Below are 57,671 nucleotides of genomic sequence, written 5' to 3'. Positions count from 1 at the left end.
TCTTTAGCGAAAGTTGCTGCGCGTTGTATGGCTGGTCAATCTTTAGAATCTCAAGGATTCACTACAGAGATTATTCCTGAACACTTCTCTGTAAAAGAAGCAGTGTTCCCATTCAACAAATTCCCTGGTGTTGACCCAATTCTTGGCCCTGAGATGAAATCTACAGGCGAAGTGATGGGTGTAGGCAAAACATTTGGTGAAGCGTTCTATAAAGCTGTGTTAGGCTCTAATGACCGTTTACCTGGCCTACCAACAGAAGGCGAAGTTAAACATGCATTCTTATCTGTTCGTCATTCTGACAAGCCTCGTGCTGTTGGTATTGCGAAACAGTTAACAGATCTTGGCTTCAAAGTCATCGCTACTGGCGGTACTTATGATGTGATTAAAGATGCTGGTATTGAATGTGAACGTGTGAACAAAGTGACTGAAGGCCGTCCTAATATCGTAGACCGCTTGAAAAATGGCGAAGTTCACCTCATTATCAATACAACTGAAGGCAAACAGGCTCAAGAAGATTCATTCTCGATCCGTCGCTCTGCATTACAAGGTAAAGTGTATTACACAACTACCCTTAACGGTGCTGATGCAGTATGCCAAGCTTTAGCAATCAAATTGCCAATGGATGTATACCGCTTACAAGACCTTACTAAAGGTTAATTAAGTTACCGAGAAGTCCCGCCACCTCTCGGTGGCGGGCTTTTTTTCATTTCTAGGTCAGTAAAAATTTTACTGATTTTTTCTTTTTACAAACATGAGGGACAACAATGCAACGTTATCCTATGACTCCCGAAGGCAAAATTGCCCTAGAGAAAGAATTACAGCAACTTAAAAGTGTTGATCGTCCACGTATTACTGCAGCAATTGCTGAAGCGCGTGAACATGGGGATTTGAAAGAAAACGCTGAATACCACGCTGCTCGCGAGCAACAAGGTTTCTGTGAAGGCCGTATCCAAGATATCGAAGGTAAATTGGGTGCTTGCCAAGTGATTGATGTTAAATCACTTGAGCAAAATGGCCGTGTGGTTTTCGGTGTGACAGTGACCATTGAAAACTTAGATACTGAAGAACAAAAGACTTATAAAATCGTTGGTGATGACGAAGCAGATTTTAAAATCAACAAAATCTCTGTGAATTCTCCAATTGCGCGTGGTCTTTTGGGTAAAAACGAAGGCGACGATGTAAAAATCAACACACCACAAGGTGAAGTTGAGTATGAAATTTCTAAAGTTGAATATCTTTAATTCATTAAGATAAGCAATTTTAAGCCCCTCTTTTGAGGGGTTTTTTATTGTTCTATGTTTTTGCTTAGCCCAATGTATGCTATCGAGTGACCAAAATGTACGTTCAGCAACAATAGTCGACTGAATACGTCATTGTTCAACTGGCTTATTTCATTAAAGTGTTATCTAAAACAAAAAGAGTCATAACACACGATGAAATTTGGACATGCAAGCCGAACGGCACAAGCTGCTGCTGCCATTCGCGCAAATCATTATTTATATGCTAACCAACCTGTTTTTTCCGACCCTTATGCCTTTCATTTAACCAGTCCAATTTGGCGTCGACTGCTTTCAAATCGTACATGTATAAAGGCGTTAAATAGCAAAATACCCAACCAAACATTTGGATTACTCACCGCACAGGTTGTGGCACGTTCACGCTATGCCGAAGATCAATTAGAAAAGGCAGTACAACAAGGAATTAAACAATATGTGCTGATTGGTGCAGGTTTAGATTCTTTTGTCCTCCGATTAGCGCAGAAATACTCAGATATTAAAATTTTTGAGGTTGATCACCCAGATACTCAAACATTAAAAATACGAAGTTTACAGAAACTCGGACATATTCCAGACCATGTTGATTTTGTTTCGATTGATTTTGAAAAAGAAAATTTAGTGTATGCCTTAAAACGGAGTTCTTATAATACCGAGCAACCCGCTTTCTTTTCTTGGCTTGGAACGACGCATTACTTAAAACCAGAAACAACTATGAGCACCTTGCAAACCATTGCCGAATTTGCAGCCTCAGGTAGCGAATTGGTTTTAGATTATTCCATTCCCTATCAAGATTTAACTGGTATAGAGCGTGTCGGATCATTTGCTGTTTCCAAATTTACTAATTTTTTAAGTGAACCCATTATTGGGTCATTTCACAGTGATGAGTTACACCGTGCCGTGACAAAACTGGGTTATATAGTCTTAGAAGATTTATCTGCACATGACATTACACAGCGTTATTTTGCAAATCGTAATGATGGAATACGACATACTCAAGCCACGCATTTGCTGCATTTAAAACGTGCTTAAGCATTTATCTGTAGTCGACATTTATAGTGAGTCAGCTAAAATAGTCACGCGAATCATTATTGCTATTAAACGTTATGTCTGAAAAATTGATTAATTCACCTGTAAATCATTGGTGTGAGTTTGAGTTCATCTCTAAAACAGTGAAGAACCCTAATATTCACATCAAAGGTAATTATTCATATTATTCTGCATATTGGGATCAAGGTTTTGAGCGCTGTGTGGTGCGTTATTTGCATGATAAACCTGCAACAGCTGAGAAGCCGATAGACCAGCTACATATCGGTAATTTTGTCTGCTTTGGCGCAGAATGCGTGATTATGATGGGCGGTAACCAACTCCACCGAACAGACTGGATTTCAGCCTTTCCGTTTGATACACGGAGTTTTGTCCCTGCGGGTGATACAATCATTGGTGATGGCTGCTGGATCGGCTCACGCGCCATGATTATGCAAGGCGTTACACTCGGTGAAGGTGCTGTGGTGGCTACAGGCGCTGTGGTAACTAAAGATGTACCACCTTATGCTGTTGTAGGCGGCGTGCCTGCTCAAATTATTAAATATCGCTTTTCTGAAGAAGATATCAAAAAACTGCTTTCCCTTAAGCTCTATGACTTAGATGAAAAGCAGTTTTTAAAGATGCGAGAGCAGTTGCAGACGGATAACATTGAATATATAGTAGAATTCTTAAACAATTAAACCCATGATTAAATTATTAAAATTCCTAAAGATTCTATATGCAAAGTATTTTGAGTTTTGTAAGTGAAAATCCTGTTTTCTTCACCATATTATTTACACTTTCAAATATCTTATGGATGATATTTTCTTTTTACCAAAAACAAAAAAATGATAAATCTTTAATTGATTATAAAGCTGAAAAAGACAAAGATTTGGAAAGCTTAAAACATAGTTTTGATTTAAAACTAGAAACAAAGAAAAAGAATTTTGGTATCAAGCAAGAAATTTATGGCGACTTCTTTAGTAAATTAGACAAATTTCATTCAAAAGCACAAATCGACTCACAAAAGTCAATCAACCTTTATATGCAAAAATTTTTGATTGATCTTTTTAATGCTTCTGAAAAAAATGATCCCAATATGATAGCTCAAGTTACTAGTGAGTATCATCAAAATATCCAAAGCTTATTTGCAAATTTATCTAAAGAGCTAAATACATTACAAAATGAATGCAATCGCTTGAAATTCTTTGCCCCTGATGCCATAAGAGACAAATTAGCTGAAATAACAATTGGCTATAAAAACGTTTTCGAAATGACAACTCAGTATATAAGTAACATCTCTAAACTATTTTTTGATGAATCCGCACAAAATGAGATAACCCAAAAATTTACAGTAGATATTCAACCCATTTCAGAAAAATTAAAAAATGACATGGAAGAAATTGAAAAAATACTAAGATCAGATTTATTTTCATAAAAATAGCCACTTAGGTTGAGTGGTTTTTTTAATCATACAATAGCTATTACATGTTTTAAAATAATAGCCCTGCACTATCATTATGAAATTTAGATTTTTTAGTCATAAGTTGTGCAAGGGATTTTGATAGATATAAATCAATTTATTTAAAAGAGTGAACACTTTCTTTTCCAATGAACACCTTCCCATGCAGTTTCAATATTCTCAAAATTATCTTTAGGCCAGTTTAATTGGATATCTATCATTTCTATTTATATTCATAAAGTTAACTATGTATTGAGTATAGCAGTAGCGCTATAAATTAACATTTAACACATGAGCATCTCGTAATTTGTCATAGCCTTTTCTCCAAATTCATTCTATAAAGAACTCACAAAATAAAAAGATCACTACTTTTCAGGATGAATGATGACGAGAACCACTCAATTCTCAGGCATATTTATACTTTCCCTGCTGGCAGCAGTCGTCGCAACTTTTTGCGATGCGATTCATGTCTATACCCAAACGCTTAATTATCCCAACCCATTATTTTTCCATCAGGCTTGGTGGGTATTTCCAGGCTTTTTTATTGCCTTTGCTTTCATGGCATTTAGCTATATTCAACTTACACAACGACTTAAACACTATGTGATGACTCAGCTCAGTTGCCATCATGACGGCACTGCGCCCCTCGTCGAAAGCCTAATACTATTTGCCATAGTCTATATACTCAGCGGATTTGGCAATTTTCATCCAGAAGCACTTTGTTGGATTTTCTATATTAGCTTTTTTATTCGCTGGTTATTTAGCTATGAGCGTACATGGCTACTGATATTAGCTATTATGCTTGCCATTGGTGGGATGTTCTTTGAAGGACTATTGGCTGAGTTTGCTTTAGTTAAATATCGCTATTCAGAAGTTTTTAATGTGCCGTATTGGCTCGGTGGCGTATATATGCATGGCGCATTTGCCTTACGTGCAGGTATGCGTCGTTTTGTTTATCGTTAATTTTTTAAATTTGGAAAATTGAGACATAAAAAAAGACCACTCAATCGGAGTGGTCTTTTTTTGAATATGGTGGCTATGACGAGACTTGAACTTGTGACCCCCGCATTATGAGTGCGGTGCTCTAACCAACTGAGCTACATAGCCTTAAACTGTGCGCGCATTATGGAGGGATATTTAAATATCGTCAAGCCCATAATGCGCGTATTTGATCAAAATTTGTTGAAGTGAACCGATAAGCCGGGTTCTGTCGAGGACGATCATTCCTCTAGGCGTACAATCACTCATACGCTCAAGCGACCTACCCGGATCCAGCATGGGCCATGCCTAAAGGATCCCTATTTGGTCTTGCTTCCGGTGGGGTTTACCATGCCGTGAACTGTTACCAGACACGCGGTGCGCTCTTACCGCACCCTTTCACCCTTACCTCCGATTTCGATTGCTCGAAACCATAATGAAGGCGGTCTACTCTCTGCTGCACTTTCCGTCGGCTCACACCGCCCAGGCGTTACCTGGCACCTTGCCCTATGAAGCCCGGACTTTCCTCCCCTGCTTTAGTCACGGAGACCTATACACAGCAGCGATCGTCTGGTTCACTTCGGGGCGCATTCTAACAAATCTGACAACTAATTGCTTGATGTTTTTTGAGCAGTTAGTTTTTCGTACTTTTGTTGAAGCTGTTCCTGAGTTTCAGGATGTGCCGGATCCAATGGAATACAATCCACCGGACAGAACAACTGACACTGCGGTTTATCGTGATGCCCAACGCATTCCGTACACAAATCAGGGTTAATCTCATAAATGAGTTCCCCCATGAAAATCGCCTCATTGGGGCATACAGGTTCACAGACATCGCAGTTGATGCATTCATCAGTGATATATAAAGACACTCTACCAACCTTGCTGTTGTTTACGCTTAAAGGCTTCCACAACAGCTTGTGGTACAAACTGAGTGACATCACCATTTAAACGTGCAATTTCACGCACGAGCGTAGATGAAATAAACGAATATTGCTCTGATGGGGTTAAGAACACGGCTTCAAATTTACTGTCCAAACGGCGATTCATATTTGCCAATTGAAATTCATATTCAAAATCTGAAACTGCACGTAAACCACGTAACACGGCTGTTGCTTTTTGCTCGTTAAAGAAGTTGACCAACAGCCCATCAAAACCTACAAACTCAACATTTGACAAATGACTTAAAGACTCTTGCGCTAGTGCAACACGTTCTTCCAGACTAAACACAGGGTTTTTGTGATGTCCAATTGCAATTGCCACGACAACTTCGTCAAACATGCGTGATGCACGTGTCACTAAGTCGATATGACCATTAGTAATTGGATCGAATGTGCCCGGATAAATTACACGAGTTTTAGACATCCAGTTGTACTCTGTTATTTTGTAGATGGGTATTTTAACAAAATCTTGATTTATAGGTGAAGTCAGCTTGTAAATTTAAAAACTTCATCTTATTCAAAGTTCGGGTACAATAGTGCTAAGTTTGGAAGTTTTTGATTATGACGAAAGCAGTAGTTAAAAAAAATAGTAGCAGTACGATTGCCCTAAATAAGCGTGCGCGTCACGATTATTTCATTGAAGAAAAATTTGAAGCGGGTCTTTCATTACAAGGCTGGGAAGTCAAATCAATGCGTGCGGGTCGTATGACTATCGTAGAGAGCTATATTACGTTTAAAAATGGTGAAGCATTTTTATTCGGCGCTCAAGTGCAACCTTTACTGAGTGCTTCGACACATGTGGTGCCTGAAGCAACACGTACTCGTAAATTATTGCTGAACCGCCGTGAAATTGAAAAACTACAAGGTGCGATTAACCAAAAAGGTTATTCATGTGTGCCTTTGGCATGTTACTGGAAAGGTCCTCATGCCAAACTTGAAATCGCCCTAGTAAAAGGTAAACAGCTTCACGACAAGCGTGCAACGGAAAAAGACCGTGATTGGCAACGCGATAAAGCCCGTATTTTTCATAAATAAGTTCATTAAAAAAAACCTCCTTTTTGGAGGTTTTTTTATTTTTAAATTGCAGATTTAGCAGAATTTCAATCCACCAAAACAGTTGGTCCGAACTTCCTGATTTCCCAATACCTGATTTTTTAACGTTAAATTGGCCGCACCGGCATTACTAAGGTTAATTGAACCGACATTTTTATAAATCGGTAAACCAAATGCTGCACCAACAGCAGAACCTAAGGGAATATAAATCGGTTCATTGGTTAAAATTTGCGATACTTTTTGAGCAACTTGTGGCAAGACGCCTGAGATATCCACTTCAGATGTTGGATTCAATTTGCCAATATTGATCGGGTCTTTAAATGACATCCACCAACCTGTACGTGCAATATCATCGGCATTGGCATCTGGCCAACTAATATCTTGAGATTGAAGCGATAAATAACCGGCTGTGCCATTTAGTGGAATATTATGAATCATATTTAAGGCTTGCTCAAAGGTAATGTTCATTTTCAAACCATCAATTGATGAGCCAGAATCCATAAAGAACTGTGCCCCTTCTACCCATAACAAATTACGGTCAAGTTTGACCTGCAAGCTACCACTATCACGATTCAGTTGAATCGACGGTACAGTCGCACTGATATTTTTGGCAACGGCTTGAGTTTGTCGTTTTCCGTTAATGGTAATTTCAGGGACGGTAAACGGCACATTCATTGAAGGAATTTTTAAACCCTTACTATTTTCAGGTTGGCTGACAAAGCTACGATCATTGTTCCAAATCGTGTTAATCACCAAGTTACCGGATAAAGTCTCACTGCTGCTATCCCCAAAGATCGCGGCTTGGGTCTTTGCTATCCCTGTAGTCGGTGCAATTTTCATATAACCGCTTAGCGACTTAATCCCATCTGTCGGCGCACCCGTGTTTTGAATACCTGTGGTCAATAAACCTGTAATTGATTCAGCACTGACACGGAAGCCTTTAACTTCACGTAAAGCCGCTTGTTTTGGGTTTTTAATTGCAAATTCAATAAACGGATTTTTCAGTTCGGCACTGGTTGACGCTCGATCACCATTAAAGACGGGATTACCGTTGGCATCGGTCGACGTTGCATTACCACTCAACGCTAGATGACGAATATCAATATCACAGCCATTTGACCCATTTACCCCACCACAGCCGAGTTGCAAACTTTTGACATTGACGTTCAGATCCATGACGGCATCTAAACTGAGTTTGTAGAAACCAATATTTTCATCGACCATTTGTTGGTTGACCAAAATAGGATCGGTATAGGACATATTCATCAATGCAGCACCATTGATGGCAGACAATTCTTCATCTGCTAATCCCACCAATCCTTCTGCTGCAAAAACAACGTCAGAAACACATAAGGTCAATGCCATTGCGACTATTGTTTTTTTCACGATTATTTAATCCTTTTTAATATTCGTCACTCATCCCGAGTGAAATTTATGAGAAGATTAAATCAATAGCGTTGGCGTAAATGAATGGCAATTTGTGACACGCATCACAACTCAATTATACAAAATGCCAATTTTCACGAATTTTAGGTCAATAAAAACCCCAGTAACATTTCCATCACTAGGGTTTTCAAAGATTTATAAATGATAGTTCAAACGATTTATTTACAAATTAATTAACTTTATTTAACAACAACCCCAGATATTCACCAAACCAAATAGCAGTTTCTAAATCACCCTCAGGTGGCGTGACTTCAACAGGCGCATTATCCGATTGTGTCATTAAACCTAAAAAGCTCGACATCCGATTTAAATCTGTTGTGCTGCGTCCAGTTGGCATCAATGGAAGACCGCTCCACAACATGCCGTGCTGCATGGCGAATAAATTGATTTGCTGCAATACTGCCAATTTATCTCCACTTAAGCCGCCACCATTGGTAAAACCAGCGGCTAACTTGCCTTGCCATGTCCGTGCTAACCAGCGTTTAGATGATTGCTCCATGAATAATTTCATTGCCGCACTCATACTGCCCATATAGGTTGGGCATCCAAAAACGATGGCATCTGCACTGTCCAATTCATCCCAATCCACATGCTCTACATTCATGAGATGGACTTTTACACCGGCTTTTTCTGCACCTTGTACAATGAAATTCGCCACTTTGGCAGTGTGCCCATAGGGACTGTGGTAAACAACAGCAAGAGATTTAGCAGTCAAAGACATAACATTTAAAAGTCGATAGATTCAGTCAAGTTTAGCATTTTCAAAGCATAAAGACGAATGTTGCCATACGTCCTGTTTTCGCTTCTCGGCGATAAGAAAAATATTCATCAGCTTGCAAAAAGGTACATTGGTCGCCACCGGTTACAGCTTTAACCCCATGTAATGCAAGAATATAACGCGCTATCGCATAAAGATCAGCATAATATTTACCTTCCTTTACACCAGCTTTAAATGCACTTTCAAGTTCTGGATATTTGGAACAAAAGGCAGCTTTGACTTCTGCGCCAATTTCAAAACTCTCTTGGCAAATGGCTGCCCCCAACCAAGCCCATGTTGGCTGAGTGTGCATGGCTGCAATGGTGTTTTCCACAATACCATTAGCCAAGCCCTTCCAACCTGCATGCAGATTGGCAACTTCTGTCCCATCAGCATTACCCAAAACCACGGGTAAGCAGTCTGCGGTCATCATCATCAGGGCATGATGTTTAGACTGCGTGACCATACCATCGCCTTCGGGTGCAACAAAGTTGATCTGTTCATCAATGCGATGGCATAGCGTACTGTGCGTTTGGTTCATCCAGCTGATTTTATTCACGCCATATTTAGCAAAGTCTTTGAGCAATTGCATCCGGTGCTTTTGCACACGCGCTGCATCATCTCCTACATGCAATGCCAGATTAAATCCTGCCAGTTCAGGTTGTTCAGCGGGTTGCGTCTGATCATGATGAACTCGAGTTTGTCCCACAAAAACACCCTGTGGAAGTCCCTGAACAAATTGCATGTTGCCGTCCTTTTATATCTATGGCGTGTAAATCAGTTTTAAAACTTAATACGCTTTGTTTTCGCTACGTAAAACTTCAACCAATTGGTTAAAGTCTTCAGGCCATGGTGCTTCAAACATCATGTCTTCACCTGTACGTGGATGAACGAGACCCAATTTAACCGCATGTAAAGCCTGACGTTTAAAGCCACGTAAAGTGTCATCTAATAACACCGACGCGCCTGCAGGCATACGTACACGTGGTACATACACTTGATCGCCCACAAGACCATGACCGATATAAGTAAAATGCACACGAATTTGATGGGTACGACCCGTTTCTAGACGTGCTTGAACGCGGGTAAAGTTTTGGAAACGTTCTTTCACATTATAGTGAGTCACTGCATCTTTACCGCCCGGCAAGACAGCCATTTTAATGCGGTCAACAGGATGACGTTTAATTGGCTCATCCACTGTACCGCCAGCAATAATGTTGCCATATACGATCAAATCGTAAATACGGTAAACCGATTTCTTCGCCAATTGTTTACTTAAAGAAAATTGGGATTCGAGGTTTTTCGCCACCACCAACAGACCTGAGGTATCTTTATCGATACGATGCACCAAACCTGCACGGGTCAACTCTGAAGATTTTGGGTAATGGTGCAAAATTGCATTCACCAATGTGCCTGTACTGTTTCCAGCGCCCGGATGTACAACCATACCGACAGGTTTATTAATCACCATAATATCGTCATCTTCATAGACAATATTAAGTGGAATATCTTCAGGTAAGCTACGGGTTTGTGCTTCTAACTCGACGTCTAAAGTCAATAACTCTGTGCCTTCGCATTTGTACTTTGGTTTCACAGTGTTACCATTGACCAACAAATGGCCCTCTTTGAGCCACTGTTTTAGCTTTTCACGAGAAAAATCAGTCCAAACCAGTGCTGAAACCTGATCAATACGTTGTCCTAAATAGCTTTCATCCAATTGAAATTGCAACGATAAACGTGTTGCAGTTGAGTCTGAAGTATGGTTATCTGCATCCTCAGAATCTTCAAGTAAATTGAAATCAGTTTCAGGGAAATTAGAATTGGAAGATTGTGCTTGACTCATTTGCTCATTCAGACAAAAGTGGTTTAATAGTTCAATTGTAGCTCATTGCCCGTATTAACAGAGGAATTTTTATGTCGCTACCAAAATATAAAATGACAATGCTTGCTCTAACAATAGGCATTGCATCGGCAATGGTAGGCTGTAGCAGTAATCCAAAGAAAGAAGTGGTCGACACAGGTCCACAATCAAGCGAACAGATTTATATCGAAAAAGCACAAAAAGCGCTTGAACGTAACCAATATACAGATGCAGCAAAACACCTTGAAGCTCTAGAGACCTACTACCCTACAGGTAACTATGCGCAGCAAGCACAACTTGAACTATTGTATGTAAAGTTTCAGCAAAAAGACTATGAAGGTGCGATTGCACTTGCAGACCGTTTTATTCGTATGAACCCACAACATCCGCAAGTTGATTATGCGTACTACGTGCGTGGTGTTTCAAACATGGAGCAAAACTACAATGGTTTGCTTCGCTATACTTCTTTAAAGCAATCGCATCGTGATGTGAGCTATCTCAAAGTGGCTTATCAAAACTTTGTCGACTTTATCCGTCGCTATCCATCGAGTGAATATGCAGTCGATGCCGCACAACGTATGAAGTTCATCAGTCAAGAATTGGCTGAAAGCGAAATGAATGCGGCACGTTTTAATGTGAAGCGTAAAGCATGGTTAGCTGCTGTTGAACGTTCACTTTGGGTGATCGAACATTATCCTCAAGCACCACAAGTTCCAGAAGCTCTAGCGACGGTTGCCTATGGTTATGACAAACTTGGTGATAAAACCACGTCTCAGCAATACATTGAAGTACTTAAACTGAACTATCCAAAACTTGTGAAGTCAGACGGTACAGTCAATATGCGTGCTGCACGTAGTGAAGGCAGCTTCCTTAACCGTGCAACCTTAGGTATTTTCGGTAAAGAAGCACAGACGATGTCTGAGCAAACCTCTACAGATGTAGTTGAAAATGATGAAGAAAAACGTAGTTTAACTAATCGTTTAAGCTTTGGCTTACTCGATCGTCCTCATAGCGAAAAAAACTGAGTCGTCAGAATCAGCTGAATAATATAGTCGCAACGAAGGTCGATTTTTCACAAAGGGCAAGTTAGAATACTTGCCCTTTTATCTTTTCAGGATCTACAGATTCGGTTAGATTAAAAGGTATACAATAGTTCGATGGACGATGCTGTACTGCATCTCCACCTGAACTTACAGCATTGCTGATTTCAACATATTTCACGAACTGCCCAAATTCAATAGATAGACAGATAAAACAGCATGGCCATTCCTCAACATACAATTGATCAAATTTTAGATCGCACCGATATTGTCGATGTGATTGGTCAATTTGTGAAATTGAAAAAGACTGGACGCACCTACTCAGGATGCTGCCCATTCCATCAGGAAAAATCGCCATCTTTCCATGTCTATCGTGATAAACAATATTTTCACTGCTTTGGTTGTCAGGCCAATGGTAATGCCATCCGTTTTTTAATGGATATTGGTAGCCGTAACTTCATCGAAGTAATGAAGGATTTATCTAGCCAAACGGGTATTGAACTACCGAAAGACAATAACGATTCCAATAAACTCAAATATAAACGCGAATCTAAACCCAAACCTGTACAAAAACCTCCAATCGAAGCAAAAGCTCTGCCACCCAAAACAGGCGAAACCGACACAAATCCTGCTGCAGTAAATTTCGAACACGACCCATTTGCTGAGTTTCAAAATAACGAAGATGCCTTTTATGGGAACGATCCGTTTGCTCACTTTGACCAAGTTACCAATGGATTTGAAGATGTGCCGCAAGACGGAAACTTATATGACTTGCTGGAAAATGTCGCACAGTTTTATGAGCAACAACTTCCGCTCAGTCCAATTGGGCAAGCTTATTTTAAACAACGGGGTCTCAGTGCAGACACCATCGCCTATTGGCGTTTAGGCTATGCCCCTGAAGATTGGCAACATTTAGAAAAAGCCTTTCCACAAGATATCGAAGGACTCAAACTTCTCGGTTTGATTCGAACCAGTGACAGTGGTCGTGACTTTGACCTACTGCGCGAGCGGGTGATTTTCCCGATTCGAGATGCGAAAGGTCGTGTGGTCGGTTTTGGTGGTCGTGCCCTAAATGATGAAATCAAACCGAAATACATCAACTCCCCAGACTCTGAAGTTTTCCATAAAAACCAGTTACTTTATGGTTTATACGAAGGCCGTAAACAAAAAGCCCAAGATTGGTTAATGGTCGAAGGTTATATGGATGTGATTGCCCTACAGCAATATGGCATTCATGGCGCTGTAGCGACTTTAGGGACTGCCAGTAATACTGAACATTTAAACATTTTATTTAAGCAAAATAGCCGCATTACCATTGCATTTGATGGTGATGCCGCAGGTCAAAAAGCAGCTCGTCGTACGCTCGAAATTGCCCTTCCATTACTGAATGATGGTCGTGAACTTAAATTCTTTGTTTTGCCGAATGACCACGACCCAGATTCATTGATCCGCCGTGAAGGTATTGAAAATTTTCGACGGTTACTGCACACCTCACCGCTTCTTTCTGAATTTGTTTTTGCACATTTAACGCAAAATCATGATGTCAGTTCACCTGAGGGTAAAAGTCAGGTGATGGGTGAACTCAGACAGCTCACTGAACTGTTGCCGAAAGGTGGTTCATATCGTTATTTGCTACAACAATATTTCCGTGAAAAATTAGGGTTTAGCCGAAAGTGGCAGCCTCAAGTCAATAATGATGCATCATTGAGCTTTAGTACAAAAATTGATGCCGAAGAATATGTGATTGCGATTTTAATCAATCATCCTTATCTCTACATTCATTTTGAGCCTTTACGCGCCTTAGTTTCACAAGATTTCTTGCTTTATCACGTTTTAAATATTTTCAATGTGATTTTTGATGAATTGCCTGATGACCCAGAGTTATCGACCTATTATGTACTCGGTGCATGTGCAGCGCATCATCATGAATTACAACATATTTTAGAACATGCCAATATCAGTGACTATACGTCATCACCTGAACAGGCAGATAAACTTGCAGCAGATTTATCGACAAAATTGCAATATCAATTCTTACAACTCAAGATCAAGTCGAATAAGTTTTCTAGCCTTGCTGAAATGCGTAATTTAAAACAACGTATTTATGATATTGATAAAAAAAGATCGCTCACCCTCCTTGAAGATTAAGTTTTAACTTCAAGTTCAAGCTGTGAACGACATGCTATTCAATGAATCAGCTTATTTATTTTTTTGGTTTACGGCGATTTTCAGCCACATTAACTAAATTTTGTTCTAACATTTCAAAATAAGCAGGGTCTTCCGCCATTGCTGCATTTCGCAGCACGATAGAAGTTGGATGCAGCAACTTTTGGGTTAAACGATGTGACATTTCTTGCATAATCTTCGCAGCATCTTCGCCCTTTTGTAGACGATTCAGCGCCAAAGCCAGTTCTTCTTGACGCAATGACTCACCATGTTCACGGTATGCATGAATCGTCGAGCCAGCCAAATTCACTTTTTGCTGCGTGATTAAATCTGTCGCAAGCTGATTGACCATGACTTCGGCTTCAACTGCCGCCTGACGACGCTGAGCCAAATTTTCTTCAATGACAGTTTGCAGGTCATCGACACCATATAAATAAACGCCATCTAGACTTTCAACTTTGGCTTCAATATCTCGTGGTACAGCCAAATCAACCAATAGCATTTGTTTATAACGACGTTTTTTCAGTGCTGCTTTGACATCCGCAAAATAAATCACTTGATGCAAGCTTCCGGTACAACTTGAAATTACATCTGCACGATGTAAATTGTCTGCCAAATCTGCAAAATCAATAATTTCAACTTCTACACGATGAGCAATCTCTTGCGATAAAGCTTCGGCACGGGCACGTGTACGGTTACAGATAATAATTCTGCCCACACCCATTTCGGCCAAATGCTTTGCAACCAAGCTATTCATTTCACCAGCAGCAACAATCATCACCGTCAATTTTTCAGGCTGACTAAAGACCTGTAAAGCGAGCTGAGCAACAGCATAGCCCATCGACACCGCATGACTTCCAACGGCTGTTTCAGAACGCACACGTTTTGCCGCATAAAAGGCATATTCAAAAATACGGTTTAAATTTGGGGAAACGGTTTCGGCATCTTTGGCTAAGGACAAAGCCGTTTTAACTTGACCTAAGATTTGAGGCTCACCAAGCATGAGCGAATCCAAACCGCTAGCCACACGCATGAGGTGTGTCACCGCCTGTGCATTTTCATAACGATACACATGATTTGACAATTGCTTTACATCAATACCATTTGATTGGGCAAGCCAATTCAATACCATGTCTGCATTTTCAGACATCGCATAGACTTCAGTACGATTACATGTAGATACCACCACCATGTCATTGAGTTCAGGTGCATGGCTTTGCTGTTCAAGCAGCGCTGTTAACTTTTCAGGGTTAAATGCAATCTGTTCGCGCAGTTCTACAGAGGCGGTTTGATGGTTGACACCCAATGCAAAGAAAGACATATCAGATCATCATTTCGCTAAATTTATGCTATTGTGCATTATCGGCGTCATAAAAAGCATTACTTGGATCAAGAAAAATTGCGTCTAACAAATAGCCGACTGAACGGCCAGACAATAAAGCAGTATTCTACCACATTCTTACTTGTTGGTAGCATGGCTTCTACTGCCCCAATTCGGGCCGTGGGAGAAGTTTACCATGCAAATTCAGGATATGATGCAATTAAACAAAGTATGATTGCAGAATTTGCCTTAGCTTATAACGACATCCCAACCGCGCTTCATAATTACACCGTGCTTGCAATCAAAAGTAAATCCACCATGGTCAAACAGCGTGCTTTAAACGTTGCTATTGAGCAAAATGATTTACAAGCAGCCTTAGATATTGCTACACATTGGGTTGTGCAAGAACCTGAAGATGTACCAGCATTATTTTATTTATCACATATTGCTTTGAAAGCCCATGAATATGAGCTTGCCGCCGAAACACTTGATAAAATTTTAACCATTGACCCAAATGCAGATTTAGAACAAATTTTGGCGGGTATTTCCCCTGAATCAGAGGAAGATCGCGCTTATCTGATTCAAGCACTGACCGCTAGCAAGGAGAAAACCAACCCTTCTATTTTGGTCTTAGTCGCAGGTTTACAAGCTCAAAATGGTGCCTTTGCTGATGCCTTAGACACCATTAATTTAGCACTGAAAAAACGCCCGAAAGTGACTGGCTATATCTTAATGAAAGCCAATTTACTTATGTCGTTAGGTGATGAAGAAGAAACCTTAAAATGGTTCGAAAAATCCAGCCGTAAACACCGCAACAATATGGAAGTTCGCTTAGCCGAAGCAAAATATTTAATTAAAATCAATCAGTCAGAATTAGGTCTAGAAAAACTCGAAGATATACTAAAGAAATGGCCATCTGCTGAAGAACCGCTATTTATGGCAGGTTTGACCAGTATTGACTTAGAGCTATATGAAAAAGCCGAAAAGTATTTGGTGGAGTTACGTTATTCGAGCAAATACCAAAATGAAGCGTATTACTATCTCGCAGTAAATGCTGAACGCAAACAGCATTATGAAACGGCAAAAGCCTATTATCGCCTTGTTGATGGCAGTCTTTATACAGTTTCACGGCGCAATATGATCAGCATTTTTAGCCAGCAAAATAAGCTGCATGATGCACTGCGCTTTTTAACCCAAGAGCGGGTTAATTATCCTCAACATGCCAGTTTCTTATATCTTGCTCAGGCAGATATTTTAAAACGCATGAACAATAAAAAAGCAGCAGTCCGTTTGCTTGATGAAGCGGTAAGAAACTTGCCCGAAGATCCTGAGCTCATTTATGCCGAAGTTCTACTGCTCGACGCCCATCAAGATAAAGATAGACTCGACCAATTACTAAAACAATTACTTGAAATTGAACCCAATAGCCCGACCTATTTAAATGCATATGCCTATACCTTGGCGGTACAAAATAGACGCTTAGATGAAGCCCGAAAATACGTCGAACATGCCTTAGAATATGCTCCTGAGCAAGCCTCAATTTTAGATACGTTCGGTTATATTTGTTATTTGCAAAATGATTTTAGTACATCTGCATCTGTTTTGGCCAAAGCGTATGAACTGAGTAATAGTTTAAAAATTGGCATTCGCTATGCACGATCAGTCTTCATGCAAGGTGATATGAATAAATTTGACGCGTTGTTACAACAACTCCAACAAAAACATCCGAATGATCCGCAATTAGAGCAACTACATTCGTTATTGTTACCCCAACCCATGAAAAAGAGTTAAAAAGACTTTATGCAAGTATCTTCAAAATTTGGGGTATCTGCCCTGACCTGCTGCGCTTTATTTTTTACCGGTTGTCAGCAATATGTTAAAACACCCGGTCAACCTAGCCCTGAAGAGGTCGCTGCAAATCAATTCAACTTACAAGGTAAGATTGGTGTGCGCACGCCACAACAGTCAGGAAGTGCTTTTTTTACTTGGGTTCAAGACCGCAATGAATATGATATCGAACTGAGTGGCATATTAGGTGTTGGAAAAACTCAAATCAGCGGTAAACCCGGTCAAGTTCAACTCAATAGTGCAAAAACCGGTTTGATTGAAGCAGCAACACCAGAAGAATTACTCGAACGTGCTACCGGTTGGCAAGCTCCCATTACCCACCTCATCGACTGGGTACAGGCGCGCCCTGCAACCACACAAGCAAAAATTCAACGCGATACTGCGCAGCGCCCACAACAGATTATTGAAGATGGTTGGACCGTTGACCTCAGTTATAACGAGACTGCGACGGTACCGAACAAGTTAATTTTAAAACAAGCACTTGAATCCGGTCAGGAAAACCGTATTACAATGGTGATTCAAAATCGTTAATTTGCCTAAAAGCTGAACTATGACTTCCATGATTCGTGTACCTTCTCCTGCAAAACTCAATTTGTTTTTGCACATTACTGGCCGACGTCCTAATGGATATCACGAATTACAAACGATTTTTCAGCTCATCGATTTATCGGATTGGATGGAATTTCATCCACGTGCAAATTCTGCTGATGAAAATTTTATTCAAATTGAGGGCTTAAACAGCGTTAATCTAGAGCAAAATTTAATTTATCGTGCTGCTCAAATACTCAAACCGTTTGCCAATGCACTGACTGCACAAAAAATCCACATTGAAAAAAATATTCCGATGGGTGCAGGGCTCGGCGGTGGTTCATCCAATGCAGCCACCACCCTAATCGTGCTTAATCAACTATGGAAATGCGGTCTAAATACCGAACAACTTGCAGAACTCGGCTTACAACTTGGGGCAGATGTTCCAGTGTTTGTACATGGTCTAAATGCATGGGCAGAAGGCATCGGTGAACACTTAACATTCATAGATTTAGCTCAAAAACAGTACATTGTGTTAAAACCTGACTGTTTTATCAGCACTCAACTGCTTTTTTCACAAAAAACGTTGACAAGAGACTCAAAGCCCACTAAATTTTGCGGCTATCAGGAAACGCCATCTGATTTTGGAAATAACTTTGAGCCTGTGGCACGAAGCTTATATCCCGAAGTCGATGAAGCAATGCGGTACTTAGATCAGTTCGGTACAGCAAAGCTTACAGGTACAGGTGCTTGTGTATTTACTGAAGTGACTGAAAATATGAATATTGATGACATATTGAAAAATGCACCATGTAAATCTTACTTGGTTCGCAGTTTGCAAGAATCACCATTACGTCATTTTGAAGTTTGATATAGGGGCGTCGCCAAGTGGTAAGGCACCGGGTTTTGATCTCGGCATCCGTTGGTTCGAATCCAGCCGCCCCTGCCATCATTTTTCACCTGTAGATGTAATTGCTGTAAAGTATTAGGGGCGTCGCCAAGTGGTAAGGCACCGGGTTTTGATCTCGGCATCCGTTGGTTCGAATCCAGCCGCCCCTGCCATTTACTTTATTCGCTATTTCATCAATTTAGGGGCGTCGCCAAGTGGTAAGGCACCGGGTTTTGATCTCGGCATCCGTTGGTTCGAATCCAGCCGCCCCTGCCATTTACTTCAAAAAAGACAGAGCATAATTTGCAGTATCTTTGTTGTTTCAACTTGACAAAATACTGTAAAAATATTAAAGTTCTGCCGCATTAGGGGCGTCGCCAAGTGGTAAGGCACCGGGTTTTGATCTCGGCATCCGTTGGTTCGAATCCAGCCGCCCCTGCCATCTAATTCTCCAATTTGCCAACCGCCAAGGGTGCTTCATGCCCAATCTTGTCGTTTTTAGTGGATCTGCACATCCACAATTCGCCCAAAAAGTCGTTAGCCACCTTCACATCCCTCTAGGTGCTGCATCTGTAGGTCAATTTTCTGACGGTGAAATCGCTGTCGAAATTACTGAAAATGTTCGTGGTAAAGACGTATTCATCGTACAACCAACTTGTGCTCCAACTAACGATAACCTTATGGAAATCTTAGTTATGGCTGATGCTTTGCGTCGAGCAAGTGCTGGTCGTATCACTGCTGTCATTCCTTATTTTGGTTATGCTCGTCAAGACCGTCGTCCACGTTCAAGCCGTGTGCCAATTACAGCAAAAGTTGTTGCAGATATGCTCACAACTGTTGGTATTGACCGCGTTGTCATGATCGACCTTCATGCTGACCAAATCCAAGGTTTCTTCGATATTCCTGTAGACAACATCTACGGTACTCCTGCACTTTTAGCAGATCTTCGTCAACAGTCACACGACAACTTAATGGTTGTTTCTCCTGACGTTGGTGGTGTAGTACGTGCGCGTGCTGTAGCTAAGCAAATGGGTGATATCGATCTTGCGATCATCGACAAACGCCGTCAAAAAGCGAATGAATCTCAAGTAATGCACTTGATCGGTGACGTTAAAGGCCGTGACTGTGTCATCGTTGATGATATGGTGGATACAGCAGGTACATTGTGTAAAGCTGCTGACGCACTAAAAACTTTTGGTGCTCGCAAAGTTGTTGCTTACGCAACTCACCCTGTACTTTCTGGTAAAGCTTTAGAAAACTTGAAAAACTCTGTGATTGACGAATTGGTTGTAACAGACACTATTCCGCTTTCAGAAGAAGCTCAAGCTCTTGGTAAGATTCGCCAAGTTTCAGTTGCAAGTATGGTTGCTGAAACAATTCGTCGTATTAACAACGAAGAATCTATTAGCGCAATGTTCGATTCTTATCTATAATATAGCGCTAAATTTAAAAGCCCTGCCTTTTGGTGGGGCTTTCTATCACTAGACTGGTCGAAGGTCTAGTCAATTAAACTTAAATAGGAATGTCTATCATGGCAAACTTCGTATTAAATGCAGTAGCACGTGAAGAAGCAGTACAAGGGAAAGGTTCGAGCCGCCGCCTTCGTCTTCAAAATAAAGTACCAGCAATCATCTACGGTGGTGCAGCTGAACCTGTAGCAGTTACTTTGGAACTTCGCGAACTTGTTAAAGCTTTAGAAAACAACGCATTCTTTGAAGAAGTTGTTGAAATCAACATCGACGGTAAAGCTGAAAGCGTTAAAATCCAAGCTTTACAACGTCACCCAGCTAAAAACACTCCTATGCACGCTGACTTCAAACGCGCATAAGTGTTAAATGGTGTAAATGAGTGAGTAAACTTTCACTGATTGTTGGTTTGGGTAACCCTGGTTCTGAGTATGCCCAAACCCGCCATAATGCAGGCTTCTGGTTTGTAGAACGCCTTGCAGAACAATATGGCATCCAACTCAAAGCTGATCCTAAATATAAAGGCATCAGTGGTCGTGGTAATATCGAAGGTCAAGACGTTCGTCTGCTGTTACCTACAACCTTTATGAACCTCTCTGGTCAAAGTGTTGTTCCCTTCGCTAAATTCTATCAAATTGCTCCCGAAGCAATGCTTATCGCACACGATGAACTTGATATGAACCCTGGTGTCATTCGCCTGAAAACTGGCGGTGGTCATGGTGGTCATAATGGTTTACGCGATATCGTCCCGCATATTGGTCCAAATTTCCATCGTTTACGTATTGGTATTGGTCATCCTGGTTCTAAAGAACGTGTCTCAGGCCATGTCTTAGGTAAAGCACCAAGTAGTGAACAAGGCTTAATGGATGATGCTATTGCACATGCCTTATCACGTACTAAATTGTTGGTAAGTGGTGAGATTCAGCAAGCCATGAACCAAATCAACGCTTACAAATAGAACTGACAATTCCACAAATTGTTGAACAATACTTATTGCCATCTGAATGATTTCAGAGCAAAATGCGCTTGCATTTGACTGCTCACCCAGCATTCAAGAGATTGTTCCACCATAAGATACGATCTTAGGTCTACCAAGGAGACGCTAGCCATGCTATCTCGTTTATTAAAAGCTAAAATCCACCGTTGCGTCGTTACACAAGCAGAATTACATTATGAAGGTTCTTGTGCAATTGACGGTATTCTTCTAGATTTAGCCGGTATCCGTGAATATGAAGAAATTCATATGTGGAACGTGACTAATGGTAAGCGTTTTACCACTTATGCCATTCGTGGTGAAGAAGGTTCTGGCATTATCTCTGTAAATGGCGGTGCTGCTCACCAAGCAGATATTGGCGACTTGATGATTATCGCAACTTTTGGCGATTTCACAGAAGCTGAAGCAAATGCACATAAGCCACGTTTAGTCTATGCGAACCCAAACAACACTGTGAACCACACAGCGAACTGTATTCCAGTTCAAGTTGCTTAATTCAAGCATTTAAAGATTCTAAAAAGCCCGCAAAATTTGCGGGCTTTTTTATGGCTGAACTATGCATTATTGACTGCAAAAATTCAGTATTAGACGCATATCACTACATACAACTCAACAGCTCAACTTATCTCCCCTGCTCTCGGGCCCTTCCACCATGCTTGGTTTTGTTTACAATCAAAGGGCTGTAAATGCTCTCCGACCAAACCCACCAACAAAGGCTGACCATTTTCTTGTACCTTTAGCTCTGCATATTGCGCATCGCGATAGCACGACTCCAAGCCTTCAGCAAATAAAAAGCTGCTCGCAGCGGGATATAAACCCTCAAATCTATTATCAGGATTTTTGAGCACCAGTTTTGTGGATGAGCTTGGATACTGCGCTAACAACTCTGGGTTGAAACTGGTTCGAATCACTCTACGCTGTGCATCAAGCTGCACATAACTCACAATACTTTTTTGATCAACAAAATAGTCACGGTGTACATTTTCTTCTGTATTTGCTTTGGCAGCCTGCCCATTGGCAGATTGCTCTTTTGATGGCTGACCACCAAAATAGAGCTGATAATTCAAGGCCATATAATCCCCTTGAATCAAAGAGCGCGGATCGACAGGTTGCAGCTTTACATAAATACTCTGACTGTTTGCCAGATGCCATTCATGACGTGCAATCATCAGCACAAATAAAAGAATACTGAGTACAGCCAAACCAATAGGAAGTATTTTTTTATTGAGTATGTTCATCATGCTCCTCCCCCTTGTTTAAGCTGTATCGCAGATAACATCTTGGTAATGCCAAGCAGCAAAAGACCAGAGATCAAAATCGTTAAACTTTTTAATAAAAAACTCAGACCTAAATTGTAATACAGCATCCATAAGCTAAAAATGATCAACACGATGCTCAGGGCTTTAACCAAAGATTGCTGATAGACCTGCGCCCATGCCAATAAAACCAATAGCAAGAAAATTTCAAAATAACCCATCGCAATCAGTACAAGGCCCAATAGCAGTAAAAGCCATTTTTCGCTCCCCGCCTGTTTTTTCTGATTTGCGATGTAAAGGCCAAGCCAAACTACAGGCAACAGATAACCGATAAACAGGTCAAGAACACCATGTTGGGTCTGTTCAAACTGTAGAATGTTATTTGACAACGTCTGCAACACCACACCCGCCAATACGATGCATAACATCCATAACACAATGCTTTTTCGATACATCGAGTGCAACCAAGCTGTTGCACTCCCGAGCAAGAAAATCAGTAGAATATAATTCAATCCAGTCACAGCTAAGATGACATGTTCATCGCTCATAAAAAGATCGGCATCAAATAGTGTGACCACTGCAAGGCCGTATCCTGCAATGAGTTGAATAAAAACAATAAACCAATGCATTCGACTAAACAAACAGAGCAATATAACGCCAATTTGCAACAATAAAATAAACCCAATGCTATCGGTCAAGCTCTCTGTATGAATGAAGACCGCAGATTGGCCACATACCCATAAGCAGTAAGCAAATTGGCGACTAAAGATACTTTTAACTCGTCGAATCAACCACCAAGCCACAGCTACAAAAACTAAGCCCATGACGATCGAAAACGCCTTCCAATAGGTCAGCAATAAGCTCGATAAAATAATGCCTGCCAACCATGCCCCAATCGCTAAAGGAATAACCGCAAATTTAGTCTGTGGCAAAAATTTCATCAGTGCCCAACTGATCACCGCAAACCAAGCAAATATCAGCAAGGCAAAAACCAATAATCCTGCACTCGAGTCAGATAAAATATGTTCTGCCCATTGGAAAATCAAAATACTGAAACTCGCGGCAAGACCCGCGGCTTGTAAACTGGTTTCTAACGCACGCTGTTGTCGATAAAAATAGATAATCAGATAAATTGGAAGCAACAAGGCAAAAATTAAATATTGCCATTGATACTGATCTGCCCCATTTCCGCAGTATAAAAACATGCAATACATCGACATTAGTGTAATGAATGCAATAAATACAAAGCGCAGCGCAGCATAATATTTCAAACAAAACGTCACACATATTACCGTCAATATATTCATGCAGAGTAAATACCACCATGAATGATCAACGATTAAATAGCTTTGTTTAAAATATAAAAATAATGCCAATTGACTGATCAAACACAGTAGCGTAAAGACTCCGATATTCGGTCGATATAACCAAGGTAAAAGCAGCAAAGCCCACACCAAAAACAACAGATGACTGTCTGCACCTGTTTGATAGACCTGCCCAATCACAGCCAAACTCAATCCAAGCAACAAAGCGCTTAAAGTATCTAAACTTTGCTGAATCCAAACACGACTTGCAACATATACACTCGTCACAGCACTCAGCAGCAACAGCAACATTGGAATTGCCACTTGGATGAATTTTGGCAACATCAACCAGTTTGCCGCGATCAAATACACGAAACTGGCTGCTATCAGTGCAACACCGATTACTTGCAGATACCGAATAACCTGTAAATCTTGGAACAGATCTGTTGAAAACTCTTGATCTAACTGTGAATGATGCAGCTTTATATTCTGCTGCTGAGAATACTGAGGAGCGGTCATTTTTTATCATTATGCAATCATGGTTGATTTATCGGCACGATAGCATGCTTTGACACACTTTATATAAATGCTTACAAATCCAATCTTATAACTTTACTTATCTAAAATTTTGCAAATGATTCTAAGCAATAATCCCCCATCATCACTCAAACAGGTCTATACTCAAGACACATCGCTTCAGGGCGGGGTGAAATTCCCCACCGGTGGTAAATTTGCTGGGTTGAAAGCCCTGCAAAAAGCCCACGAGCCAATCGTTTAAACGCGATTCGCAGATCAGGTGCAATACCTGAGCCGACGGTATAGTCCGGATGAAAGAAGACGACGTCACATCTCTATATCATTGATCATTTTCAATATATATCGTAACGCCACTATTTCACATGTCCTGAAATGTTCAACCGTATCTAAAATTTACGCGAGCGTTTCAATGTCTAGTTTAATTCAACCCGAAATTTTCTTTTCTGCCCTTCCACCTGCAGAACAGCGCATGCTGCAAGCCTTAGAAGACATTCGTCAAGGCAAGCCTGTTTTAGTCATGGACGATTTTGACCGTGAAAATGAAGCCGACCTGATTGTTGCTGCAGAAACACTCACTGTAGAAACCATGGCACGTATGATTCGTGACGGTTCAGGAATTGTCTGCCTGTGTTTAACCGATGCTCAAGCCAATCATTTAGAACTTCCACCCATGGTGTCTGATAACTCTAGCCATTTTAAAACTGCCTTTACTGTCACCATTGAAGCTGCGGAAGGTGTTACTACTGGCGTTTCAGCAAAAGACCGAACAACTACAGTCAAAGCCGCAATTAAAGATGGTGCTGTGGCTAGTGACTTAAACCGTCCGGGTCATGTTTTTCCTTTACGTGCGCGTGAAGGCGGCGTATTGACCCGTCGTGGACATACTGAAGGGACTATTGATTTGGCACGTCTGGCCGGTTTAAAACCTGCAGGTGTTTTGTGTGAATTAACCAACCCAGACGGCACAATGGCGAATGGCGTACAAGTTTTAGCGTATGCACAAACCCATCATTTGACTGTACTCACCATTGAAGAAATTGTGCAATATCGTTTACAGCACAATCTCTAGTGCGAATTAATTAAAGCTCTACACGTTCATAAAAAAGGCTGATTGAATCAGCCTTTTTTATTTTTTACTGCACATTTCAAGTTAAGAATTAAACCGTGAATATGCTATAGATCCCGTAGATGGCAACTACCACTAAAATCAACCCACACAGTGCCAACAATTTTTTATACCAGCGTGATTTCGACAATCGATGAAAAGACAAATACACAAAAGACAAGGTTGCGAAATCTAAAACAATCCAACTCAGGGTCAACACAATTAAACTCAGATTAAGATGAGGAGTAATTCCTACAAACTGCGGAAAAAATGACGCGAAGAAAATAATATCCTTAGGATTTGAAATCCCCACAATTAGTCCTTGCTTAAAACCCCCTTGTGCTGCTTTTAACTGCAGAGATTGTGCAGTGGGCTGTATAGTTACTTCTTTTAAAATATCAAATCCAATATAAGCAATATATAAACAACCCAGTATTTTGATGCCATCGAGCCAATGCGCATTAACATTTAAAATGCCTTTTAAAATACACACTGACAGCACAATCAAAATCAGTGACGCAAAATTTGTCCCGACAATGGTTTGAAATGCCTTTTTATATCCGCCTTGTAAACCTGAACTTGCGACCAACAGCATGACAGGTCCAGGTGTTGCAATCATTACGATGACTGCCACACAATATAAAAAGTACTCCGAATAATTCACGCTGAGATTCCTTCACTTATTTTTTTTACATCACGATAAATTTCATAAATAAAAAAAGAGGACTTAGTCCTCTTCATCCATGTTTTGCAATAAATGCAAGCGAATGGCATCTGCTCTTAAAAATGCCAAATCATAGCTGGCTGTGGCGAGTGCTAAAACACGACGCTCAAATTCATCCCACAACGGTCGCACCTGTTTGTAATGTATCCCGAGTCCACTTTCATCTGTGAAATGACGGTTTTTTTCGCAGAGCTTGAGTGCGTGATACAGTTTACGGCCTTTACTTGCATCTGGACGTAAGCGAACTCGCTTAGACAAGACAAAGCCTTCGACATGGATGATATCTGCTTGCGGCAACATCGGTATTAAAATTTGATCTAATTGTGCATCTAAACGACACCAAATGGCCGTGTGTTGCTCTGCTGTATAGGTATTCCATTTTATGACTTCATGGTTAAAGCGGCGGCAACCACGACAGACTGAATCACCAAATACCGTAGAACAACGCCCTGCACATGGGGTTAACGAGGCAATTCGACGATCAGTACTCAAAACCGGCTCCATTCAATCAATATTTATGGGATAAAAACAACTCGGCATGACTATACACGCTAAAACTACTGAAATGAAGTTATGATCAAATGTGTGGTTAAAAGCCATCGCTTTACTCGCTTATTCATCCAAATCACGGTAGAATGTGCGCCTTAATTTTTATCCTGTTTATTCATTTGGAGTACTCCATGAACGCTACTGTAGAACAGCTTGCACCTGTAGAACAGCAAGCGACCTCTGGTTGGGTTGTTGCCGCACTTTATCAATTCAAAGAAGTTCAAGATCCTGCCGATCTTCAACAACGTCTTTTAGACTTGGTAAAAACCATCAACCTTTGCGGTACTCTAATTGTGGCAGGTGAAGGTATTAACGGTACTGTTGCCGGTGACCGTAAATCTGTAGATATCATCCATCAATTCCTTCTCAATGAAGGCTTCAATGCGATGGAATACAAAGAATCGCATAGTACGGATAAACCATTCCGTAAAATGAAGATCAAACTGAAAAAAGAAATCGTGACTTTAGGTGTGGAAGTGAAACCACGTGATTTAGTCGGTCACTATCTTGATCCTAAAGAATGGAATGAACTAATTACACGTGATGACGTAATCCTAATTGATACACGTAACGACTATGAGTACAAAGCAGGTACATTTAAGGGTGCGATTGACCCGAAAACTGAGACTTTCCGTGAATTCCCTGAATACGTGAAAAAAGAGCTTGAGCAGCATAAAGATAAGAAAATTGCCATGTTCTGTACAGGCGGTATTCGCTGTGAAAAATCAACCTCACTTTTACTTCAAGAAGGCTTTAATGAGGTTTATCACCTTAAAGGCGGTATCTTAAAATATTTAGAAGAAACCCCTGTTGAAGAAAGCATGTGGGAAGGTGAATGTTTCGTATTTGACGGTCGTACTGCTGTCACTCACGGTATGGAAGAAGGCGAAAATATCAAATGTCACGCATGCGGTTGGCCACTGGCTCCTGCTGAAGTTGAACTTCCGAGCTACGAACACGGCGTATCATGCAATTACTGTATCGACAAAACTACTGAACAGCAAAAAGCAGGCTTCCGTATGCGTCAATCACAAATTGTGGCAGCAAAACGTAAGCGTCTCTAAGGAAAATTTGTTGTAACGATATATAAATAAAAGCCCTATTTTTAGGGCTTTTTTTACGCATTCTCAACAGCGACTTAATTTTTTTGACAAAATAACTATATCTGGTTATTTACGAGAATCAGTTCGCGCATTTATGCTTATTCTGATCAATTGATCCGAGAAAATCATTATAGATAATTGAAAAGGAAAGCATTATGCCAAAATTAATCAACTCTCCAATTGCAACCTCAAGGCGCCTTGCTTTACCCGCTCCCCGTGTAAAAGAAAGTGTAGGAGAATTAAAACACCTCCTTAACCAACAGTCGCATATTTTGATAGTCAGTGTTGCTACATGCATTGGTGCAATTTTTGCCTTATTTATTGCTTATACATTGCACTTACAACCCACTATGCTCAACATTCTTGGACTTTGTGTGATTCCATTTGCTTTATCTCTGAGCTTACGCCAAGTCTATATTCACACACTATTAAATATGGAACATGATGATTAATTTATGCACCTTGCAACGCTACTTATTGCAACTTTGTCCTACGCTGTTCAGTACATAAAACGATTTTTAAAGCTGCTAAAGCGCCAAAAATCAAAAATAAAATCCAAACTGAGCAGCGTACACTCAGTACTTTAAAAACTATGATCTAAGCCTTTCAATTATTCAGCCTTATATCATTCAGCATTGCTTAATGCCCTCACACATTAATACATTTTCCTTCTCATTAAGCCTACATGCTACTTAATACAAGATGAACTCAATATTTGTTGTTTTTGCTTAGGTGGTTTCAGGAATATTTAAAACGGAACTTTACCCACTGCGCTTTTCAACATAGGATAAATACACCTTTTCTCTGCCTTAGCTACCATGACTTTAACTGAATGGATCATTTCAATCATGGAACAATTGGGTTATCTCGGTATTGCCCTACTCATGTTTCTTGACAATGTCTTCCCCCCAATCCCCTCAGAAATCATTATGCCCTCGGCTGGCTATTCTGCCTCCCAAGGTCAACTACTGCTCATTGGTGTCATTATTTCAGGTTGTGTCGGCTCTTTACTGGCGGCTGCATTGCTATATTGGATTGGTTATAAATTTAAGCATGAATCCATCTTTCACTTCGTCGATCGCTATGGAAAGTATTTATTTATCAAATCGACAGATGTAAAAAAATCTCTAGCATGGTTTGAGCAATACGGTCACCGCATTGTATTTTTCGGCCGGATGATTCCAGCTGTGCGTTCTCTCATTAGTATTCCTGCTGGAATGAGCCGCATGCCATTTTGGAAGTTTATGTTTTATAGTGGTTTAGGTACGATTATTTGGACCACTTTTTTAGCTTGTATGGGTTTTTATTTAGGTGAAAATCAGCAGTTAATGCAGCAAATATTTAGTAAAGTTGGCCATCTGATTATTCTGATCACAGTCATCATTATTAGTTGGATTTTGTACCGTCGACATCAACGTCGACCTCGTTAATTTTTGTTTTTGGGGCTTAAATGAAACACTATCTCCTACACTTTGCTGCTGTTTATAGCATCGCCTTGGTGCTTTTGATTACCGTATTAATTTTTGGATTAAATCTTGGTGGTATTACATTAATTCCTACATTGGTGGCATGTGCATTAATCAGCGTTGGGCATTTTGTAAAGAAAGAACAACGTGTGCCTAGCAACCATGAAAAGATCCAACTGGTTTGGGGCTCCAGTGCCGTTGCAATCATCATTGGTAGCTTTTTTGTGCTGTTCTTGGTGCTAATGAATCCCAATGCCGAAAGCATTATGAAGTCTGTAGATCATGCAGGCATCGGGCTAACTGCTGTGGTTATGCTTTGTTTGGTCGCCATTCATGGCACAATATTTCATATTGCCTATGGTTGGTATGCAGACTATTGCGCTAAAAAATTATAAATTTTTTCAATGTATTGCGTTAAAATTTAAATCATCACCACTTCAATGAAAGTTAAAATTCAGTGAAGACACTTCAGGTAAGTTATACTCGCACTTTATATAATGAAAACATGAACATTAAATAATGAAAAAATACATCATCACATTTAGCATTGCTTATGCACTCGCCATGGTTGCTGTCGCAGCCATCGAATCTTTCTTTGATTTACCTGGTGGTTCATCTATTACCTGTCTCATCGTTGGCGGTCTTGCTGCAGCATCTAGCTTTGTTAAAGACCATCAGCGAGTGCCAAATAAGTTAGAAAAGCGAACTTTGATTTGGAGCTGTATTTTAGCTTCCGTACTGATTAGTGTCGTCGCGACTGTCATTTGTCTCTTGATCTTCCCTGAAACCCAAGCCTTTATTCAAATGGCGCTAACGCAATTACCCGCTTGGGTCTGGCTGCTTGCTATCAGCTTTAGCTTATTCATCCATTATCTCATGTTGGCTTTATCTTTTGGATGGATGGCAAAGAGCTTCTTAAAAGCCAAACGTAGTTAAGCCTTTAGACTAACTTTGAATTGAAAAGGTATAGCGCTAAAAAAAGCACCCCAAGGTGCTTTTTTTAAATTTCGTCGAAATTAATTTGGTGTGTGATACATCAAATATAATTCGTTCAAATTGGTTGGGATTTCTTCTGCAAGTTCATCCATCAACTGACCATTACGACGGAAAGATTCCATTTGTGGATCTTCTTCATCAATGCCGCTGAACACCATGATTGGCAAAGTTAAATCTACCAATTGTTCTTCAAACTCGTCGGTGAACCATGCATCTTCGTTTAGGAACATGGCATCAACGAAGCCAACACTCCAGTCACCAAGACTTGATTCAACATCGGCTTCTTCAATTTCAAATGGAAATTCAATACCATCTTCATTGGCAAGATTCTGACGAATCGATTCGAGCCATGCTTTTACTTGTGCTATAATTTCAGCAGGTACTTTTTTCTGATTGTTATCAAAAAGTTCGTCTAGCCATTTATCAAAAGCTGGGCCTACTGCAATTGCACATAAAAAACCATGAGTCGCTGCAAAATCTAGACCATGCTCGTTGTCATCGCCGTCTAGATAGTCACTCAAAAGGTCTAAATCTAAAGCACTCATTTCAAATCCAGAGTTAGAAACTTAATGCGTAAGCATAGCATTTTCAAACGCTATGCTAAATCGCTATTTAGTCTTCTTCGTCATCAAAATCATCGTCATCGTCGATGTCGTAATCAAAATCTTTAAGCTCACGTTCAAGACGGCGCTGAGCCAGAAGGTCATCAATAAGTCGGCGCTTTTCTAACGATTCTTTCGCGCTAGTTTTTGCACTGGCCTCATCGAAATTCACATCATCATCACCGTAGTTATCATCTAGTTCAAAATCTGTAGAAGACACCAAAACTACCTCATAATGAAAAAAATTGAAGGGGTCTAGCCGCTATTTATATGGGATATAAAATATTGTCAAGTTTTATTTGTTTTTTTAACAACTAAACTTTAAAAATAGGTCTTTTTTTCTTACCAAAACCTGTGGCATGATATAATCCACCCTGCGTCCTTCATTTTTATGACAGTCAAAGATGACTCGTAAAATAATCGATGCATGGGATGAACTTGAAAACAACAATTTCAGCCCCACCTAAATTACTGAATTTAAATTTTTAATATCTCATTGGACAGCTTGATGCTGTACCGTCCTAATGGGATAAGCCAGCTATTAACAAGATTTAATGAGACGATCGTGCTAAAATGCACCGTTTTTTACTGCCACAGATTCAACGAAGAGTAAGCAAAGATGAGCGATATGACTTCCCCTACTTCTCAAGTAGCGGCTCTGATTAGCCGAGGCAAAGAGCAAGGTTACCTAACTTTCGCCGAGGTTAACGATCATCTCCCGGACTCAATCACTGAAAGTGAACAGATTGAAGACATCATTCAGATGTTGAATGACGTGGGTATTCCGGTACATGATCGTGCACCAGAAACTGACGATACAATGTTTGAAGGTGGCAGCGAAGCGACTGACGAAGTTGCTGAAGAAGAAGCCGCTGCTGTACTTGCATCTGTTGAAAATGAACCCGGTCGTACCACTGACCCTGTGCGTATGTATATGCGCGAAATGGGTACAGTTGAGCTTTTGACACGTGAAGGCGAAATTAGCATTGCAAAACGCATCGAAGAAGGTATTCGTGACGTTTTACATTCTATTGCTTATTGGCCAAATGCAGTCGAAGTTGTACTGCAAGAATACAAAGATTATGAAGCGGGTGAACGCCGTCTAGCGGATATTCTTTCTGGTTATTTAGATCCAGAATCTGACGAAGCCATCCCAGAAGTGATCGATGAAGATGATTCTGAGATCGATGAAGATGAAGCGTCAACCAACAAGCCAACTAAAGATGTCAAACTTGATGATGACGATGAAGAAGAAGAGTCTGAAGGTGATGATGATTCTGAAGGCGAATCTGGTCCAGATCCTGAAATTGCTAAAGCACGTTTCACTGAGCTTGAACAAGCATGGTTAGTCACTAAAGCCGCGATTGAAAAACATGGTCGTAACAGTAAAGAAGCTGCTGCTGCACTTGAAGCACTTGCAACTGTGTTCATGATGTTCAAATTCACACCACGTTTATTCGACATCATCTCTGATTTGATTCGTAATACCCATGACCAAATCCGTACTTCTGAACGTGAAGTTATGCGCTATGCAGTACGTCGTGGTCGTATGGACCGTACTCAATTCCGTACGTCATTCCCAGGCCAAGAATCTAACTTTGCTTGGTTAGATGAACAAATTGCTAAAGCACCTGCAGAAATGAGAGGCTATCTTGAAAAAGTCCGCCCTGACGTTCTGGCATTCCAACAAAAAATCGCTGACATCGAGAAAGAACTTGGTTTAGATGTTAAAGGCATCAAAGACATTTCTAAACGTATGTCGATTGGTGAAGCGAAAGCTCGCCGTGCGAAAAAGGAAATGGTTGAAGCGAACTTACGTTTGGTAATTTCGATTGCGAAAAAATACACCAACCGTGGTTTGCAATTCCTCGACTTGATCCAAGAAGGTAACATCGGCTTGATGAAAGCGGTGGATAAATTCGAATATCGTCGTGGTTATAAGTTCTCTACTTATGCAACTTGGTGGATTCGTCAGGCGATTACGCGTTCTATTGCCGACCAAGCACGTACTATTCGTATTCCAGTACACATGATCGAAACCATTAACAAGATCAACCGTGTATCTCGCCAACTTCTTCAAGAAATGGGTCGTGAACCTACACCAGAAGAATTAGGTGAACGTCTAGAAATGGACGAAGTGAAAGTTCGTAAAGTGCTTAAAATCGCGAAAGAACCAATTTCAATGGAAACACCAATTGGTGATGATGAAGATTCGCATCTTGGTGACTTCATTGAAGACGGTAATATCACCTCTCCTATTGACGCTGCAACGTCAGAAGGCTTAAAAGAAGCAACACGTGAAGTTCTTGAAAACTTGACTGAACGTGAAGCGAAAGTCTTGAAAATGCGTTTTGGTATCGATATGCCAACAGACCACACTCTAGAAGAAGTTGGTAAGCAGTTTGACGTAACACGTGAACGTATTCGTCAGATTGAAGCAAAAGCTTTACGTAAATTACGTCATCCTTCTCGTTCTGAACACTTACGTTCTTTCCTTGAGAATGACTAATCTATCTATAGGATAATGCAGGCTTGAATATGGGGGGTTCTCCCCCATAATATGAGCATGTAGCAAAACAATACAAAATACCTGCTCATTGCAGGTATTTTTACTAATGAGGTGTCCCATGACTGATATGACTAATCGCGCTCCTTCACGTGAATTGCAAGAGCATCTTTGGGTGTTCCCGATGGATTATCCAATTAAACTGATTGGTCTTGCAGGCGCGGAACTCCGTCAGGCAGTAAATGATATTTTCGTTAAACATTTTCCTGAATTTGACGGCAGTGAAATGACTGTAACGCCTTCACGTACAGGTAAATACCATTCAGTAACAGCAAATCTTCGTTTTGAAGAGCTTGAACAAGTTCACGCAGTTTATGCAGACCTTGCAGCTTGTCCATTAATTAAGACAGCACTGTAAGTACTGAAAAACACGCTTTCGAGCGTGTTTTTTTATGTGAAAATAGAGCATTAAATTACAACTCACACCGTTCAACGCCCCCATTATTCTGCCAATTCATTATAATAAAACTCTATGTTTGACCATAAAGGACGCAACACGCGTGACTGAAACTGTTCAAAAACCCGAATTAATCATTCGTCAATATAACCACCTTACCCCTTATGCAGACCGCTTTTTAGAGATGAAAACTCTCACCGAACAGCGAGATGAATACTCACCCGATGAGCTGTGGATATTGCAACATCCCGATGTATTAACTCAGGGGCAAGCTGGCAAGCCTGAACATATTTTGGTGCAAAGTAACATCCCTGTGGTACAAACAGACCGTGGTGGACAAGTCACTTGGCATGGACCGGGTCAGTTGGTCGCTTATTTCATGTTTGACTTAAATCGCTTAGGTTGGAACGTGCGTACGCTGGTTTCCTATGCAGAAAACTTGATGATCGAACTGCTGAAAAAGTACGGCATCGACGCTTATGCCAAGCCTGATGCACCCGGTGTTTATGTTGCAGAACGCAAAATTGGTTCTCTCGGTTTTAAAATTCGTAAAGGCCGCAGTTATCACGGTTTGGCACTGAATATCGATTGTGATCTATTTGGTTTTCATACCATTAATCCATGTGGCTATGCTGGATTAGAAATGGTTCGTATACAAGATTTGGTGCAAGATTACCCTAAATTTGAAAACTTATGCGTCGATATCATTGATACTTTGAAAAACAGTGGTTACTTTAAAGACGTAACAGTCAAACAACTATAAAAGACTTTGCTTTCTCAAATAAAATAATTTAGAGTAAAAGCTCTAAATTAATAATTATAGATAAGGGATGTACACGTGATTGCAACTAAATCCGTTAAACCCGCGCTCCAGCAGGCCTATGTCAAACTCATGATGGATGTGATTGGCAGAGGTCTGGTCATGGCGAGCCAGGTCGATGAAGAAATTAAACAAGAAGTTGCTAAATTTCCAGTTAATTTTATTTTATCTATGAATGTTTTTCCTAATGGTGCTGCATTTGTCGCGCAAGTCACGGAAGACCATCAACTCAAACTCCTCACACCCGGCACTCAAAAGCCTGACTTAACCATTACGTTTAAGCATTTGAATCATGCCTTTTTGGTCTTCTCATTTCAAGAAAGTACCGCACAAGCCTTTGCCAATGACCGCATGATCGCCGATGGTGATTTGTCTTATGCCATCCGACTGGTGCGTTGTCTCAACAAAATGGAAGCGTTAATTTTACCTAAATTGGTGGCTGAATTGGCTGTCAAAGAATATCCAACACATTTAAGCCTAAAAGAAAAACTGAGCGGTGCTGCAAATATTTATTTAAAAGTAGCCCAGTCTTATTTAAAACGGAGCGCATAACACATGGCTAAACCATATTACGAATTTTTCTGTCCTGTAAAAGTGATTGCTGGCCATGCTGCTTTAGAACACATTCCATTCGAACTGTCTACTTTGGGTGCTAAACGCCCCATGATCATTACTGACAAAGGCGTTCGCAGTAATCAATTACTTGCACCGATTGAAGCGGCATTTGAAAGTACCGAGACGGTGATTGGCTATATTTTTGATGATGTTCCGCCAGACTCAAGTCTAGAAACCGTACGTAAAGCGGCTCAACTTTACCGCGACAACCAATGTGATGCCATTATTGCCGTCGGTGGCGGTTCAGTGATTGATACCTCTAAAGCAACCAACATCTTGGTATCTGAAGGTGGTGATGACTTACTGAAATACTCAGGTGCGCACAACTTACCAAAACCTTTAAAACCATTTTTTGTTATTCCAACAACCTCGGGTACAGGTTCAGAAGTGACCATGGTCGCTGTGGTTTCTGACCCTGAAAAGAATGTCAAAATGGCTTTTGCATCGAATTATTTGATGCCACATGCAGCAATTCTTGACCCACGCATGACGCAAACTTTGCCACCCCATCTTACAGCAATGACAGCGATGGATGCGATGACGCATGCCATTGAAGCCTATACGTGCATGGCGGCGAACCCGATTTCAGATGCCTATGCAACTGCCGCAATCAAGAAAATTAGCAATAGCTTATTTGGTGTATTAGATAATACCAGCGATGCACATGGGCGCTTAGAACTTGCACAAGCGTCTACAATGGCAGGAATTGCATTTTCGAATTCGATGGTTGGATTAGTCCACTCATTGGGTCATGCTTTAGGTGCTGTTGCTCACCTGCCCCATGGATTATGCATGAATTTATTCTTGCCGTATGTGTTGGAATACAACAAAGAAGTGAATGGCGATAAGATTGCTGAATTGCTATTACCACTGGCTGGTCCTGATATTTATGCACAAACACCGGCCAACCTCCGCGCTAAAAAAGCTATTTCAACGCTTTTAGCCATGCGTGACCGCTTGTTTAGTTTGACCAAATTACCACGTACTTTGAGTGAAACAGGTAAAGTGACTGAAGCTCAATTAGATGAAGTGGCAGAGAAAGCACTGAATGATGGATCGATTATTTATAATCCTAAAGAAGCCAGCTTAGAAGACCTCAAAACTATTCTAAAAAAAGCTTGGTAATTGCTGAAAAATAAGCGAATATAGCGAAAAATTAAGCCTGATGTTTTTTTAAACATCGGGCTTTTCACTTGCAGAACGCAATATCAGTTATTTTTTAATCAAACTGGCATAATTTCTGCTAAAAATAATTTCAAAGTTACTGACAAAATGTACCAATTTGGAGTAGATTGGCGCACTTTTGTTTTAAAACGTAGGGGGGATCGTTCGTCTCAAACGATCCTTAGAATATGACTGATCCTTGATCAACGATAAGAGGATAACGCCGTTGACAAATTACTCTGGGACTCAATCTGCAGCAAAACTGAAAAAAAATCTTGTGCTGTGGCATATCATCATTATTGGTCTGGCATATATTCAGCCTCTAACCTTATTTGATACTTTTGGCTTGGTATCAGACGGAAGTCAAGGACATGTCCCAACTTCTTATATTTTTGCACTTGTGGCCATTCTTTTAACATCAATCAGTTATGGACATATGATCCGCCGCTATCCATCATCGGGTTCTGCGTATACCTATGCTCAAAAATCCATTCACCCAAACGTTGGCTTCATGGTTGGCTGGTCATCTTGGCTAGATTATTTACTTTCACCTCTCGTCAACATTATCTTGGCAGATATTTATCTAAGAGCCTTATTCCCAGATGTAAATAACTGGATTTGGGTAATTGGATTGACTGTAATTATGACGGTCATCAATTTATTTGGTTCACGTTTTGTCGCTCGCTTTAACAGTACTATAGTGTTCGTACAGTTAGGGGTAATCTTCTACTTTGTTTATGAAGTTTACTTACTCCTTACCCAAGGTGTTTATGCAGATGGCACTTTAAATCCAGATAAAGCTGGACTTTGGTCACTTGCTCCTTTTTGGAATGAAATGACCACGATTGGTGCTTTAATTGGCGGTGCGACAATTTTGTGTTTTTCTTTCACAGGTTTTGACGCATTATCATCACTTGCGGAAGAAACCAAAGATGCTGAAAAAACCTTGCCTAAAGCAATTTTCTCAACCGCATTAATTGCCGGCATTATATTTATTGTCAGCACATATTTTATCCAGCTATTTTTCCCTAGCAATGCAAATTTGTATTTTAATCCATTGGATGAATCACAACCGGTAATGCTGGAAGCGCTTGGCAACACAACAATTTTAACCGCAATTACTGGTATTGCATTCAAAAATCTAGTGCTCTATTTTGCAGTTATCGCCGTTCTTGCTTCAGGTATTTCGGCACATGCGGGTGTATCACGCTTAATGTATGTCATGGGCCGTGATGGTGTGATTAACAAAAAGATTTTTGGTCATATTAGCCCTAAACTCCACACACCAACTTATAATATTTTAATTGTTGGTGTAGTTGCACTTACTGCGGGTTTCCTTGATCTTGAGCATATTGTTAACCTAATCAGCTTTGGTGCATTAACTGCATTCAGTTTTGTCAATTTTTCTGTAATTTCACGTTATGCATTACGTGATGGAAGAACTAAATCATTAAAGGAAATCATTAACTATGTGATTATTCCTACACTTGGTTTTGCCAGTGTATTCCTAATGTGGTTAGAAATTGATGAGATGGCACTTAAACTAGGACTAGCTTGGGCTGTTATTGGTGTTGGTTATTTAGCATACAAAACCAAAGGTTTTAAACACCCTGCACCGCAACATAACGAATTTGATGATAAATTCTAATCAAGTTTATCTCTAAACAAAAAAGGCGCTTAAAGCGCCTTTTTTGTTTTAAATATACCAATTAAGGTTGTATGGATTTTCTAGATTGCTGAAATTGAATTGAAATTTCTTCACACTTGTCTGGTGTATTGCCTTTTAATTCAACCGATGCTCCATCACCGTGTGACCATATACCATCTTCAACAGTCTCTAAATTTACAGCTGCTTCAAATATATGCTGTTGTTGTGGATAGAGTTTGATATCTATAGGTGTATCACATACTTGTTTTGGAAAATATGGTCTAACCTGCTCGAATAATTGCATGGTTAATGGCATATCACATTGCAAATGAATGGTGACTGGTACGCTATTGGTATTTTTTAAGATCAATTGAACATTTTGCGAATTAAGATCCGCTTGGGCAGCAGGTATTTCTACATACGTTTTTGTGTCAATCGACTGACGATCAAATGGATTGAGGAAGGCTAATTTACGTTCCACGCCATAACAAGAATCCTGCACGGAAGCTGAAAACTCTAAATATCGTGTCCCCAAGATAATTGTTCCGCGGCCATCCCCTGCATGACCGATATCAATGATTGGATCACCTGTACCTTCAATTGTAACCCCACCACTTCGAAAAAACTCTATGTCACAACCCGCTAAAACGCTGATCAAGCCACAAAGGGTTAAAGTCTTAAAGTTTAATTTTCGTATCATGTTGATAAACTCCAAAGCGAAATACACGATTTGCTTCAGGATTTCCCTCATCCATTTCGCAACGCTCCGCGGCAAGTTTTAAAAGTTGTAGTGAGTATTTTTGCCAAAGCTCTAAACTCATTTCATGTAATTTATTAATCGAGTCTTCTGTTAATTCGTCAGCACAAATGGCTTGTTCTAAGTATGGCATTTCATCAGGATTCAATAAATTATGCAAACCTGCTTCTAAATGCGCTTGAACGTTTCGCGTTAAAATTTTACGTGCTTCTAACTGCGAAGGATCAGGAATAAAACGACGTTGTTGTAAATACACCTGCCCATCTTTTTCAGTGGCAATTTCCAAACGAACAAGTTCATTGAGTACCGAACGCGGATGACGTTCTGTTGAAATTCTTTTCACCAGCATTTCAAAGCTATTTTCTGACTCACTGCTAAATGGTAAAGAATCCCCCCAACCTTCTGCTAACCATAAACCAATCACACGTGATGGCACACTAATTGGCTCAGAAACAGTCGCTTCAGTCAGATCCTTACCCTCAGAAATCACTTCTTTATAAGCAGTCACGTCTTTACGGTGTAGACCAGAAAGTAAACTGATCGCAGAAATCGTCGGTTTTTGATCGATACGCTCTAACTCATGTACAGCTTGTTGGAAAAAAACCGGTTTCAATGCAGCAGTAAACTCGGTATACCCCACACCTGAGCGAATCAGCCATTGGCTCAGCTCATTCATCAGCACCAATACTTGCTGTAAATTTTGATCTGCCTCATTAGTGAGAAGTTTGCTCATTGAATTGCCATGAAAATTAGACTGCATAAGTGAAATTTTCGCATTGTTTAATCTACTTCACAATTTTTATCTGATGAGATCTTGAGGATATTCAGTAAAAAAATGATTATTTACATTAAAATGCGTAAATGACACGCTGATCGATATATCCAAACTTTCAACGCTATGCCACCATCCAATTGGGATAAATAAGGTTTCTCCTGGATTCAATGTACACTCAATAGGTCTGACCTTTTTCAACGATGGATATTGAGAAAAATTAGCCTTTTTTAAATCTGTAACTTCACTAAATACCCACTGATCGTTATACATATACGGCATTTGCCATGCAGGAATCAAAGTCACTTTTTTACGTCCATAGATTTGTGCCAACATATTATTGGTTAAGTCATAATGCAGTGGTGTAAATGTGCCTGCAGGGCCAAACCATAAAAAATGTCGATTTTTGATCTCTTTTTGACAATAAGCTTTGGCGAAGTCACCTAAATCTTCACTAATCTTTTGCATGAATTGCTTATTTTGAGCGGCGTTATTCGCAGTTAAATAAATGTCATTGCTGTGCTTAGTGGCTTTAATTTGTGCGACAAAATCTTGCATCAAAATAATACGTTTCAGTTGTACCGATTTTTTTTCAAAATCTTGATGCTGCTCACGATGCATCTGGACTTCAACCAACTCATTTTCAAAATGCTCTGCAAAATAATCAGGACTCCATTTATGCAATGCAGGCCAATGTTGTATCCCACCTTTTAAAATGACCGGTCGCATCTGGCTATAATACCGCTCTATAAATGTTTCAAAATCAGGTGTTTCTATGCAATCGATTGTGGATGAAATATGGTCGTTCAATTGATTCAATTGACCCATCACCTGTAATAGCCAACGCTGTTTATTCTGCTGTTGCTGTACTTGCTTCAGTTTTTTAAAAATTACGTTATTGTTTACACGCTTTAAAAACTGAATGATCAAATGATTTGAAATATTTTTTTGCTTAATTTTTTCTAAAATTTCATCTGTCTCTAAGCCCTCAAGACTGTAGTCCAAAAGTTCATTTTGCAGCTGTTCTGAAAGTTGGTCTGCATCAGAAAATAAGTATTGATCCGCCCTTGGGCTTAATCCATGTGATTGTAAAATTAGACTTATTTTCTGTACATCGCAACCATTTTCAATATTTTCATTCAACCAATTTTGCCATTCCGTCGGTAAGGACTGATACCAATTTTTACTTTGCTTTAGATGTTCACTCTGGCTTTCTACATTCATTTTCACCACTCCACCCTCTTTACAAGTGAAGTATAAATGATCTATTTTAAAAATGCTAAATTTTCGCATTTTATAATTATTTAAACACTGCGAATGTTATGAATCCGTCAGATATCACGCGGAATGACATAACAAAGTAAAGGAGAAAGTTCATGAAAATTCGTCATTTAGTCATTGTTAGCAGTCTGTCTTTAGCTTCAATACCGGTATATGCAGGTTTTGCCGATACCATGCGTGATTTAAGAAATACACTGAATCAATTTAATGAAACATCCAAAGAAGTATCGAATACCGCAAAAGAATGGACAGGTAGTCGGGCCACGACTAACTCAAATTATGCTGCAAATGGTTTCAGCATGGGACAGCAACTCAGACCTAAAATTAATAATCTACCGCTTTATCAAACTGCCGATAAATCGAGCCAAGTCATTAATAAACTGTCAAAAAATGCAGATATTATTTTTGCGGGAAACATGACTAAAACAGGTTTGATCGAAGTCACTACAGAACATGGCAATGGCTGGATTGAATCACACCTTGTTCAATAAATCTTGATTTTAAATGTTTATACAACCGCATCAGCCGTACATAACAACTTTACTCTATTGAGCACTAGTCATGAATAATAATCACAAAATCAGCATTATCGCTGCTGTATTTACGACATTGGTGGGCTGTGGTGGATCAAGCTCCAATGATGGTGGCGCGACACCTACACCTACACCTACACCTACACCTACACCTACACCTACACCTACACCTACACCTACACCTACACCTACACCTACACCTACACCTACGCCAACACCAACACCAACACCAACACCAACACCAACACCAACACCAACACCAACACCAACAACTGTAGCGGATAAATTCACAGGAGAATGGATTCAAGGGAACTCTGCCCTCGGTAACAGTAATTGTGATTTGCCACAAATTTCAATTCATAAAACTAGTGAAAATTCAGTCAGTTCACTGAACGAAGAACTAAAATATGCGGTACACAATAGTTCAAGTAAAACTTGCAGCGGTGAATTTATTTCCAAACGCTATCAATTACTTCATGACATGGTCATGAGTGAAATACAGCCGGCTGCAACACTAAATAACTTTGAATATCATTCGATTAAGTTTCAACCAGTCAGAGGTGGCGCGACGAGCAACCGTGTCTTAACTTTTTTAAATAATAATTCTTTCTGTGTAATTAACGCGACGATTTCAAATCCAAGCTATATCATCATGCAACGAGGGCTAATTACCGACCCACTCAAGGACAGCCGCTGCTATACAAAAAATTCCAATGAATTCTTCACCAATTTAAAACCAAAAACCAAAATCACAACTGCAGATTTTAAGTCTGAGAATTTTATTAATACCACCGACACAGTAAACTTCTTGGCTCAGCTCAATACAATGGGACAAAGCGGTTATAAGTTAATTGGCTATGATACTCAAACCCTGGACAATGGTAATGTTAATAACTACATGAAACTTGCCAATGAAAATACGCGTTTCAATCATATTGTTGCAGACCGTACAGCACCCTCTATCGCTGACATATATTTTACATGGCGTAATCAGTTAAATGAAAAAGGCAAATCAGGCTATCAATACCTGCATAGCGTCAGACCAACCAATGCCCTGAATTTCAAAGATTATTTTATTAAGAAGGAAAATGATACCGCGACATATACTTACGACAGCGGCTATGTTTCCCCGCTCGTAGACCCAATGCAACTGGAAACTATGCTCAATACACTGGGTGCCCAAGGCTGCCGTATTATTCAATTCAAAAGCTATTACACAGGTTTTCGTCCTGAAATTCTGAACGGCAAACAAAATAGTCCTAAAGTTGCAACCTGTATAAATAGCAGCGCACACCATGGCACTTACAGCTATCGCTATAAAACTTACCCAACCGGCAGCAATAGTGTAGAGCGCAGCATAAAATTACAGGAGATGATCGATGAGCAAGCTAAAGACGGTTACCGCTTAGTCAGCCGTGCTTTAGATATGAGTTCAACCACCAAAAACGGCATGCTGTTTATGAAAGACAGTGAAAACACTAATGTCGGTGAGTTTAAAGTCTTTAGTGAAACTGTCTTTGCAACGTCGACATTTAACGACGTCTTACTGAAACGTCTTCAGCAGCAAGGTCAATTGGGTTGGTTATACACCAGTGGTCAACTTCTATTTGCAAATAATCCAAAACATCTACAAACAGAACTGAGTGACTTTAATTTAATTGATTAATTTACGAGGTAATTTGAGCTTTTAAAAGTCCTTGAACTTTTCCATATCCTTGATGTCTCGGCATCAAGGACATTAATTATTGAGATGAATCAAAAGGGTTTCAGCAAACCACTTATTTTAATCGGCAATTAAAACCCATCTTGGTGTCAACGATATTATTTTCATAACCTAAGCTTTGAATAAATTGATTTCGATCTGCTACTAACTGCTGATCGGCAGGGCTAAGACGCGCTTTATTTTTTTGTGCCAACGCATAGGTTTCATTCACTAAACCCTGATAGATCCCGCAAACTTCCTGACGCTTGGACTTTTTCAATTGACGACCACCATACCATGAACGTTCAAAATCGTCGGCTTTTAGTGTTTTTCCCCATTCCTCAATACGCTGATTTTGTCTTTGCTGCATTTCCAGCATGCCCTGCTGGATTTCAGCCTTAGTAAAAGGCTTGATCACATCAACCTTCGGTACAACTGGAACATTTTCTGTAGTTGCAGTGACGGTCACTGGTGTCTGTTCTGTTGTGTTCGATACGGTTGGATTAGCCCAACTCATTGATGAAATGAATCCGGTCGCAATCATGACACCAAAAGCTTTTAAATTTATAGATTTCAAGTTTTAAGTACCCGTTTTATTTCTTCACAGTGTTCTTATACACATTTTTATATTGATGCTGAAGTTTTTAAGCCCTTATTTTACAAAACTTCATTGCTGTAAACGGTTCACTGTGTTCACTCCCAATAAAAAACCGCTCGATAGAGCGGCTTTTTGAACAGATCACACTTAGACCAATTCTTTAAAGTCTTGCTGACGCCAAGCTTCATATAAAATCACAGCAGTAGCATTGGACAAGTTTAAACTGCGTGAATTTGGTGCCATCGGCAGGCGAATCCAATGTTCTTTCGGGAACATCATACGGACATCTTCCGGCAAACCACGTGTTTCTGGCCCCATCAACAGCGCCACAGGACGATTTAAATTAGAGGTATGCGGTGTTTCAAAACCTTTAGTAGTTAATGGATAAATGGCATCCATCTCAATACCTTGCGCTTTTAAGCCCGCAAGGCATTCTTCAAAGTTTTCCCATACTTTCATGTGTGCCCATTCATGATAATCCAAACCGGCACGGCGGAGTTTTTTATCATCTAGTTCAAAGCCTAATGGCTTGACCAAATGCAACTGCGCTCCAGTATTGGCACATAAACGAATGATATTCCCTGTATTTGCAGGAATTTCTGGCTCGTATAAAACAACATGTATCACGTATTTTCTCTATATTAAATTGTTTGATAAATACATATTTACCAAGATTTGACCAACTTCACTTTTGCAATCCCCCATGGGACTGCTTCAAGTCCTGACGATTCATCATTTAGAAAATCTTCAATCTCAGACTGTCTTGAAGAATCATCAAATAAATTATTGTAATTAAGTTCTAAATTGAATTTCTCACAAAGCCTATCTGCAAGATGCTGACAATGAAAACTGTGAAAATCTCCACAAGGTTCTATGCCAATATAGTCATAGCCTAAAAGTAATTCATTTGTATCTTCAGGTTCAACAATTACCTTCTTCAAACATGCATAAAGGCCGACCTCTCCTATATTAGGAAAAGTAGGTTTATAAATTTCTAGAATATCCTGTCTATATTCTTCATCAATATACATTGATAATAAGTGAACATTTTGACAATGCTCAAAGAATTTATGCTTATATTCTAAAGCAGTTTCAATATCGTAAAAGAGGCTGATCCAACCAACCTGATCTTGCAAACTATGTTGATCAGCCCACTTCCGCAAGTTACTCAATTGCAAATTAGACAAATTAAACTGGCTTTGTACATCTTCTATTTTAAAATGAGCATTTTTAACGCATGAATAAGACCAATCGCTAATCAAATGATCATTAATGCAAGAACTGCAAGTACGAATAAATTGATTAGCCCTGTTCAATAATGCATGCTGTTTAAGCTGCAACAAATAATAGCCAGCAAAATAATAGGCCATCCATCAATCCAACCATTGAAGTTGTTCACGCAGACTCACCACATCACCAATAATCGTCAATGTAGGCGCCTGAATTTGGTATTCACTGACTTTAGATGCAATATCTGCCAATGTCCCAACCACGACTTTTTGTTCAGGTGTCGTCCCTTTAGAAACCAATGCGACAGGCATGTCTGGACGCTGCCCGTGCGCGATGAGTTTCTCACAAATTTTTTCTAGACCGACCAAGCCCATATACAGCACGAGCGTTTGATTTTGATAAACCAACTCATTCCAAGGCAGCTCCGGTGAACCTTCTTTGAGATGTCCTGTCAAGAAGCGTACACTTTGCGCATAATCACGATGCGTTAAAGGAATCCCTGCATAAGCCGAACATCCAGAGGCAGCAGTAATTCCCGGAACGACTTGGAAGGCAATGCCTGCCGCAAACAGCTCCTGAATTTCTTCACCGCCGCGGCCAAAGATGAACGGATCTCCGCCTTTTAAGCGGCAAACGCGTTTTCCTTCACTTGCATATTTCACTAGTAAGGCATTAATGCCTTCTTGCGGAACAGCATGATTGGATCGTGCCTTACCTACGTAGATTTTCTCTGCATCACGGCGGCAGAGGTCCATAATCGGCTGAGAGACCAAACGGTCATAGATCACCACATCCGCTTGCTGCATTAAACGCAGTGCTTTTAAGGTCAGCAGTTCAGGATCACCCGGCCCCGCCCCAACCAAATACACCTCTCCTTTCGGCTGTTTCCATTCCAATAATGCCTGTTCAATCAAACGATTGGCTTCAGTCAAATTGTCATTAAATACCTGCTCTTTGAGCGGGCTTGCATACAAGTCTTCCCAAAAAATACGGCGTTCATCTGGATTGACGATTTTGGCTTTAACGGCTGCGCGCCATTGACCTGAGAACTCAGCCAGTTTGCCCATGCCATGCGGAATCGAGCTTTCTAACTGGGTGCGTATTTGGCGCGAGAGTACTGGCGATGTGCCATTAGATGCAACGGAGATGACCAGTGGAGAACGGTCAATGATCGCAGGAACCATAAAACGGCAATGCGGCGGATCATCGACACTATTAACCAAGACATTTTCAGCTTCGCAGGCTTCAAAAACCGCCTGATTGACCGCTTTGTCATTGGTTGCTGCAATCACTAAACGAAACTGACGCAGCGCAATGGCATTTTCTTGATAAACCGATTCGTGATAAATCGAGTTGAGATATTGACCTTGAGTTTGATTAACCAAGGTCAATAAATCATTTTCAATTTCGGGTGAGCAAACTGTCAGCTGAGCGCCCGCTTTTGCAAGCAGCACAGCCTTTCTATATGCAATTCGACCACCACCAACAATCAGACAAGGTTGCTGCTGCAACTTCAAAGAGATTGGAAAGATATCCACACACGACCTCAATAGTTTAAATCTGATTGTCTTAAGCAATTTTTGTGCACAAATGTATGCACTTTATCGACTATTAATCGATAAATTCAGCACCGCCCATATATGGACGAAGTACTGTTGGAATTTCAATTGAACCGTCTGCACGTTGATAATTTTCCATCACGGCAAGTAAAGTACGACCAACTGCCAAACCTGAACCATTCAGCGTGTGTACAAACTCAGTTTTCTTTTGGTCAGCACGGTAACGCGCTTTCATACGGCGTGCTTGGAAGTCACCCATGCATGAGCAAGATGAAATTTCACGGTAGGTATTTTGACTTGGCACCCAAACTTCTAAATCATAAGTTTTGATTGCACCAAAGCCCATGTCTCCGCCACACAGAACGACTTTACGGTATGGTAAGCCTAATGCTTGAAGAATACCTTCGGCATGACCCGTTAATTCTTCCAAAGCATCCATCGAAGTTTCAGGTTTTACAATCTGAACCATTTCTACTTTGTCAAATTGGTGTTGACGGATCAAACCACGTGTATCACGGCCATACGAACCCGCTTCACTACGGAAACATGGCGTATGCGCTGCATATTTTAATGGCAAACGTTCTGGATCAATGATTTCATCACGCACGAAGTTGGTTACAGGCACTTCTGCAGTCGGGATCAGGTAGTATTCTTTTTCGCCTTGAAGTTTGAATAAATCCTCTTCAAATTTAGGCAATTGGCCTGTACCACGTAAAGAATCTGCATTAACTAAATAAGGTACATACGCTTCTGTATAGCCATTTTCCAAGGTATGTGTATTTAACATAAATTGGGTAATTGCACGCTGTAAACGCGCCAATGGGCCTTTGAGTACGCTAAAACGAGTACCTGTCAATTTGGTTGCGGTTTCAAATTCTAAACCGCCCATCATTTCACCCAAGTCAGTATGGTCTTTGATCTCAAAATCAAACTGACGTGGTGTACCCCATTTTAAAACTTCAACATTGTCGTTTTCGTCTTTACCTTCTGGCACAGACTCATGAGGTAAATTTGGAATCGATAAAGATTTGGCTTCAAGTTCAGCCTGAAGCTCAGAAAGTGCAACTTCTGCGGCTTTAATTTCATCACCAATAGCAGACATACGTGCCATGATTTCAGATGCATCACCGCCAGCTTTTTTAATTTGACCAACTTGTTTTGCACCAGCATTACGTTCAGCTTGTAACGACTCAGTTTTAGACTGAATTTCCTTACGGCGAGCTTCAAGGTCTGCCCACTCTGCTACGTTAAGTTGAACACCACGTTTTGCTAAGGCTAAGTTTACAGCCTCAATATTATTTCTGAGTAATTTCGGGTCGATCATAGCCAATCTTAAGTAAAGAAAAAAACTGGCTATAGTGTAAGCTCTTAACACTCAAAAATACAGTGACCGAGCTTACAGCTGCCCCTTATTAGACCAATAATCTTGCTTCAAATTGTCTTATTTGGTGTCGTAATTTGGCAAACTTGGTAAATATTCAGGTTTAAATAGTCCTTTAGCCGTAAAATATGGAAGTTTTAGCTCAGGCATGCCCTCTGCATAACTCGCCAATTCATACAGTGGATAAGCAAATACAATCCCGTTCGCACCATAATAAAAATTATCGCTTAACTGAAGTTTTGAACGTTCAATATCATGACTATCTAACCACATATAGTTGGCATCAAAAAGTGCGCTAATCACTTTCGCATCTGCACCTTTGACCAAGACATCTTGTAAAGCCAAACGTTTTTTGGCTTTTAAATCAAAATTGACATATTCAACATGGGACATACCATGAGCCGCATGCGCTGCGTAGGTATAGCTTTCGATTGCAAAAGTTGCGATATGTCCCCACTGACTAATATATCGAACAGAAGTTGTACTTTGACTTAGGCCTGCATCCGTCTTGTCTGATAAATCGATTTTTTGATTCGGCTCAGTTGAAAATGCAATTGGATCTGCCTTTTTAATTCGGTCTGTAAAATATTGATTAATCCAATCAACATTGGTTTCAACCGTTTGAATCGTATATTGGGTACAGCCTTCCGCATCGCAAGCCTGTGCTTTTGGTAATTGCATCGCAACTGATTTAGATTGAATAAGTGGAATCGCATCCGCGACGACTGCTGGCTTCTGTTCCGATGTTTCACCTTCAACAGGTTCATTTCGAGGATGGCAGGCCGTTAATGACCCGACTAAAACCACAGCTGAAACAGCCCAAGCTATATTATTCATATGATTTTTTTTCATCCCAAAATTCCCTATAGCAACAATCAAAACCACAAGTCACTTCATTTAAGCAAACTGTGAATATCAGCATACTACTAAATTTCACTTAAATTCAGCTTGCGTCCTTTACATTTCTCCATAAAAAAAGCAGACCGATGTCTGCTTTTTTTCGCTCATGACAATTATTGATCAATAATGTCCGTACCTTTTGGAGGTACAAAATTAAAGGTTGACGCTGGAATAGACGCATTCACCTTCACATTATTGAAACGTACATGGGTTGTTTGACCTAGTGAGTCTTGGAGAATCATTAAAGTCGGCGCATTTTTCGCACCGAAACTAATGGTTAAGCTTTGAAACACGCCATCGTCACTTTTTGGATATAAGGTGTAATAGGTTTTAGTCTTATTCGGCTGTGTAATACGATAAGACTTCATGATTTGAGCCGTATTACCTGACAATAATAATGCAGGTGTATTCGCAACTTGGTCATCTAAGCTTTGGCGTACTGCTTGTTGTAGGTCTGGGTCATAGATCCAAACTGTTTTACCTGTGGTCGCAATGGTTTGCTTAGATGGGCTGGTTGTTTCCCAATAGAATTTACCCGGGCGCTGAACTTTCATGACCCCAGTAAAAGTCTGGTTCATATGCTGCGCACTTAAACCTTTCTTTTGAGTTGCTTTGGGGTTAGTCACTTTTGTAGTTTGCTGAAAGTTAGCTGTAAAACTTTTAATGCCCGATAATTGTTTCACCAAATTGGCAGTTGCCTGCTGCTCCGACGCTGCAACTGGTGCCGCGAATACTGTCGTACTCATAACCGGTGCCAGTGTCGCTGCACCTAATGCCATAGCACAGATGGTTTTACGAAGCATTTTCATAGATTCACCTTTTATATTTGCATCAACGCAATTTGTTAGATGGCTCCATCTTAAACCACTTTCATTGACTAAATTTAGAGAAAAAAAGAAGTTTTGTATGGTTATTAATGCAAATTGCTGTTTTTTATTCATCATGATGGAGAAATATAAAATAAAAAGGCACTTGATTTGATTCAAATGCCTTTCAAATAGTTAAACAACGATTTAGCAATTTTAATAATCCAATATTGAGTTATTTCCATTGCCAACCGATCGATGCACCAGCGCCAAAGTCACCTTCAGAGTTCCCTGTTGCAGCCAATTTATACACATATTTATTGCTTTCAGTCACTCCACTGAAACCAACTGCCATAGCCTTGTGAACCTTCCCAAGCCCCCATACCTACGCTAAACATGTTGTATCCAGCATCTGTGGGTTGTGGTAAGGAGGCGATTGCAATACTTGAAGCAACAGCACCGTAAACATTATCTTTAAATTTATTGAAATTATGGTTCAATTCATTCACACGTTGATTGGTATAACTATTGGCTTGATTAAGTACATTTGCCCCATGCTGATCTGTATATGCTTTTGAACTATTTAGCACTTCTAGATCTGCTTGACGCATTTGTTTCACATTCACTGCATCAGTGTCTGCCGTACCAGCTGCCACATGAATCATTTGCCGCTCTGCACCAGCCGAGCCAACGGAAACCGTATTATTGCGGTTAGAGCTTGAACCATTGCCTAGTACAACAGCATTATTTGCAGAGGTGTTGATATTGTTACCAACCACATAGGTATTATTACCTGTGACTGTATTATTTGAACCTACTGCACCAGATCCATCACCACCGACTATATTGTTTACACCGAGGGCAATAGACTGATTGCCATCAGCTTTATTACCTGCACCAACTGCAATCGCATCTTGTCCATTCGCAGTTGGTTTAGGTGCTGTATTGGCAACGTTTGATTGAATTTTAATGTACGGATCTGTTTCTTTTAAGCTCAACAACCATTCAACTTCAGTACCGACAAATCCATTTTTTATCGCAAGTTCATACGCACTGAAACCATTTTCACCTGTTAGCCCTTGTGCACCAACTACACCATGTAGACTTTCTAGCCATTGGTCTTCATTACCTTCATAACCATTGTTCACCGCAACTTGATAAGCACTTGCACCATCTAAACCATTGCTGCCATTCAGACCGTTCAACCCATCCTTACCATCGATACCGTCTCGGCCATTGAGTCCATCTTTCCCGGTTGCACATGTAGCGCCTGTTGCTCCTGTATCGCCTTTTTCACCAGCAGGACCTTGAGGACCTATTGGCCCTTCTGGGCCAGGAATTCCACTATTGCAACGATTACAAGTATGCTCAGGTATAACGAGCCATTTCCACCAGCCCATGCAATTGAACCTAGAGAAAGCAAAATACTCACAGCAAGTAATTTTGGTACAGCTTTAATAGCGATTGAAGTTGTTTCACCAAGTCCTAGTGTCTTTTCAAATTCAATTTGTTGGCTTTTATCAGGACAATTCCTTTTCTGATAGTCAGCACCGATAAAAACTGTATTCAATATTTTATTCATGTCCCTATCCTTTTTTTGTATTTGTACTCCTCTATTACGCTCTTTAATTTTTGTGATTTAAATCACTATTTATGGTTATTTATTGATATATACAACGTTTGTAACAATCTAAAAAAATACATCACATTTTCTTCAGACGAAAAAAAACCCGCAAAAAATGCGGGTTTTTTTCTACTCAAGCTTACGCTTCAACAGATACGTAGCGACGACCGAATTGGCCTTTCACTTCGAATTTTACAACGCCGTCAGCAGTTGCAAATAAAGTATGGTCACGGCCCATACCTACATTTACACCAGCGTGGAATTCAGTACCACGTTGACGAACGATGATGTTACCAGCAGTCACAGATTGACCGCCGTAGATTTTAACACCCAACATTTTTGGGTTCGAGTCACGACCGTTTTTAGTCGAACCACCGGCTTTTTTAGTTGCCATGTCTACTTACTCCTCGTAATTAGCCTGAAATAGCTGTAATTTTCAACTCAGTGAACCATTGACGGTGACCTTGTTGTTTACGATAGTGTTTACGACGACGCATTTTGATGATGCGGATTTTGTCGTGACGACCATGGCTAACTACTTCAGCAGTTACTTTAGCGCCAGCTACTACTGGTGCACCAATTTGAATGCTGTCACCGTTAACAAGCATCAACACGTCATCAAAAGTAACAGTTGAGCCAGTTTCAGCTTTCAATAATTCTACTTTAAGGGTTTCACCCTCAACTACACGGTGTTGTTTACCACCGCTTTGGATTACTGCGTACATTTAAGTACTCCAAACATGCCCGTGTTGTCGTGCCGGTAAAGGGATATACCGATCTTAAAACGATCGTCACTGGGGTTTCGTAAAGGCAAAGATTTTAAGGGATAACCCGAAAAACAACAAGTCATTTCCGTAAAATATTAGATGAGTATGCGTTTATTATATAAACAGTGTCATTAAAACCATTAAAATGAGTGCTCTATTTCACTTATCATGCTTTTGGCAAGGTTTGACATAGATTGTTAGCAACAATTCGCTAATATACACTGGACTGACATCAACAACATGCTGTTCAAACAACATGCTAAAGATAAAAGTCTGTTAAAAAATAAGTACAATACTTCCGCTTGATGAAAAAAATCACTTAAGATTAAGTCAATTGAGTAAGTTCTTATCTGTTATTCATATAACAAATTGCTACACTACGTCTGTAATTCAAAAATTATTGAGGTTTCTCTTCATATGACCATCGACTTTAAGCAAGATATTCTCGCGCCTGTTGCTACTGACTTTGCTGCGATGGACAAATTTATTAATGAAGGGATCACGTCTAAAGTTGCCTTGGTCATGGCAGTCAGTAAACATGTGGTTGAAGCAGGCGGTAAACGCATGCGTCCCATTATGTGCTTACTTGCAGCAAAGGCTTGTGGCGCAGAAGATTTAGAAAAACACCGTAAACTTGCAGCAATTATTGAAATGCTGCATACCGCGACCTTGGTACATGACGACGTAGTCGATGAATCGGGTTTACGCCGTGGCCGCCCAACCGCAAATGCGACATGGAATAATCAAACTGCCGTACTAGTGGGTGATTTTTTGATTTCTCGCGCTTTTGATTTATTGGTGGATCTAGACAGCAAAGTATTACTCAAAGACTTTTCAACAGGTACCTGTGAAATTGCTGAAGGTGAAGTTTTACAACTTCAATCACAGCACCAACCTGAAACTACTGAACAAACCTATTTAGATATTATTCACGGTAAAACATCACGTTTATTTGAGCTCGCTACCGAAGGTGCAGCGATTCTGACTGGTACACCAGAGTACCGTGAACCGCTTAGAAAATTTGCCGGACACTTTGGAAATGCCTTTCAAATTATTGACGATATTTTAGATTACACCTCAGATGCTGAAACATTAGGTAAAAATATTGGTGATGATTTAATGGAAGGTAAACCAACTTTACCTTTAATCTCTGCCTTAAAGAATACCACTGGCGAAGAACATGACATTATTCGCCGCAGTATTGCCACAGGTGGTACGGCAGATTTAGAGCGTGTTATTCAGATTGTACAAAGCTCTGGGGCACTTGATTATTGTAGCCAACGAGCGACTGAAGAAACTGAGGCAGCACTAGCCGCTTTAGCAGCGCTACCAGATACTGAATATCGTCAAGCTTTAATCAACCTCGCAAACTTGGCATTACACCGAATTCAATAATTAACAATATTCATCGTAATTCCCCTTGCCTATGCATATAAAACTGAATGATATCTTTTTGACCATGCAGCAACAGCTCGATACCCCTCGGGCTGTGCTGGATGAAAACTTGCTGATCGAATTGGTCAACCGAATTCGACCAGAAGATACAAAAAATACCGACGAAATTAAGAAAAAATTTCAGGCTTTCATCCAAGCTTTACTCATCACGCCAGATGCAGCCTCTACCCTGCAAAGTTTTGTCCTAAAGCTCATTAGCCGATATAAACAAACCAGTTTATATGCGGACACGGGTATTTTGTCTCTCGATGGTTTCTGGGGACAACTGTTCCAACGGCTTGGCGCACATTTTCTTCCTCTGATCAATGACGAAACTCAATTACAAGATTTAGTCCGTCGAGTTTTTTATCGTCATAGCGACAAATATTGGCTGGACAGTATTGATGATCAGCAATGGATGCAGCTCTTTCGATTGTTTAACCAAGGTCATAGCAATCAGGAAGAAAAAAAGAAAATTCGCCGTGAGTTAATTAAAGCTATTACCGTTTTGTCCTATCGGGTAAGTGGTATTGGCTTATATCCTGAATTTATTAATGCACAGCCTGAACTGACCGAATATGAATCACCTTTTTTGGTGCAAAACCGTGAAATAAATGATTTTATTCAGCAGTATAAAAAGCTCCATCAAAGTGCTGAAGAAATGAGTGCTGTGCTACCGCCAGATGCTTCTCAAGCGTTGGTAATGCTGGAACAATGTCGTGATGTGGTGCTGAAGATTCGGCGTGCGACCAAACGAATTGGTGTAAGTGTCAGCCTGACTTACTTATTGTCGCTTTTAGAACAGTGTTTAGATCGCTTAGAAATCTTACTCAACCTAATTGTTGAAGAAGATGATGTCCGCTATGTGTCTATGGGTAGTTTACTCAGTGATGTGACGTCAGCGATTTATAGCGAGCGCAGTGTGCGCGATTTGCTCGCCACCAATAGTGAATTGGTTGCCCTACAAGTCACCGAAAACGCAAGTAAAACTGGCGAACACTATGTAAGTACGGACAAACAAGGCTTTATGAGCATGTACCGATCTGCGGCAGGTGCCGGTGTGATCATTGCATGTATGGCAACTTTAAAAGTGCTGATGGCCCGTGTCAGCATGGCACCGCTCATGCAAGCCATTTCATATAGTCTGAACTACTCTTTCGGCTTTATGCTGATTCATGTCTTACATTTTACTGTTGCCACTAAACAGCCTGCGATGACAGCTGCCGCCCTTGCCTCGACGGTTCAGCATCGTAAAGGCTCGAAAATGGCGCAGATTGCCGAACTTGCCGCGCTAATTATTAACATCATTCGAACCCAGTTTATTGCAATCTTAGGCAACATCAGTATTGCGATTCCTGTTGCAGCATTGATCGCCTTAAGTTGGGACATGGCTTTACATGAGCCATTAATGAATCATGCAAAAGCAGCTAAAACCTTACACGACCTCAATCCATTTACCTCATTGGCTGTGCCACATGCTGCGATTGCTGGGGTATGTTTGTTTTTATCAGGTTTGCTTGCTGGATACTTTGACAACATGGCGATCTATCGCAAAGTTGGACCACGGATTCAAGCACATCCAAAGTTAAAACGCATCATGGGTCAAGAGAGACTGGATAAGCTTGCCGCTTACATTGAGCGAAACTTAGGTGCTTTAGCAGGTAACTTCTTATTCGGGATCATGCTGGGCAGTATGGGAACGATTGGATTTATTTTTGGTTTACCTTTAGATATTCGCCATATCGCCTTCGCCTCGGCCAACTTCATTCAAGGCCTCATCAATATTAATGGTTCACCAGACATTGGCTTAATCATTGTGTCATTCTTAGGAGTTATTCTGATCGGTCTGACTAACTTATTCGTCAGTTTCACGTTAACCATTATTGTGGCACTACGGGCACGTCGCGTAAGATTTGAACAATGGAAACCACTGGCTAAATTGGTGATGACTCATTTTCTAACGCGACCAAGTGACTTTTTCTGGCCACCGAAAACCCCACTTGAAGTTGAAGATGGCACACAAGCCAGTAAGAACAATCATTAGCAGATTTGTGTTTTATTTTAGTAAGATGTAAATGAACACAAAAAATAAAATCAGTATGATTTACACATACTTGAAATAAAGTGTACTGATGAGTACACTTTAATCCATTAATTAACCGAGCTCAAACCGGTTAAAATGACAAGGAATAAAATATGCCACGAACGCTACTGTTTGTTGGTTTTTTTGCATTAATTATCAGTGTGTTGTCGCTTTATTCTAGCTATTTAAATCTATTAGATTTAAGTATCGTGGAATGGATGAGTCAGCACCGTATTGCTGTTTTTAATCAAATTGCCATCGGACTTTCGGCGCTAGGGGGCATGCCTTTTGTATTATTTTTCACCACGCTATGGTGTTTACACTTTGCGTGGTATAAAAAATACACAGAGATTGTTTTTATCAGTATAGGGATCTTTGGAAGTATCGGCCTTGCATGGTTGCTTAAATTTACGTTCACCAGACCGCGTCCCCCAGAAATGTACCATCTTGTAGCATCTTACGGGAGTTCATTCCCAAGCGCACACAGTTGTTATGCTGCATCGCTTGCGTGTCTGATGATCTTGATTTACCGACAACATGCTCAACATCGCTTGATCACCATTTTGGCATTGTTATGGATGCTGTGTATGGGTGTTTCGCGAGTATATGTTGGGGTTCATTTTCCGACAGATGTCTTATCCGGTTGGAGCATAAGTTTTATTTGGATCGCGCTACTTTATTTGAGTTACATCAAAATCAGTAAAGCGTAAACAAATGAATAATTTAGATAAATATCTAATTGAGGTGGAACAATGATGTCTGCAAAGCTTTGGGCTCCTGCCCTGACTGCTTGCGCATTGGCAACAAGTATTGCACTTGTTGGTTGTAGCAAAGATCCTAAAGATGCACAGCAAGCTGCTGCTGCACAGCAAATGCCACCAACTGAAGTCGGTGTCATTGTTGCCCAACCGCAAAGCGTTGAACAATCTGTTGAACTTTCAGGCCGTACATCTGCCTATGAAATTTCAGAAGTACGTCCACAAACCAGTGGTGTAGTACTGAAACGTCTATTTGCAGAAGGTAGCTATGTTCGCGAAGGACAAGCCTTGTACGAGATCGACTCGCGTACAAACCGTGCTTCAGCTGACAGTGCTCGTGCTGCTTTAACACGTCAACAAGCAAACCTAAACGTGTTACGTGTTAAAGAAGGTCGTTACCGTCAGCTTGTTGGGTCAAATGCGATTTCAAAACAAGAATACGACGATATTGTTGCGCAAGTTAAACTGGCTGAAGCAGACGTTGCTGCATCTCAGGCAGAACTTAAAAATGCTGAAATTAACTTAGGTTATTCAACTGTACGTGCGCCAATTTCGGGTCAAACAAACCGTTCAACTGTGACTGCTGGTGCATTAGTTACTGCATCTCAAGCTGATCCATTAGTCACAATTCAACGTCTTGATCCAATGTACGTTGACATTAACCAATCAAGTGCTGAACTTCTTCGCTTACGTCAACAATTAAGCCAAGGCAACTTGGACAGCAGTAATAACACCAAAGTGAAATTACGTCTTGAAGATGGTAGCGAATACCCAATTGAAGGTCATCTTGCATTTTCTGATGCGAGTGTGAACCCAGATACAGGTACGGTTACACTTCGTGCTGTTTTTTCTAACCCGAATCATTTATTACTTCCGGGTATGTTTGCCAATGCTCGCATCGTTCAAGGTGTGATTCCAAATGCTTACCTGATTCCACAAGCTGCCATTACGCGTACCCCTACAGGTCAAGCAATGGCAATGATTGTGAATGCAAAAGGTGCTGTTGAATCTCGTCCTGTAACCACTGTTGGTACGCAAGGTTCGAATTGGATCGTGACTCAAGGCTTAAACACTGGCGATAAAGTGATTGTTGACGGTATTGCGAAAGTTAAGCCAGAGCAACAAGTTGTAGCCAAACCATATCAACCTCAGGCTGCTGCACCTCAAGGTGCGCAACAACCTACTGCAGCAAAGCCAGATGCTAAAGTTGCAGAACAAGCAGCACCTAAATCTGAACAAAAAGCTACTTCAAACGCATAGGGAGTAGACTGAATGGCTCAATTCTTTATTCATCGCCCCATTTTTGCATGGGTGATTGCATTGGTGATTATGCTGGCGGGTGTACTCACGCTATCTAATATGCCAATTGCACAGTATCCGACCATTGCGCCGCCAACGGTTTCAATCTCTGCGACTTACCCTGGTGCGTCTGCAGAAACAGTTGAAAACACCGTAACCCAAATCATTGAACAACAAATGAATGGTTTGGATGGCTTACGTTATATTTCGTCAAACAGTGCGGGTAACGGTCAAGCATCTATTACATTGAACTTTGAACAAGGGATCGATCCAGATATCGCCCAA

The 57,671-nt window shown here is 40.4% G+C and carries 63 protein-coding genes, 5 tRNA genes, 1 other RNA gene and 1 riboswitch (2 of these 70 only partly in view); of the genes, 39 read left to right on the top strand and 30 right to left on the bottom strand.

Going from position 1 to position 57,671, the window contains the following annotated elements:
• From carB to FTV50_RS01390, 6 genes are all read left to right on the top strand, one after another.
• A protein-coding gene (gene carB / locus FTV50_RS01415) for a carbamoyl-phosphate synthase large subunit (RefSeq protein ID WP_180023241.1) crosses the window boundary here: on the top strand, positions 1-657 show its 3' portion. Its footprint begins 2,574 nt before the window's first position; the window shows 657 of its 3,231 coding nt (coding positions 2,575-3,231); its start codon lies beyond the left edge, outside the window; the stop codon is at positions 655-657.
• A gap of 107 nt (positions 658-764) precedes the next feature.
• A complete protein-coding gene (gene greA, locus FTV50_RS01410) occupies positions 765-1,241 on the top strand; it encodes a transcription elongation factor GreA (protein ID WP_078192164.1) in 477 nt (158 codons plus the stop codon).
• Positions 1,242-1,433: 192 nt separating this feature from the next.
• A complete protein-coding gene (locus tag FTV50_RS01405; protein WP_180023240.1) occupies positions 1,434-2,306 on the top strand; it encodes a class I SAM-dependent methyltransferase in 873 nt (290 codons plus the stop codon).
• Positions 2,307-2,380: 74 nt separating this feature from the next.
• The gene (locus tag FTV50_RS01400) at positions 2,381-3,001 is read left to right on the top strand and encodes a CatB-related O-acetyltransferase (protein ID WP_180023239.1); all 621 of its coding nucleotides are present in this window, start codon (positions 2,381-2,383) and stop codon (positions 2,999-3,001) included.
• Positions 3,002-3,039: 38 nt separating this feature from the next.
• Entirely contained in the window at positions 3,040-3,738 is a 699-nt protein-coding gene (locus FTV50_RS01395) for a hypothetical protein (RefSeq protein ID WP_180023238.1), read from the top strand.
• Positions 3,739-4,146: 408 nt separating this feature from the next.
• Positions 4,147-4,725, top strand: a complete 579-nt coding sequence (locus FTV50_RS01390; RefSeq protein ID WP_180023237.1) for a hypothetical protein — start codon at positions 4,147-4,149, stop codon at positions 4,723-4,725.
• A 67-nt stretch (positions 4,726-4,792) separates the two neighbouring features.
• Here FTV50_RS01390 and FTV50_RS01385 read toward each other — a convergent pair.
• From FTV50_RS01385 to coaD, 4 genes are all read right to left on the bottom strand, one after another.
• Positions 4,793-4,869 (bottom strand) — tRNA-Met (locus FTV50_RS01385).
• 73 nt (positions 4,870-4,942) lie between these two features.
• Positions 4,943-5,322, bottom strand: an RNA gene (gene rnpB / locus FTV50_RS01380) — RNase P RNA component class A.
• Between the two features lie 26 nt (positions 5,323-5,348).
• Positions 5,349-5,612 carry a YfhL family 4Fe-4S dicluster ferredoxin gene (locus FTV50_RS01375; protein WP_078191349.1) on the bottom strand — a complete coding sequence of 88 codons (264 nt, stop codon included), beginning with the start codon at positions 5,610-5,612 and terminating at the stop codon, positions 5,349-5,351.
• 1 nt (position 5,613) lies between these two features.
• Complete coding sequence (gene coaD, locus FTV50_RS01370; RefSeq protein WP_078191350.1) at positions 5,614-6,105, bottom strand: pantetheine-phosphate adenylyltransferase; 492 nt, start codon at positions 6,103-6,105, stop codon at positions 5,614-5,616.
• Between the two features lie 137 nt (positions 6,106-6,242).
• Here coaD and smpB point away from each other — a divergent pair, with 137 nt between their 5' ends.
• Positions 6,243-6,716: an SsrA-binding protein SmpB gene (smpB, locus tag FTV50_RS01365; protein ID WP_078191351.1), complete on the top strand. Its 474-nt coding sequence runs from the start codon at positions 6,243-6,245 to the stop codon at positions 6,714-6,716.
• Positions 6,717-6,770: 54 nt separating this feature from the next.
• On the opposite strand, the gene FTV50_RS01360 is transcribed toward smpB, so the two are convergent.
• The 4 genes from FTV50_RS01360 to rluD all read right to left on the bottom strand — a co-directional run bounded on the left by FTV50_RS01360 (position 6,771) and on the right by rluD (position 10,780).
• Positions 6,771-8,120 (bottom strand): hypothetical protein, encoded by a 1,350-nt coding sequence (locus FTV50_RS01360; protein ID WP_249708367.1) that lies wholly within the window; start codon positions 8,118-8,120, stop codon positions 6,771-6,773.
• A 229-nt stretch (positions 8,121-8,349) separates the two neighbouring features.
• Positions 8,350-8,901 carry a flavodoxin family protein gene (locus tag FTV50_RS01355; RefSeq protein ID WP_180023236.1) on the bottom strand — a complete coding sequence of 184 codons (552 nt, stop codon included), beginning with the start codon at positions 8,899-8,901 and terminating at the stop codon, positions 8,350-8,352.
• A gap of 40 nt (positions 8,902-8,941) precedes the next feature.
• Positions 8,942-9,682 (bottom strand): peptidoglycan editing factor PgeF, encoded by a 741-nt coding sequence (pgeF, locus tag FTV50_RS01350; RefSeq protein WP_180023235.1) that lies wholly within the window; start codon positions 9,680-9,682, stop codon positions 8,942-8,944.
• Between the two features lie 45 nt (positions 9,683-9,727).
• Positions 9,728-10,780 carry a 23S rRNA pseudouridine(1911/1915/1917) synthase RluD gene (rluD, locus tag FTV50_RS01345; RefSeq protein WP_078192173.1) on the bottom strand — a complete coding sequence of 351 codons (1,053 nt, stop codon included), beginning with the start codon at positions 10,778-10,780 and terminating at the stop codon, positions 9,728-9,730.
• Positions 10,781-10,851: 71 nt separating this feature from the next.
• On the opposite strand from rluD, the gene FTV50_RS01340 reads away from it, so the two are divergent.
• The gene (locus FTV50_RS01340; protein WP_180023234.1) at positions 10,852-11,823 is read left to right on the top strand and encodes an outer membrane protein assembly factor BamD; all 972 of its coding nucleotides are present in this window, start codon (positions 10,852-10,854) and stop codon (positions 11,821-11,823) included.
• Positions 11,824-12,057: 234 nt separating this feature from the next.
• On the top strand, positions 12,058-13,986 hold the full coding sequence (locus tag FTV50_RS01335) for a DNA primase (RefSeq protein ID WP_180023233.1): 1,929 nt from the start codon (positions 12,058-12,060) through the stop codon (positions 13,984-13,986).
• Between the two features lie 55 nt (positions 13,987-14,041).
• On the opposite strand, the gene hemA is transcribed toward FTV50_RS01335, so the two are convergent.
• Positions 14,042-15,325, bottom strand: coding sequence for a glutamyl-tRNA reductase (hemA, locus tag FTV50_RS01330; protein ID WP_180023232.1), 1,284 nt, complete (start codon positions 15,323-15,325; stop codon positions 14,042-14,044).
• 78 nt (positions 15,326-15,403) lie between these two features.
• Between hemA and FTV50_RS01325 the strand changes: the two genes are divergently transcribed.
• From FTV50_RS01325 to panD, 11 genes are all read left to right on the top strand, one after another.
• Complete coding sequence (locus FTV50_RS01325; protein ID WP_180023231.1) at positions 15,404-17,116, top strand: hypothetical protein; 1,713 nt, start codon at positions 15,404-15,406, stop codon at positions 17,114-17,116.
• Positions 17,117-17,125: 9 nt separating this feature from the next.
• The gene (gene lolB / locus FTV50_RS01320; protein WP_180023230.1) at positions 17,126-17,704 is read left to right on the top strand and encodes a lipoprotein insertase outer membrane protein LolB; all 579 of its coding nucleotides are present in this window, start codon (positions 17,126-17,128) and stop codon (positions 17,702-17,704) included.
• Positions 17,705-17,732: 28 nt separating this feature from the next.
• Positions 17,733-18,572, top strand: coding sequence for a 4-(cytidine 5'-diphospho)-2-C-methyl-D-erythritol kinase (gene ispE / locus FTV50_RS01315; protein WP_180023262.1), 840 nt, complete (start codon positions 17,733-17,735; stop codon positions 18,570-18,572).
• 3 nt (positions 18,573-18,575) lie between these two features.
• Positions 18,576-18,650 (top strand) — tRNA-Gln (locus tag FTV50_RS01310).
• Between the two features lie 38 nt (positions 18,651-18,688).
• Positions 18,689-18,763 (top strand) — tRNA-Gln (locus FTV50_RS01305).
• A 28-nt stretch (positions 18,764-18,791) separates the two neighbouring features.
• Positions 18,792-18,866, top strand: a tRNA-Gln gene (locus FTV50_RS01300).
• Between the two features lie 91 nt (positions 18,867-18,957).
• Positions 18,958-19,032: transfer RNA gene (locus tag FTV50_RS01295), tRNA-Gln, on the top strand.
• A gap of 37 nt (positions 19,033-19,069) precedes the next feature.
• A complete protein-coding gene (locus FTV50_RS01290) occupies positions 19,070-20,023 on the top strand; it encodes a ribose-phosphate pyrophosphokinase (RefSeq protein WP_078191360.1) in 954 nt (317 codons plus the stop codon).
• Between the two features lie 98 nt (positions 20,024-20,121).
• Complete coding sequence (gene rplY, locus FTV50_RS01285) at positions 20,122-20,418, top strand: 50S ribosomal protein L25 (RefSeq protein ID WP_078192179.1); 297 nt, start codon at positions 20,122-20,124, stop codon at positions 20,416-20,418.
• A 20-nt stretch (positions 20,419-20,438) separates the two neighbouring features.
• Positions 20,439-21,014 (top strand): aminoacyl-tRNA hydrolase, encoded by a 576-nt coding sequence (gene pth / locus FTV50_RS01280; protein WP_168378106.1) that lies wholly within the window; start codon positions 20,439-20,441, stop codon positions 21,012-21,014.
• Positions 21,015-21,164: 150 nt separating this feature from the next.
• Positions 21,165-21,545, top strand: a complete 381-nt coding sequence (panD, locus tag FTV50_RS01275; RefSeq protein ID WP_078192181.1) for an aspartate 1-decarboxylase — start codon at positions 21,165-21,167, stop codon at positions 21,543-21,545.
• A 122-nt stretch (positions 21,546-21,667) separates the two neighbouring features.
• On the opposite strand, the gene FTV50_RS01270 is transcribed toward panD, so the two are convergent.
• Positions 21,668-22,291 carry a GDYXXLXY domain-containing protein gene (locus tag FTV50_RS01270; protein ID WP_257223837.1) on the bottom strand — a complete coding sequence of 208 codons (624 nt, stop codon included), beginning with the start codon at positions 22,289-22,291 and terminating at the stop codon, positions 21,668-21,670.
• Positions 22,288-24,129 (bottom strand): DUF2157 domain-containing protein, encoded by a 1,842-nt coding sequence (locus FTV50_RS01265; protein ID WP_180023229.1) that lies wholly within the window; start codon positions 24,127-24,129, stop codon positions 22,288-22,290. The genes FTV50_RS01270 and FTV50_RS01265 overlap by 4 nt, the downstream gene beginning before the upstream one ends.
• A 170-nt stretch (positions 24,130-24,299) precedes the next feature.
• Positions 24,300-24,453: riboswitch (FMN riboswitch) on the top strand.
• A gap of 103 nt (positions 24,454-24,556) precedes the next feature.
• Between FTV50_RS01265 and ribB the strand changes: the two genes are divergently transcribed.
• Complete coding sequence (ribB, locus tag FTV50_RS01260) at positions 24,557-25,216, top strand: 3,4-dihydroxy-2-butanone-4-phosphate synthase (RefSeq protein WP_078191365.1); 660 nt, start codon at positions 24,557-24,559, stop codon at positions 25,214-25,216.
• 88 nt (positions 25,217-25,304) lie between these two features.
• Here ribB and FTV50_RS01255 read toward each other — a convergent pair whose 3' ends face one another.
• Complete coding sequence (locus tag FTV50_RS01255) at positions 25,305-25,916, bottom strand: LysE family translocator (RefSeq protein WP_180023228.1); 612 nt, start codon at positions 25,914-25,916, stop codon at positions 25,305-25,307.
• A gap of 63 nt (positions 25,917-25,979) precedes the next feature.
• Positions 25,980-26,468 carry a DUF1289 domain-containing protein gene (locus FTV50_RS01250; protein ID WP_168378110.1) on the bottom strand — a complete coding sequence of 163 codons (489 nt, stop codon included), beginning with the start codon at positions 26,466-26,468 and terminating at the stop codon, positions 25,980-25,982.
• 188 nt (positions 26,469-26,656) lie between these two features.
• Here FTV50_RS01250 and FTV50_RS01245 point away from each other — a divergent pair, with 188 nt between their 5' ends.
• From FTV50_RS01245 to FTV50_RS01225, 5 genes are all read left to right on the top strand, one after another.
• Positions 26,657-27,589, top strand: coding sequence for a rhodanese-related sulfurtransferase (locus FTV50_RS01245; protein ID WP_180023227.1), 933 nt, complete (start codon positions 26,657-26,659; stop codon positions 27,587-27,589).
• Between the two features lie 194 nt (positions 27,590-27,783).
• On the top strand, positions 27,784-28,080 hold the full coding sequence (locus tag FTV50_RS01240; protein WP_180023226.1) for a hypothetical protein: 297 nt from the start codon (positions 27,784-27,786) through the stop codon (positions 28,078-28,080).
• Between the two features lie 366 nt (positions 28,081-28,446).
• The gene (locus FTV50_RS01235; RefSeq protein WP_180023225.1) at positions 28,447-29,058 is read left to right on the top strand and encodes a DedA family protein; all 612 of its coding nucleotides are present in this window, start codon (positions 28,447-28,449) and stop codon (positions 29,056-29,058) included.
• Between the two features lie 20 nt (positions 29,059-29,078).
• Positions 29,079-29,489: an ABZJ_00895 family protein gene (locus FTV50_RS01230; protein ID WP_111885304.1), complete on the top strand. Its 411-nt coding sequence runs from the start codon at positions 29,079-29,081 to the stop codon at positions 29,487-29,489.
• 124 nt (positions 29,490-29,613) lie between these two features.
• Complete coding sequence (locus FTV50_RS01225) at positions 29,614-30,030, top strand: ABZJ_00895 family protein (protein ID WP_180023224.1); 417 nt, start codon at positions 29,614-29,616, stop codon at positions 30,028-30,030.
• A gap of 80 nt (positions 30,031-30,110) precedes the next feature.
• Here FTV50_RS01225 and FTV50_RS01220 read toward each other — a convergent pair whose 3' ends face one another.
• Together FTV50_RS01220 and FTV50_RS01215 are read right to left on the bottom strand one after the other, a co-directional pair.
• Complete coding sequence (locus tag FTV50_RS01220; RefSeq protein ID WP_078191372.1) at positions 30,111-30,635, bottom strand: YecA family protein; 525 nt, start codon at positions 30,633-30,635, stop codon at positions 30,111-30,113.
• 67 nt (positions 30,636-30,702) lie between these two features.
• Positions 30,703-30,912: a PA3496 family putative envelope integrity protein gene (locus FTV50_RS01215; RefSeq protein ID WP_078191373.1), complete on the bottom strand. Its 210-nt coding sequence runs from the start codon at positions 30,910-30,912 to the stop codon at positions 30,703-30,705.
• 399 nt (positions 30,913-31,311) lie between these two features.
• Here FTV50_RS01215 and rpoD point away from each other — a divergent pair, with 399 nt between their 5' ends.
• From rpoD to FTV50_RS01185, 6 genes are all read left to right on the top strand, one after another.
• On the top strand, positions 31,312-33,201 hold the full coding sequence (gene rpoD, locus FTV50_RS01210; protein WP_180023223.1) for an RNA polymerase sigma factor RpoD: 1,890 nt from the start codon (positions 31,312-31,314) through the stop codon (positions 33,199-33,201).
• Positions 33,202-33,328: 127 nt separating this feature from the next.
• Positions 33,329-33,616, top strand: a complete 288-nt coding sequence (locus tag FTV50_RS01205; protein ID WP_078192402.1) for a YbeD family protein — start codon at positions 33,329-33,331, stop codon at positions 33,614-33,616.
• A gap of 142 nt (positions 33,617-33,758) precedes the next feature.
• Entirely contained in the window at positions 33,759-34,418 is a 660-nt protein-coding gene (gene lipB / locus FTV50_RS01200) for a lipoyl(octanoyl) transferase LipB (protein WP_180023222.1), read from the top strand.
• A gap of 75 nt (positions 34,419-34,493) precedes the next feature.
• Positions 34,494-35,027 (top strand): hypothetical protein, encoded by a 534-nt coding sequence (locus tag FTV50_RS01195; protein WP_180011534.1) that lies wholly within the window; start codon positions 34,494-34,496, stop codon positions 35,025-35,027.
• Positions 35,028-35,030: 3 nt separating this feature from the next.
• Positions 35,031-36,215, top strand: coding sequence for an iron-containing alcohol dehydrogenase (locus tag FTV50_RS01190; RefSeq protein WP_180023221.1), 1,185 nt, complete (start codon positions 35,031-35,033; stop codon positions 36,213-36,215).
• Positions 36,216-36,480: 265 nt separating this feature from the next.
• Positions 36,481-37,902, top strand: a complete 1,422-nt coding sequence (locus FTV50_RS01185; protein WP_180005059.1) for an APC family permease — start codon at positions 36,481-36,483, stop codon at positions 37,900-37,902.
• A gap of 61 nt (positions 37,903-37,963) precedes the next feature.
• Here the strand turns inward: FTV50_RS01185 and FTV50_RS01180 are convergent, their stop codons facing one another.
• From FTV50_RS01180 to FTV50_RS01170, 3 genes are all read right to left on the bottom strand, one after another.
• Complete coding sequence (locus FTV50_RS01180; RefSeq protein ID WP_180023220.1) at positions 37,964-38,602, bottom strand: hypothetical protein; 639 nt, start codon at positions 38,600-38,602, stop codon at positions 37,964-37,966.
• Positions 38,580-39,392, bottom strand: coding sequence for a DUF6502 family protein (locus FTV50_RS01175; RefSeq protein ID WP_180023219.1), 813 nt, complete (start codon positions 39,390-39,392; stop codon positions 38,580-38,582). The genes FTV50_RS01180 and FTV50_RS01175 overlap by 23 nt, the downstream gene beginning before the upstream one ends.
• 66 nt (positions 39,393-39,458) lie before the next feature.
• Positions 39,459-40,655 (bottom strand): cupin-like domain-containing protein, encoded by a 1,197-nt coding sequence (locus tag FTV50_RS01170; RefSeq protein ID WP_180023218.1) that lies wholly within the window; start codon positions 40,653-40,655, stop codon positions 39,459-39,461.
• A 152-nt stretch (positions 40,656-40,807) separates the two neighbouring features.
• On the opposite strand from FTV50_RS01170, the gene FTV50_RS01165 reads away from it, so the two are divergent.
• Positions 40,808-41,203, top strand: a complete 396-nt coding sequence (locus FTV50_RS01165; protein ID WP_078192198.1) for a hypothetical protein — start codon at positions 40,808-40,810, stop codon at positions 41,201-41,203.
• Positions 41,204-41,273: 70 nt separating this feature from the next.
• Positions 41,274-42,911 (top strand): PT dipeptide repeat lipoprotein, encoded by a 1,638-nt coding sequence (locus tag FTV50_RS01160; RefSeq protein WP_180023217.1) that lies wholly within the window; start codon positions 41,274-41,276, stop codon positions 42,909-42,911.
• A gap of 112 nt (positions 42,912-43,023) precedes the next feature.
• Here the strand turns inward: FTV50_RS01160 and FTV50_RS01155 are convergent, their stop codons facing one another.
• From FTV50_RS01155 to rplU, 12 genes are all read right to left on the bottom strand, one after another.
• On the bottom strand, positions 43,024-43,524 hold the full coding sequence (locus tag FTV50_RS01155) for a hypothetical protein (protein WP_218950690.1): 501 nt from the start codon (positions 43,522-43,524) through the stop codon (positions 43,024-43,026).
• A gap of 168 nt (positions 43,525-43,692) precedes the next feature.
• On the bottom strand, positions 43,693-44,172 hold the full coding sequence (locus FTV50_RS01150) for a tRNA (cytidine(34)-2'-O)-methyltransferase (protein WP_111885295.1): 480 nt from the start codon (positions 44,170-44,172) through the stop codon (positions 43,693-43,695).
• 38 nt (positions 44,173-44,210) lie between these two features.
• Positions 44,211-44,915, bottom strand: a complete 705-nt coding sequence (locus FTV50_RS01145) for a hypothetical protein (protein WP_180023216.1) — start codon at positions 44,913-44,915, stop codon at positions 44,211-44,213.
• Between the two features lie 3 nt (positions 44,916-44,918).
• Complete coding sequence (gene cysG, locus FTV50_RS01140) at positions 44,919-46,313, bottom strand: siroheme synthase CysG (RefSeq protein ID WP_180023215.1); 1,395 nt, start codon at positions 46,311-46,313, stop codon at positions 44,919-44,921.
• 73 nt (positions 46,314-46,386) lie between these two features.
• Complete coding sequence (gene serS, locus FTV50_RS01135; RefSeq protein ID WP_180023214.1) at positions 46,387-47,658, bottom strand: serine--tRNA ligase; 1,272 nt, start codon at positions 47,656-47,658, stop codon at positions 46,387-46,389.
• Positions 47,659-47,775: 117 nt separating this feature from the next.
• Positions 47,776-48,567, bottom strand: a complete 792-nt coding sequence (locus tag FTV50_RS01130; RefSeq protein WP_180023213.1) for an RsiV family protein — start codon at positions 48,565-48,567, stop codon at positions 47,776-47,778.
• 161 nt (positions 48,568-48,728) lie between these two features.
• Positions 48,729-49,424 carry an outer membrane lipoprotein chaperone LolA gene (gene lolA / locus FTV50_RS01125; protein WP_111885313.1) on the bottom strand — a complete coding sequence of 232 codons (696 nt, stop codon included), beginning with the start codon at positions 49,422-49,424 and terminating at the stop codon, positions 48,729-48,731.
• Between the two features lie 232 nt (positions 49,425-49,656).
• On the bottom strand, positions 49,657-49,755 hold the full coding sequence (locus FTV50_RS01120; RefSeq protein WP_218950688.1) for a YadA-like family protein: 99 nt from the start codon (positions 49,753-49,755) through the stop codon (positions 49,657-49,659).
• Positions 49,748-50,821 (bottom strand): hypothetical protein, encoded by a 1,074-nt coding sequence (locus FTV50_RS01115; protein ID WP_218950687.1) that lies wholly within the window; start codon positions 50,819-50,821, stop codon positions 49,748-49,750. The genes FTV50_RS01120 and FTV50_RS01115 overlap by 8 nt, the downstream gene beginning before the upstream one ends.
• Positions 50,737-51,003 (bottom strand): hypothetical protein, encoded by a 267-nt coding sequence (locus FTV50_RS01110; protein ID WP_180023211.1) that lies wholly within the window; start codon positions 51,001-51,003, stop codon positions 50,737-50,739. The genes FTV50_RS01115 and FTV50_RS01110 overlap by 85 nt, the downstream gene beginning before the upstream one ends.
• Before the next feature lie 181 nt (positions 51,004-51,184).
• Positions 51,185-51,439 carry a 50S ribosomal protein L27 gene (rpmA, locus tag FTV50_RS01105; protein ID WP_067764378.1) on the bottom strand — a complete coding sequence of 85 codons (255 nt, stop codon included), beginning with the start codon at positions 51,437-51,439 and terminating at the stop codon, positions 51,185-51,187.
• Positions 51,440-51,458: 19 nt separating this feature from the next.
• Positions 51,459-51,770: a 50S ribosomal protein L21 gene (rplU, locus tag FTV50_RS01100; RefSeq protein ID WP_078191390.1), complete on the bottom strand. Its 312-nt coding sequence runs from the start codon at positions 51,768-51,770 to the stop codon at positions 51,459-51,461.
• 459 nt (positions 51,771-52,229) lie between these two features.
• Between rplU and sdsA the strand changes: the two genes are divergently transcribed.
• From sdsA to FTV50_RS01075, 5 genes are all read left to right on the top strand, one after another.
• Entirely contained in the window at positions 52,230-53,207 is a 978-nt protein-coding gene (sdsA, locus tag FTV50_RS01095; RefSeq protein ID WP_078191391.1) for an All-trans-nonaprenyl-diphosphate synthase, read from the top strand.
• A 31-nt stretch (positions 53,208-53,238) separates the two neighbouring features.
• Positions 53,239-55,290 carry a site-specific recombinase gene (locus FTV50_RS01090; RefSeq protein ID WP_078192207.1) on the top strand — a complete coding sequence of 684 codons (2,052 nt, stop codon included), beginning with the start codon at positions 53,239-53,241 and terminating at the stop codon, positions 55,288-55,290.
• Between the two features lie 152 nt (positions 55,291-55,442).
• On the top strand, positions 55,443-56,039 hold the full coding sequence (locus FTV50_RS01085; RefSeq protein WP_180023210.1) for a phosphatase PAP2 family protein: 597 nt from the start codon (positions 55,443-55,445) through the stop codon (positions 56,037-56,039).
• A 42-nt stretch (positions 56,040-56,081) separates the two neighbouring features.
• Complete coding sequence (locus FTV50_RS01080; protein WP_180023209.1) at positions 56,082-57,347, top strand: efflux RND transporter periplasmic adaptor subunit; 1,266 nt, start codon at positions 56,082-56,084, stop codon at positions 57,345-57,347.
• A gap of 12 nt (positions 57,348-57,359) precedes the next feature.
• Positions 57,360-57,671, top strand: the start of a protein-coding gene (locus tag FTV50_RS01075; protein ID WP_111885287.1) for an efflux RND transporter permease subunit. The gene runs 2,868 nt beyond the window's last position; only the first 312 of its 3,180 coding nucleotides appear in the window; it begins with the start codon at positions 57,360-57,362; its stop codon lies off the right edge, out of view.

The organism is Acinetobacter sp. YH1901134 (assembly GCF_013416965.1).
Classification (GTDB): Bacteria; Pseudomonadota; Gammaproteobacteria; order Pseudomonadales; family Moraxellaceae; genus Acinetobacter; species Acinetobacter amyesii.
The sequence above is the reverse complement of the archived record's forward strand: the minus strand, read 5'-3'. Positions and strand labels throughout refer to the sequence as shown.

What these genes read in the sequence shown, in the direction of transcription:
- greA (WP_078192164.1), top strand. Translation starts at nt 765, where the DNA reads ATGCAACGTTATCCTATGACTCCCGAAGGCAAAATTGCCCTAGAGAAA.
- FTV50_RS01405 (WP_180023240.1), top strand. Translation starts at nt 1,434, where the DNA reads ATGAAATTTGGACATGCAAGCCGAACGGCACAAGCTGCTGCTGCCATT.
- FTV50_RS01400 (WP_180023239.1), top strand. Translation starts at nt 2,381, where the DNA reads ATGTCTGAAAAATTGATTAATTCACCTGTAAATCATTGGTGTGAGTTT.
- FTV50_RS01395 (WP_180023238.1), top strand. Translation starts at nt 3,040, where the DNA reads ATGCAAAGTATTTTGAGTTTTGTAAGTGAAAATCCTGTTTTCTTCACC.
- FTV50_RS01390 (WP_180023237.1), top strand. Translation starts at nt 4,147, where the DNA reads ATGACGAGAACCACTCAATTCTCAGGCATATTTATACTTTCCCTGCTG.
- coaD (WP_078191350.1), bottom strand. Translation starts at nt 6,105, where the DNA reads ATGTCTAAAACTCGTGTAATTTATCCGGGCACATTCGATCCAATTACT.
- smpB (WP_078191351.1), top strand. Translation starts at nt 6,243, where the DNA reads ATGACGAAAGCAGTAGTTAAAAAAAATAGTAGCAGTACGATTGCCCTA.
- FTV50_RS01355 (WP_180023236.1), bottom strand. Translation starts at nt 8,901, where the DNA reads ATGTCTTTGACTGCTAAATCTCTTGCTGTTGTTTACCACAGTCCCTAT.
- pgeF (WP_180023235.1), bottom strand. Translation starts at nt 9,682, where the DNA reads ATGCAATTTGTTCAGGGACTTCCACAGGGTGTTTTTGTGGGACAAACT.
- rluD (WP_078192173.1), bottom strand. Translation starts at nt 10,780, where the DNA reads ATGAGTCAAGCACAATCTTCCAATTCTAATTTCCCTGAAACTGATTTC.
- FTV50_RS01340 (WP_180023234.1), top strand. Translation starts at nt 10,852, where the DNA reads ATGTCGCTACCAAAATATAAAATGACAATGCTTGCTCTAACAATAGGC.
- FTV50_RS01335 (WP_180023233.1), top strand. Translation starts at nt 12,058, where the DNA reads ATGGCCATTCCTCAACATACAATTGATCAAATTTTAGATCGCACCGAT.
- hemA (WP_180023232.1), bottom strand. Translation starts at nt 15,325, where the DNA reads ATGTCTTTCTTTGCATTGGGTGTCAACCATCAAACCGCCTCTGTAGAA.
- lolB (WP_180023230.1), top strand. Translation starts at nt 17,126, where the DNA reads ATGCAAGTATCTTCAAAATTTGGGGTATCTGCCCTGACCTGCTGCGCT.
- ispE (WP_180023262.1), top strand. Translation starts at nt 17,733, where the DNA reads ATGATTCGTGTACCTTCTCCTGCAAAACTCAATTTGTTTTTGCACATT.
- FTV50_RS01290 (WP_078191360.1), top strand. Translation starts at nt 19,070, where the DNA reads ATGCCCAATCTTGTCGTTTTTAGTGGATCTGCACATCCACAATTCGCC.
- rplY (WP_078192179.1), top strand. Translation starts at nt 20,122, where the DNA reads ATGGCAAACTTCGTATTAAATGCAGTAGCACGTGAAGAAGCAGTACAA.
- panD (WP_078192181.1), top strand. Translation starts at nt 21,165, where the DNA reads ATGCTATCTCGTTTATTAAAAGCTAAAATCCACCGTTGCGTCGTTACA.
- FTV50_RS01270 (WP_257223837.1), bottom strand. Translation starts at nt 22,291, where the DNA reads ATGATGAACATACTCAATAAAAAAATACTTCCTATTGGTTTGGCTGTA.
- FTV50_RS01265 (WP_180023229.1), bottom strand. Translation starts at nt 24,129, where the DNA reads ATGACCGCTCCTCAGTATTCTCAGCAGCAGAATATAAAGCTGCATCAT.
- ribB (WP_078191365.1), top strand. Translation starts at nt 24,557, where the DNA reads ATGTCTAGTTTAATTCAACCCGAAATTTTCTTTTCTGCCCTTCCACCT.
- FTV50_RS01245 (WP_180023227.1), top strand. Translation starts at nt 26,657, where the DNA reads ATGAACGCTACTGTAGAACAGCTTGCACCTGTAGAACAGCAAGCGACC.
- FTV50_RS01240 (WP_180023226.1), top strand. Translation starts at nt 27,784, where the DNA reads ATGCCAAAATTAATCAACTCTCCAATTGCAACCTCAAGGCGCCTTGCT.
- FTV50_RS01235 (WP_180023225.1), top strand. Translation starts at nt 28,447, where the DNA reads ATGACTTTAACTGAATGGATCATTTCAATCATGGAACAATTGGGTTAT.
- FTV50_RS01230 (WP_111885304.1), top strand. Translation starts at nt 29,079, where the DNA reads ATGAAACACTATCTCCTACACTTTGCTGCTGTTTATAGCATCGCCTTG.
- FTV50_RS01225 (WP_180023224.1), top strand. Translation starts at nt 29,614, where the DNA reads ATGAAAAAATACATCATCACATTTAGCATTGCTTATGCACTCGCCATG.
- FTV50_RS01220 (WP_078191372.1), bottom strand. Translation starts at nt 30,635, where the DNA reads ATGAGTGCTTTAGATTTAGACCTTTTGAGTGACTATCTAGACGGCGAT.
- rpoD (WP_180023223.1), top strand. Translation starts at nt 31,312, where the DNA reads ATGAGCGATATGACTTCCCCTACTTCTCAAGTAGCGGCTCTGATTAGC.
- FTV50_RS01205 (WP_078192402.1), top strand. Translation starts at nt 33,329, where the DNA reads ATGACTAATCGCGCTCCTTCACGTGAATTGCAAGAGCATCTTTGGGTG.
- FTV50_RS01190 (WP_180023221.1), top strand. Translation starts at nt 35,031, where the DNA reads ATGGCTAAACCATATTACGAATTTTTCTGTCCTGTAAAAGTGATTGCT.
- FTV50_RS01180 (WP_180023220.1), bottom strand. Translation starts at nt 38,602, where the DNA reads ATGATACGAAAATTAAACTTTAAGACTTTAACCCTTTGTGGCTTGATC.
- FTV50_RS01175 (WP_180023219.1), bottom strand. Translation starts at nt 39,392, where the DNA reads ATGAGCAAACTTCTCACTAATGAGGCAGATCAAAATTTACAGCAAGTA.
- FTV50_RS01170 (WP_180023218.1), bottom strand. Translation starts at nt 40,655, where the DNA reads ATGAATGTAGAAAGCCAGAGTGAACATCTAAAGCAAAGTAAAAATTGG.
- FTV50_RS01165 (WP_078192198.1), top strand. Translation starts at nt 40,808, where the DNA reads ATGAAAATTCGTCATTTAGTCATTGTTAGCAGTCTGTCTTTAGCTTCA.
- FTV50_RS01160 (WP_180023217.1), top strand. Translation starts at nt 41,274, where the DNA reads ATGAATAATAATCACAAAATCAGCATTATCGCTGCTGTATTTACGACA.
- FTV50_RS01145 (WP_180023216.1), bottom strand. Translation starts at nt 44,915, where the DNA reads ATGGCCTATTATTTTGCTGGCTATTATTTGTTGCAGCTTAAACAGCAT.
- serS (WP_180023214.1), bottom strand. Translation starts at nt 47,658, where the DNA reads ATGATCGACCCGAAATTACTCAGAAATAATATTGAGGCTGTAAACTTA.
- FTV50_RS01130 (WP_180023213.1), bottom strand. Translation starts at nt 48,567, where the DNA reads ATGAAAAAAAATCATATGAATAATATAGCTTGGGCTGTTTCAGCTGTG.
- lolA (WP_111885313.1), bottom strand. Translation starts at nt 49,424, where the DNA reads ATGAAAATGCTTCGTAAAACCATCTGTGCTATGGCATTAGGTGCAGCG.
- FTV50_RS01115 (WP_218950687.1), bottom strand. Translation starts at nt 50,821, where the DNA reads ATGGGCTGGTGGAAATGGCTCGTTATACCTGAGCATACTTGTAATCGT.
- FTV50_RS01110 (WP_180023211.1), bottom strand. Translation starts at nt 51,003, where the DNA reads ATGAATAAAATATTGAATACAGTTTTTATCGGTGCTGACTATCAGAAA.
- rpmA (WP_067764378.1), bottom strand. Translation starts at nt 51,439, where the DNA reads ATGGCAACTAAAAAAGCCGGTGGTTCGACTAAAAACGGTCGTGACTCG.
- rplU (WP_078191390.1), bottom strand. Translation starts at nt 51,770, where the DNA reads ATGTACGCAGTAATCCAAAGCGGTGGTAAACAACACCGTGTAGTTGAG.
- sdsA (WP_078191391.1), top strand. Translation starts at nt 52,230, where the DNA reads ATGACCATCGACTTTAAGCAAGATATTCTCGCGCCTGTTGCTACTGAC.
- FTV50_RS01090 (WP_078192207.1), top strand. Translation starts at nt 53,239, where the DNA reads ATGCATATAAAACTGAATGATATCTTTTTGACCATGCAGCAACAGCTC.
- FTV50_RS01085 (WP_180023210.1), top strand. Translation starts at nt 55,443, where the DNA reads ATGCCACGAACGCTACTGTTTGTTGGTTTTTTTGCATTAATTATCAGT.
- FTV50_RS01080 (WP_180023209.1), top strand. Translation starts at nt 56,082, where the DNA reads ATGATGTCTGCAAAGCTTTGGGCTCCTGCCCTGACTGCTTGCGCATTG.